The organism is Priestia abyssalis (assembly GCF_002019595.1).
Lineage (GTDB): Bacteria > Bacillota > Bacilli > Bacillales > Bacillaceae_H > Bacillus_BA > Bacillus_BA abyssalis.
Genome location: NZ_KV917369.1, coordinates 3,263,665 through 3,320,258, shown reverse-complemented (window position 1 = coordinate 3,320,258; position 56,594 = coordinate 3,263,665). Strand labels below are relative to the sequence as shown.

The 56,594-nt window shown below is 40.9% G+C and carries 63 protein-coding genes and 1 tRNA gene (2 of these 64 only partly in view); 38 read left to right on the top strand and 26 right to left on the bottom strand.

The genetic code is table 11. From position 1 onward, the window contains the following. Positions 1 to 175: the end of a hypothetical protein gene (locus BK575_RS16000; RefSeq protein ID WP_078411526.1), read on the top strand. The gene continues 287 nt to the left of window position 1, outside the view; the window shows 175 of its 462 coding nt (coding positions 288–462); its start codon lies beyond the left edge, outside the window; the stop codon is at positions 173 to 175. A gap of 149 nt (positions 176 to 324) precedes the next feature. On the opposite strand, the gene BK575_RS15995 is transcribed toward BK575_RS16000, so the two are convergent. Beyond that, positions 325 to 882: a YpiB family protein gene (locus tag BK575_RS15995; protein ID WP_078411524.1), complete on the bottom strand. Its 558-nt coding sequence runs from the start codon at positions 880 to 882 to the stop codon at positions 325 to 327. A 259-nt stretch (positions 883 to 1,141) separates the two neighbouring features. Here BK575_RS15995 and BK575_RS15990 point away from each other — a divergent pair, with 259 nt between their 5' ends. Beyond that, a complete protein-coding gene (locus BK575_RS15990) occupies positions 1,142 to 1,501 on the top strand; it encodes a hypothetical protein (protein ID WP_078411522.1) in 360 nt (119 codons plus the stop codon). Between the two features lie 56 nt (positions 1,502 to 1,557). On the opposite strand, the gene BK575_RS15985 is transcribed toward BK575_RS15990, so the two are convergent. From BK575_RS15985 to BK575_RS15975, 3 genes are all read right to left on the bottom strand, one after another. Further along, the gene (locus BK575_RS15985) at positions 1,558 to 2,400 is read right to left on the bottom strand and encodes an aldo/keto reductase (RefSeq protein WP_078411520.1); all 843 of its coding nucleotides are present in this window, start codon (positions 2,398 to 2,400) and stop codon (positions 1,558 to 1,560) included. A gap of 552 nt (positions 2,401 to 2,952) precedes the next feature. Beyond that, entirely contained in the window at positions 2,953 to 3,153 is a 201-nt protein-coding gene (locus BK575_RS15980) for a hypothetical protein (protein WP_078411518.1), read from the bottom strand. Positions 3,154 to 3,296: 143 nt separating this feature from the next. Beyond that, positions 3,297 to 3,369 (bottom strand) — tRNA-Ala (locus tag BK575_RS15975). Between the two features lie 201 nt (positions 3,370 to 3,570). On the opposite strand from BK575_RS15975, the gene BK575_RS15970 reads away from it, so the two are divergent. Together BK575_RS15970 and BK575_RS15965 are read left to right on the top strand one after the other, a co-directional pair. After that, positions 3,571 to 3,888, top strand: coding sequence for a hypothetical protein (locus tag BK575_RS15970; protein ID WP_139368056.1), 318 nt, complete (start codon positions 3,571 to 3,573; stop codon positions 3,886 to 3,888). Between the two features lie 18 nt (positions 3,889 to 3,906). Then, entirely contained in the window at positions 3,907 to 4,659 is a 753-nt protein-coding gene (locus BK575_RS15965; RefSeq protein ID WP_268877741.1) for a Cof-type HAD-IIB family hydrolase, read from the top strand. A 92-nt stretch (positions 4,660 to 4,751) separates the two neighbouring features. Here BK575_RS15965 and BK575_RS15960 read toward each other — a convergent pair whose 3' ends face one another. Both BK575_RS15960 and BK575_RS15955 read right to left on the bottom strand, forming a co-directional pair. Continuing rightward, complete coding sequence (locus BK575_RS15960) at positions 4,752 to 4,967, bottom strand: hypothetical protein (protein ID WP_078411514.1); 216 nt, start codon at positions 4,965 to 4,967, stop codon at positions 4,752 to 4,754. Between the two features lie 145 nt (positions 4,968 to 5,112). Then, entirely contained in the window at positions 5,113 to 5,712 is a 600-nt protein-coding gene (locus BK575_RS15955; protein WP_078411512.1) for an exonuclease domain-containing protein, read from the bottom strand. A 373-nt stretch (positions 5,713 to 6,085) separates the two neighbouring features. Here BK575_RS15955 and BK575_RS15950 point away from each other — a divergent pair, with 373 nt between their 5' ends. From BK575_RS15950 to BK575_RS15915, 8 genes are all read left to right on the top strand, one after another. Further along, complete coding sequence (locus BK575_RS15950) at positions 6,086 to 7,465, top strand: FAD-dependent oxidoreductase (protein WP_078411510.1); 1,380 nt, start codon at positions 6,086 to 6,088, stop codon at positions 7,463 to 7,465. A gap of 610 nt (positions 7,466 to 8,075) precedes the next feature. Further along, a complete protein-coding gene (locus BK575_RS15945) occupies positions 8,076 to 8,420 on the top strand; it encodes an ArsR/SmtB family transcription factor (RefSeq protein ID WP_078411508.1) in 345 nt (114 codons plus the stop codon). A gap of 17 nt (positions 8,421 to 8,437) precedes the next feature. Then, complete coding sequence (locus BK575_RS15940) at positions 8,438 to 9,733, top strand: arsenic transporter (protein ID WP_078411506.1); 1,296 nt, start codon at positions 8,438 to 8,440, stop codon at positions 9,731 to 9,733. A 238-nt stretch (positions 9,734 to 9,971) separates the two neighbouring features. Next, complete coding sequence (arsC, locus tag BK575_RS15935; protein WP_078411504.1) at positions 9,972 to 10,397, top strand: arsenate reductase (thioredoxin); 426 nt, start codon at positions 9,972 to 9,974, stop codon at positions 10,395 to 10,397. Positions 10,398 to 10,568: 171 nt separating this feature from the next. Further along, the gene (locus BK575_RS15930; protein WP_078411502.1) at positions 10,569 to 10,871 is read left to right on the top strand and encodes a PAS domain-containing protein; all 303 of its coding nucleotides are present in this window, start codon (positions 10,569 to 10,571) and stop codon (positions 10,869 to 10,871) included. Positions 10,872 to 10,882: 11 nt separating this feature from the next. Beyond that, a complete protein-coding gene (locus BK575_RS29500) occupies positions 10,883 to 10,987 on the top strand; it encodes a hypothetical protein (RefSeq protein WP_078411500.1) in 105 nt (34 codons plus the stop codon). 337 nt (positions 10,988 to 11,324) lie between these two features. Beyond that, positions 11,325 to 11,984 carry a hypothetical protein gene (locus tag BK575_RS15920; RefSeq protein WP_078411498.1) on the top strand — a complete coding sequence of 220 codons (660 nt, stop codon included), beginning with the start codon at positions 11,325 to 11,327 and terminating at the stop codon, positions 11,982 to 11,984. Further along, positions 11,939 to 12,313 (top strand): hypothetical protein, encoded by a 375-nt coding sequence (locus tag BK575_RS15915; RefSeq protein WP_078411495.1) that lies wholly within the window; start codon positions 11,939 to 11,941, stop codon positions 12,311 to 12,313. The genes BK575_RS15920 and BK575_RS15915 overlap by 46 nt, the downstream gene beginning before the upstream one ends. Before the next feature lie 50 nt (positions 12,314 to 12,363). On the opposite strand, the gene BK575_RS28690 is transcribed toward BK575_RS15915, so the two are convergent. Both BK575_RS28690 and BK575_RS29410 read right to left on the bottom strand, forming a co-directional pair. After that, positions 12,364 to 12,513 carry a hypothetical protein gene (locus tag BK575_RS28690; protein ID WP_169907847.1) on the bottom strand — a complete coding sequence of 50 codons (150 nt, stop codon included), beginning with the start codon at positions 12,511 to 12,513 and terminating at the stop codon, positions 12,364 to 12,366. 774 nt (positions 12,514 to 13,287) lie between these two features. Further along, on the bottom strand, positions 13,288 to 13,422 hold the full coding sequence (locus BK575_RS29410; protein ID WP_268877740.1) for a hypothetical protein: 135 nt from the start codon (positions 13,420 to 13,422) through the stop codon (positions 13,288 to 13,290). 569 nt (positions 13,423 to 13,991) lie between these two features. Here BK575_RS29410 and BK575_RS15905 point away from each other — a divergent pair. Continuing rightward, a complete protein-coding gene (locus BK575_RS15905; RefSeq protein ID WP_078411491.1) occupies positions 13,992 to 14,567 on the top strand; it encodes an undecaprenyl-diphosphatase in 576 nt (191 codons plus the stop codon). Between the two features lie 92 nt (positions 14,568 to 14,659). Here the strand turns inward: BK575_RS15905 and BK575_RS15900 are convergent, their stop codons facing one another. Then, positions 14,660 to 15,181 carry a CBO0543 family protein gene (locus tag BK575_RS15900; protein WP_078411489.1) on the bottom strand — a complete coding sequence of 174 codons (522 nt, stop codon included), beginning with the start codon at positions 15,179 to 15,181 and terminating at the stop codon, positions 14,660 to 14,662. Between the two features lie 43 nt (positions 15,182 to 15,224). On the opposite strand from BK575_RS15900, the gene BK575_RS28685 reads away from it, so the two are divergent. From BK575_RS28685 to BK575_RS15870, 6 genes are all read left to right on the top strand, one after another. Continuing rightward, positions 15,225 to 15,368: a hypothetical protein gene (locus BK575_RS28685; RefSeq protein ID WP_169907845.1), complete on the top strand. Its 144-nt coding sequence runs from the start codon at positions 15,225 to 15,227 to the stop codon at positions 15,366 to 15,368. 113 nt (positions 15,369 to 15,481) lie between these two features. Beyond that, positions 15,482 to 15,676 (top strand): hypothetical protein, encoded by a 195-nt coding sequence (locus BK575_RS15895; protein ID WP_078411487.1) that lies wholly within the window; start codon positions 15,482 to 15,484, stop codon positions 15,674 to 15,676. Positions 15,677 to 15,952: 276 nt separating this feature from the next. Continuing rightward, positions 15,953 to 17,458, top strand: coding sequence for a spore germination protein (locus BK575_RS15890; protein WP_078411485.1), 1,506 nt, complete (start codon positions 15,953 to 15,955; stop codon positions 17,456 to 17,458). A 20-nt stretch (positions 17,459 to 17,478) separates the two neighbouring features. After that, a complete protein-coding gene (locus tag BK575_RS15885) occupies positions 17,479 to 18,579 on the top strand; it encodes a GerAB/ArcD/ProY family transporter (RefSeq protein WP_078411483.1) in 1,101 nt (366 codons plus the stop codon). Beyond that, positions 18,576 to 19,652 carry a Ger(x)C family spore germination protein gene (locus tag BK575_RS15880; protein ID WP_078411481.1) on the top strand — a complete coding sequence of 359 codons (1,077 nt, stop codon included), beginning with the start codon at positions 18,576 to 18,578 and terminating at the stop codon, positions 19,650 to 19,652. The genes BK575_RS15885 and BK575_RS15880 overlap by 4 nt, the downstream gene beginning before the upstream one ends. 456 nt (positions 19,653 to 20,108) lie before the next feature. Next, on the top strand, positions 20,109 to 20,462 hold the full coding sequence (locus BK575_RS15870; RefSeq protein WP_078411477.1) for a hypothetical protein: 354 nt from the start codon (positions 20,109 to 20,111) through the stop codon (positions 20,460 to 20,462). Positions 20,463 to 20,685: 223 nt separating this feature from the next. On the opposite strand, the gene BK575_RS15865 is transcribed toward BK575_RS15870, so the two are convergent. Then, a complete protein-coding gene (locus BK575_RS15865) occupies positions 20,686 to 22,038 on the bottom strand; it encodes an MFS transporter (RefSeq protein ID WP_078411475.1) in 1,353 nt (450 codons plus the stop codon). Positions 22,039 to 22,606: 568 nt separating this feature from the next. Between BK575_RS15865 and BK575_RS15860 the strand changes: the two genes are divergently transcribed. Beyond that, positions 22,607 to 22,915 (top strand): tyrosine-protein phosphatase, encoded by a 309-nt coding sequence (locus BK575_RS15860; RefSeq protein ID WP_078411473.1) that lies wholly within the window; start codon positions 22,607 to 22,609, stop codon positions 22,913 to 22,915. Between the two features lie 44 nt (positions 22,916 to 22,959). Here BK575_RS15860 and BK575_RS15855 read toward each other — a convergent pair whose 3' ends face one another. Continuing rightward, the gene (locus tag BK575_RS15855) at positions 22,960 to 23,874 is read right to left on the bottom strand and encodes a DMT family transporter (RefSeq protein ID WP_078411462.1); all 915 of its coding nucleotides are present in this window, start codon (positions 23,872 to 23,874) and stop codon (positions 22,960 to 22,962) included. Positions 23,875 to 24,153: 279 nt separating this feature from the next. Here BK575_RS15855 and BK575_RS15850 point away from each other — a divergent pair, with 279 nt between their 5' ends. The 6 genes from BK575_RS15850 to BK575_RS15825 all read left to right on the top strand — a co-directional run bounded on the left by BK575_RS15850 (position 24,154) and on the right by BK575_RS15825 (position 29,980). Next, positions 24,154 to 24,792 (top strand): serine/threonine protein kinase, encoded by a 639-nt coding sequence (locus BK575_RS15850; protein ID WP_078411461.1) that lies wholly within the window; start codon positions 24,154 to 24,156, stop codon positions 24,790 to 24,792. A gap of 193 nt (positions 24,793 to 24,985) precedes the next feature. Continuing rightward, on the top strand, positions 24,986 to 26,479 hold the full coding sequence (locus BK575_RS15845; protein ID WP_078411459.1) for a spore germination protein: 1,494 nt from the start codon (positions 24,986 to 24,988) through the stop codon (positions 26,477 to 26,479). Between the two features lie 33 nt (positions 26,480 to 26,512). Beyond that, positions 26,513 to 27,607, top strand: a complete 1,095-nt coding sequence (locus BK575_RS15840; RefSeq protein WP_169907843.1) for a GerAB/ArcD/ProY family transporter — start codon at positions 26,513 to 26,515, stop codon at positions 27,605 to 27,607. Then, on the top strand, positions 27,594 to 28,676 hold the full coding sequence (locus BK575_RS15835) for a Ger(x)C family spore germination protein (protein ID WP_078411455.1): 1,083 nt from the start codon (positions 27,594 to 27,596) through the stop codon (positions 28,674 to 28,676). The genes BK575_RS15840 and BK575_RS15835 overlap by 14 nt, the downstream gene beginning before the upstream one ends. A 337-nt stretch (positions 28,677 to 29,013) precedes the next feature. Continuing rightward, positions 29,014 to 29,493, top strand: coding sequence for a GyrI-like domain-containing protein (locus BK575_RS15830; protein WP_078411453.1), 480 nt, complete (start codon positions 29,014 to 29,016; stop codon positions 29,491 to 29,493). 76 nt (positions 29,494 to 29,569) lie between these two features. Next, a complete protein-coding gene (locus BK575_RS15825) occupies positions 29,570 to 29,980 on the top strand; it encodes a GNAT family N-acetyltransferase (protein WP_078411451.1) in 411 nt (136 codons plus the stop codon). An 84-nt stretch (positions 29,981 to 30,064) separates the two neighbouring features. Here BK575_RS15825 and BK575_RS15820 read toward each other — a convergent pair whose 3' ends face one another. The 3 genes from BK575_RS15820 to fdhF all read right to left on the bottom strand — a co-directional run bounded on the left by BK575_RS15820 (position 30,065) and on the right by fdhF (position 34,766). Further along, a complete protein-coding gene (locus BK575_RS15820) occupies positions 30,065 to 31,138 on the bottom strand; it encodes a P-loop NTPase (RefSeq protein ID WP_078411449.1) in 1,074 nt (357 codons plus the stop codon). A 207-nt stretch (positions 31,139 to 31,345) separates the two neighbouring features. After that, a complete protein-coding gene (locus BK575_RS15815) occupies positions 31,346 to 31,822 on the bottom strand; it encodes a helical membrane plugin domain-containing protein (RefSeq protein ID WP_078411447.1) in 477 nt (158 codons plus the stop codon). A 13-nt stretch (positions 31,823 to 31,835) separates the two neighbouring features. After that, on the bottom strand, positions 31,836 to 34,766 hold the full coding sequence (gene fdhF / locus BK575_RS15810) for a formate dehydrogenase subunit alpha (RefSeq protein WP_407984385.1): 2,931 nt from the start codon (positions 34,764 to 34,766) through the stop codon (positions 31,836 to 31,838). A gap of 631 nt (positions 34,767 to 35,397) precedes the next feature. Between fdhF and BK575_RS15805 the strand changes: the two genes are divergently transcribed. From BK575_RS15805 to BK575_RS15790, 4 genes are all read left to right on the top strand, one after another. Then, positions 35,398 to 35,742: a Na-translocating system protein MpsC family protein gene (locus BK575_RS15805; protein WP_078411443.1), complete on the top strand. Its 345-nt coding sequence runs from the start codon at positions 35,398 to 35,400 to the stop codon at positions 35,740 to 35,742. Positions 35,743 to 35,757: 15 nt separating this feature from the next. Then, positions 35,758 to 36,555, top strand: a complete 798-nt coding sequence (fdhD, locus tag BK575_RS15800) for a formate dehydrogenase accessory sulfurtransferase FdhD (protein ID WP_078411441.1) — start codon at positions 35,758 to 35,760, stop codon at positions 36,553 to 36,555. Between the two features lie 303 nt (positions 36,556 to 36,858). Next, the gene (locus tag BK575_RS15795) at positions 36,859 to 37,659 is read left to right on the top strand and encodes a formate/nitrite transporter family protein (protein ID WP_078411439.1); all 801 of its coding nucleotides are present in this window, start codon (positions 36,859 to 36,861) and stop codon (positions 37,657 to 37,659) included. A 356-nt stretch (positions 37,660 to 38,015) separates the two neighbouring features. Further along, positions 38,016 to 38,924, top strand: coding sequence for a glycerophosphodiester phosphodiesterase (locus BK575_RS15790; RefSeq protein WP_078414824.1), 909 nt, complete (start codon positions 38,016 to 38,018; stop codon positions 38,922 to 38,924). 431 nt (positions 38,925 to 39,355) lie between these two features. Here BK575_RS15790 and BK575_RS15785 read toward each other — a convergent pair whose 3' ends face one another. From BK575_RS15785 to BK575_RS15775, 3 genes are all read right to left on the bottom strand, one after another. After that, on the bottom strand, positions 39,356 to 39,685 hold the full coding sequence (locus tag BK575_RS15785; RefSeq protein WP_078411436.1) for a hypothetical protein: 330 nt from the start codon (positions 39,683 to 39,685) through the stop codon (positions 39,356 to 39,358). 85 nt (positions 39,686 to 39,770) lie between these two features. Further along, positions 39,771 to 40,070 carry a DUF6509 family protein gene (locus BK575_RS15780; RefSeq protein WP_078411434.1) on the bottom strand — a complete coding sequence of 100 codons (300 nt, stop codon included), beginning with the start codon at positions 40,068 to 40,070 and terminating at the stop codon, positions 39,771 to 39,773. Between the two features lie 637 nt (positions 40,071 to 40,707). Next, on the bottom strand, positions 40,708 to 41,184 hold the full coding sequence (locus BK575_RS15775) for an STAS domain-containing protein (protein WP_169907841.1): 477 nt from the start codon (positions 41,182 to 41,184) through the stop codon (positions 40,708 to 40,710). A 266-nt stretch (positions 41,185 to 41,450) separates the two neighbouring features. On the opposite strand from BK575_RS15775, the gene BK575_RS15770 reads away from it, so the two are divergent. The 5 genes from BK575_RS15770 to qoxD all read left to right on the top strand — a co-directional run bounded on the left by BK575_RS15770 (position 41,451) and on the right by qoxD (position 46,200). Further along, positions 41,451 to 41,903 (top strand): DUF2269 family protein, encoded by a 453-nt coding sequence (locus tag BK575_RS15770; RefSeq protein ID WP_078414823.1) that lies wholly within the window; start codon positions 41,451 to 41,453, stop codon positions 41,901 to 41,903. A gap of 416 nt (positions 41,904 to 42,319) precedes the next feature. After that, positions 42,320 to 43,279, top strand: a complete 960-nt coding sequence (qoxA, locus tag BK575_RS15765) for a cytochrome aa3 quinol oxidase subunit II (protein WP_078411430.1) — start codon at positions 42,320 to 42,322, stop codon at positions 43,277 to 43,279. Positions 43,280 to 43,296: 17 nt separating this feature from the next. Beyond that, on the top strand, positions 43,297 to 45,258 hold the full coding sequence (gene qoxB / locus BK575_RS15760; protein ID WP_078411428.1) for a cytochrome aa3 quinol oxidase subunit I: 1,962 nt from the start codon (positions 43,297 to 43,299) through the stop codon (positions 45,256 to 45,258). Positions 45,259 to 45,261: 3 nt separating this feature from the next. Then, on the top strand, positions 45,262 to 45,900 hold the full coding sequence (qoxC, locus tag BK575_RS15755; protein WP_078411426.1) for a cytochrome aa3 quinol oxidase subunit III: 639 nt from the start codon (positions 45,262 to 45,264) through the stop codon (positions 45,898 to 45,900). Next, on the top strand, positions 45,901 to 46,200 hold the full coding sequence (qoxD, locus tag BK575_RS15750; RefSeq protein ID WP_078411424.1) for a cytochrome aa3 quinol oxidase subunit IV: 300 nt from the start codon (positions 45,901 to 45,903) through the stop codon (positions 46,198 to 46,200). A gap of 114 nt (positions 46,201 to 46,314) precedes the next feature. Here qoxD and BK575_RS15745 read toward each other — a convergent pair whose 3' ends face one another. Then, on the bottom strand, positions 46,315 to 46,503 hold the full coding sequence (locus BK575_RS15745; RefSeq protein WP_078411422.1) for a hypothetical protein: 189 nt from the start codon (positions 46,501 to 46,503) through the stop codon (positions 46,315 to 46,317). Positions 46,504 to 46,758: 255 nt separating this feature from the next. On the opposite strand from BK575_RS15745, the gene pgmB reads away from it, so the two are divergent. Next, positions 46,759 to 47,424: a beta-phosphoglucomutase gene (gene pgmB, locus BK575_RS15735; protein ID WP_078411418.1), complete on the top strand. Its 666-nt coding sequence runs from the start codon at positions 46,759 to 46,761 to the stop codon at positions 47,422 to 47,424. Positions 47,425 to 47,506: 82 nt separating this feature from the next. On the opposite strand, the gene BK575_RS15730 is transcribed toward pgmB, so the two are convergent. Together BK575_RS15730 and BK575_RS15725 are read right to left on the bottom strand one after the other, a co-directional pair. Continuing rightward, positions 47,507 to 48,367, bottom strand: a complete 861-nt coding sequence (locus tag BK575_RS15730; protein ID WP_407984384.1) for a YitT family protein — start codon at positions 48,365 to 48,367, stop codon at positions 47,507 to 47,509. 58 nt (positions 48,368 to 48,425) lie between these two features. Then, positions 48,426 to 48,752 carry a YnfA family protein gene (locus BK575_RS15725; RefSeq protein WP_078411414.1) on the bottom strand — a complete coding sequence of 109 codons (327 nt, stop codon included), beginning with the start codon at positions 48,750 to 48,752 and terminating at the stop codon, positions 48,426 to 48,428. A 378-nt stretch (positions 48,753 to 49,130) separates the two neighbouring features. On the opposite strand from BK575_RS15725, the gene BK575_RS15720 reads away from it, so the two are divergent. Next, positions 49,131 to 50,003 (top strand): GAF domain-containing protein, encoded by an 873-nt coding sequence (locus tag BK575_RS15720; RefSeq protein WP_078411412.1) that lies wholly within the window; start codon positions 49,131 to 49,133, stop codon positions 50,001 to 50,003. 155 nt (positions 50,004 to 50,158) lie between these two features. On the opposite strand, the gene BK575_RS15715 is transcribed toward BK575_RS15720, so the two are convergent. From BK575_RS15715 to BK575_RS15705, 3 genes are all read right to left on the bottom strand, one after another. Further along, positions 50,159 to 50,674 carry a DUF3231 family protein gene (locus tag BK575_RS15715; protein ID WP_078411410.1) on the bottom strand — a complete coding sequence of 172 codons (516 nt, stop codon included), beginning with the start codon at positions 50,672 to 50,674 and terminating at the stop codon, positions 50,159 to 50,161. A 217-nt stretch (positions 50,675 to 50,891) separates the two neighbouring features. Continuing rightward, positions 50,892 to 51,437, bottom strand: coding sequence for an MFS transporter (locus BK575_RS15710; RefSeq protein WP_078414822.1), 546 nt, complete (start codon positions 51,435 to 51,437; stop codon positions 50,892 to 50,894). After that, positions 51,427 to 52,875: an FAD-binding oxidoreductase gene (locus tag BK575_RS15705; RefSeq protein WP_078411408.1), complete on the bottom strand. Its 1,449-nt coding sequence runs from the start codon at positions 52,873 to 52,875 to the stop codon at positions 51,427 to 51,429. The genes BK575_RS15710 and BK575_RS15705 overlap by 11 nt, the downstream gene beginning before the upstream one ends. Before the next feature lie 228 nt (positions 52,876 to 53,103). Here BK575_RS15705 and folD point away from each other — a divergent pair, with 228 nt between their 5' ends. Next, positions 53,104 to 53,961, top strand: a complete 858-nt coding sequence (gene folD, locus BK575_RS15700) for a bifunctional methylenetetrahydrofolate dehydrogenase/methenyltetrahydrofolate cyclohydrolase FolD (protein WP_078411406.1) — start codon at positions 53,104 to 53,106, stop codon at positions 53,959 to 53,961. A 209-nt stretch (positions 53,962 to 54,170) separates the two neighbouring features. Here the strand turns inward: folD and BK575_RS15695 are convergent, their stop codons facing one another. The 3 genes from BK575_RS15695 to BK575_RS15685 all read right to left on the bottom strand — a co-directional run. Beyond that, positions 54,171 to 55,532, bottom strand: a complete 1,362-nt coding sequence (locus BK575_RS15695) for an MFS transporter (RefSeq protein WP_078411404.1) — start codon at positions 55,530 to 55,532, stop codon at positions 54,171 to 54,173. A gap of 153 nt (positions 55,533 to 55,685) precedes the next feature. Further along, positions 55,686 to 56,210, bottom strand: a complete 525-nt coding sequence (locus tag BK575_RS15690) for a gamma carbonic anhydrase family protein (RefSeq protein WP_078411402.1) — start codon at positions 56,208 to 56,210, stop codon at positions 55,686 to 55,688. Positions 56,211 to 56,245: 35 nt separating this feature from the next. After that, positions 56,246 to 56,594, bottom strand: the end of a protein-coding gene (locus BK575_RS15685) for an acetyl-CoA C-acetyltransferase (RefSeq protein WP_078411400.1). The gene runs 839 nt beyond the window's last position; the window shows 349 of its 1,188 coding nt (coding positions 840–1,188); its start codon lies beyond the right edge, outside the window; its stop codon occupies positions 56,246 to 56,248.

The following is a 56,594-nucleotide window of genomic DNA, read 5'->3' as shown; positions in this document are numbered from 1 at the left end:
CGGACGGTTTATGATGAAGCCGCCTTCTTTGCAGGCAGGTGAGAGGGGAAATTGGATTGCTACAACTAATACCGTACTTACCGGTCCTCCGATAAACACCACTACGCTGCCCCCGGTTGGAGCCTTTTTAACATCGGATTTGCTTTGGAGTACCTCAAGAAATTATAACAAATAAGTAAAAATCCCGAATAGAGGTATTTGCATAGTAGTCATACCGACAATGCAAATACCTCTTATTATTGGGGGGGGGGGCAAGTTTAGGTCTTAGCGGGTTACCGATACGGTTAAAGCCTTTAGTCAGACTCTGAGTATAGCGTTTTCAACCTATCTCAACAGTCTTTTTTCCAGTTCGCTCAGTTTCGCTGCCAATTGTTTGAATAGCTGTTCGTCTCTCTGATCGAGAGCTTCGTCAATTTGCTTCTTTATATTTTCTTTCTCTTTTTTTAAGGTGAGTTTTTCAATGACCGCATCGGCCGCTTTCGACTGCCGTTCATATTGTTCGTACTGTTTGATATTGTCGGATGCCGGTATCTCGATCAGCTGCAAGTAGCGATGATTGAGCATTTTTCCGTAAAAATGAAGGATGAGGTTCACTTTTTCGGACGGATTGCCTGTCAGCTCGCCCAATGCCCGTGACGGATCACTCGTTTTTCGCTGGTTATAGTAAAATTCAAACCCGGGTTCATCTGAATTGACGCTAGAAATGACAATCGTTTTCTCGTTCAGTTTAATTTTCTCTGTAAACGAAACCTTCTCTAAAATGTGAGGATTGTTCAAAATCGATTCAAGGACTTTTCGTGCTTCAATACGTTTCAGTCGGTGATGTTGTAAAAACCATGTTAAGAAACTGCGCTTTTCACTTGCTGATACCCATCTTTTCATCGCAAACCACCCGTTCTTTCGTTTTTACCATTTTAACATGGGATTCTTTCAAAATGGCTGTTTTCATTCATGTTGTGATTTTTGGGCCGCAGGCAGGCCTCCTTTTTTTGATCCAAAAGCCATCATCTTTTAGAAAAGAGGTTCCACAAATGATGAAGAACGAACATGTAATGGATGGATGGTACATAAAATGTTAATGTGAACAAGCCATTAAGGATTATCTGCTAATGGGGAATAAAAAGGAGAAAGGAATAGACGAATGAGCGTTCAATTAAAAAAGTATGTCATCCCGGCTTTTTTAGTGCTGATATTCATTGTCGCGTGGTATGCCGATTCGTCTTCCCGGCAAGTGTTGGATGAAACGAATCCTGTATCGCTGGCCGAACAAGAGGAAGACAGTGAACTGGCCATAGCCGAAGTGGAAGAACAGTCATCAGAGCCGCATCAGCCTGCGAACTTTGAATTAGAAGAAAAGCTGGTTGAGCAAGAAGAAGTCGATGGTTATATTGTGGAAACGTATCGGGAATATGAAATCTATAAAGATAAAGAAGGAAACGTAACGAAAAGCGTTCCGACTTCCAATTACGATTATATCCGTTATAGGAATCCAAATGAATAATAGGCCGTGGGCAAACGCCCATGGCCTATTATTTACGCCTTTTATAGAACAATAGATTAAAAATCAAAATTATCCGGATCTGGACCAACTCGAAGGTTTTCATTTAGTCCATCAATGCGCTCCATATCTTCTTGCGTTAATTCAAAATCGAAGATGCTTGAGTTTTCGATGATTCGATGCTCTTTTGTCGATTTTGGAATGGTGACGACGCCGTTTTGCAAGTCCCAGCGTAAAATGACTTGGGCAACGGATTTGCCGTATTGATGGGCGATTTCTTGTAAAACATCATTCTCCAGCAATTGGCCTTGCATCAATGGAGACCAGGCTTCCAGCTGAATGTCATGCTTTTGGCAAAATGCCTGTAGTTCTTTTTGGGTTAAACGTGGATGATACTCAACCTGATTGATCACTGGTTTGATTTCCGCGTCCTTCATCAAATCTTCAAGATGATGGATTTGGAAGTTGCTTACCCCAATCGCCTTGACGCGACCTTCTTTATAAAGAGTTTCCAGTGCTCTCCATGCTTCTTTATATTTTCCTTCAACAGGCCAGTGGATCAGATATAAATCCAAGTAGTCCAAGCCAAGTTTAGCTAAGCTTGTTTCATAGGCCGTGATGGTAGATTCATAGCCTAAATCAGCATTCCACACTTTTGATGTCACAAACAGATCTTCTCGGGAGATGCCCGTTTCTTCGATCGCTTCACGAATGGCTTGACCCACACCTTCTTCATTTTCATAAATGGCGGCCGTATCAATGCTGCGATAACCATGTTTAATCGCTGATTTTACGGCATTGATTAACTTGGGACCTTCTTCTACTTTAAATACCCCGAGACCAAACCAAGGCATTTTCACACCGTTATTCAAAGTTGTTATATCTTGTAAATGTTTTCCCATTATAAATAGTCCTCCTCATGATTTTCTTGCAAACTATATAAGTCATATGACTCGTGAATAAAAGAATATAGTGGAAATCAACTGGCAAATGTTATTATGAGACATATGAGTCCAAGAGAAAAGAACGCACTTTTAAGTAATATAGGCACTAAAAAGTAAGATAGGAACTTTTTGGTGCCTATAAGGGAAAGTAAGAAAAGCATATATTCACAATTGGTTCTTGAACATTAAAAAGAATGATGAATGAAATTTATAATATGATGTTTAAGTAAGGACGAGGTTTTCTAATGTGGGGTTGATCATCGATGTATACTTCCCATGAAGAGAGTTGGAATTCAATTCAATCACCTTCCTGCCTTTAACACTATTCACACAGTAAAAAATGATAACATAAGGTTGATGGTTCAAGAAAGTGAAAAAATCATGGGAATTTTCAGGTTGTTCATATGAGGGGGAACTGCACGCGGCGCTCAGTCTGTTGGGATGTACAATGAATTCAAATGAGGAAAAACAGTTAGTTTGTGTGTTCTTGAAACAAGAACACATAGTTAATTATTCATCTTGCAAAGTCACACTTAAAACAATCACTAACAGGATTAACAAAATCCTCAAAATCCGATCTTTCGTAACGGTTTTCATAAGAGCGACAAGGACGATTCCGACAATAGGGTTATCCTCCACAAGAATAATGGTAAAGACGTCTAAGAAAGAAATAACAGTATCAATGATTTCATGATCGTGGTTATTCTCCATGTTGGCGATCCCTTCTGTTTTTTATTAGCTTATTTCATTTGAAACAGAAAGGTGTGTGTCTTTGCAAAATCAACATTAAGATTTAAATAAAGCTTTTCTATAAACAATAAAAAACACCATTTCAATTGAAGTGGTGTTTTGGATGGAGACTATCGGGATCGAACCGACGACCTCTTGCATGCCATGCAAGCGCTCTCCCAGCTGAGCTAAGCCCCCGTTATGTACGTTGTGTTTGTGTACCAACGTCTTGATTAAATAATACTACATACTAGATGGGTTAGCAATATTTTTTTGAAAATAAATGATCTTTTTTTGATTGAAAGATAGACGAGTGTTCTATTCAGTTGTTTCGGGTTAAATAAACGAACAGATTGTGGTAAAATATTCCTGAGAGCTGGTAGAGAGCGGGTGAACAGGATGATGGATGAATATATGACAGAACTTAGAAGAATACGGATAACTTTAGTAGTGATGACGATTGTTCTTTTGTTCTTTTCCGGAAAAAACGTCCATGTTAACGTAGACCATAATCATGACACCATGCAGCCTTCACCGTCAAATTATTATAGGAATGTCATTCCATTGGAGAACGGCGATTTTGGCATCTTATCAGGTGACTCTGCACGGGAAACGGGAGGAACACTAGAAATCTATCATTATGATGCTAATACTAATGAAGTTATAAGAAAAAAGCAAATGTCAATCGAGGAGCTTAAGCTAGAAAACAAGCTTTAGAGAAAGGAAGGGTACATAGTGAAAGATTCTAATAAGATAAAAACAAATTTTAAGCTGATCGCACTAGATATGGATGGGACACTGTTGAATGAAGAAGGGAAAATTTCTAAGGAGAATCGGCAGGCGATTGAAGAAGCACAGGCAAAGGGTGTCCATGTTGTGTTGAGCACCGGCCGTTCTATTATGACTTGCCGTGAATTTGCTGAATCTCTTAAACTTTCATCTTACCTTGTGACAGTGAATGGGAGTGAAATATGGGATTGTGCTGGGAATTTATTGGAACGAACTATTCTTGATGCTTCACATATTGAAATGATGTGGGAATTAAGGAATATACATAATGCGCGCTTTTGGGCCGTAACAAGCGATAAGGTATGGCGGGAAGAGTTCCCGGAGGACATTTCTTCCCATCAATGGCTGAAGTTTGGATTTGATTTCGATGAGGATGAAGTGAGAGAAGCCGTTTTAGCGGAACTTTTAAAAAATGAGGAGCTTGAAATCACGAACTCGAGTCCAACGAATATTGAAGTAAACGCAATTGGCATCAATAAAGCGAGGGCACTTCTGACGGTTTGCGATAAGCTTGGCATTTCGATGGATGAAGTGATTGCTATGGGAGACAGTCTCAATGATATCGCTATGATTAAAGAGGCAGGCTGCGGCGTAGCAATGGGAAATGCACAGCCGATCGTCAAAGAGACCGCTGACTGGATAACCGGGACCAACGCGGAAGACGGCGTGGCCCAAGCCATTCGTCATTGGGTGCTGTAAGATTGGAGAACTGAATACAAACTAAAAAACGTTTGGGCTGTTGTCCAAACGTTTTTTAGTTAACGCCCATATCATGGGTTTTAGGATCATCACTAGGCAAATCTCTTGTTATATAGATTTCCTATTATATAACTGCAAACCAATCCAATGATAAAAGCGATGACGGAGCCGCCTGCTTCGAATCCTGCAGACGTTTCTTCGTAAAAGCTAAACATCAGCCACTCAAGATTGAACAAATATCCAATCCAAATGAGCAAGCTGCTTACGACCATAAACGATAACAATGCGACCAATACGGTTTTGACCAACTTTTTCACCACCAGAAATGGAAAAGTGTGCACCGATCTTACTTTATGCTTCTATATTTTAGCATAAAATTCCAAATGGGGTGGTTGTCCGCTTTTATTTTCAAAAAAATAATGAAACGTCTACTCCCTAGTTTGAATGAAATCGTTACCCCCTTTTGGCAGCAGGGGATAAAACTCCCTTCGGCTTGCTCATCGCCTTTTTCATCACTTCAAGTAAATAATAGTCGTCGTGGGGGTTTTTCGATTGTAAAAGCTGTAAGGTCGCTTTTACATCATCCATTGCACGGTGGGCGTTTTTTCTTACGATACTGTGGCCTTCAAGCAAAGTGTCCAATTTTTTATTCATGAAGCCGTAATCTTTCCATTTGACAGAACGCATCGAACAATGCCAGCGTTTTTCGGCGAATACCGGATAGCGTTTAAGCAAAAAGCTGCGGTCAAACGAAGCGTTATGGGCGATGATCCCATGTGCTTGCTGAAGCAGAGCCATTATTTTCGCGTCATCCAGCTTCTCATTTTGGACCATTTTATTCGTAATCCCGGTCAGTCTTGTAATAAAAGGGCTGATAGGGGATGAAGGCATATTGAAACCGGAATATTCCTCGACGATTTCCAATACCTCACCTGTCACGGCATCATATGAAAATAAAATGATGGCCGCTTCAATGATGTCACAGTCGTGGGGGCTTAAACCGGTTGTTTCGATATCCAGGATGGCAGCGAGTTGTACATTTTTCTCGGGCAAATCAAGTTCCTCTCTTTCTATGCTATATAAAGTTGTCTTTATTAAATTTGCGTATCTTTATATTTTATAAGCTTTCGTCAAATTAATCATCTTCTAAATTTTGTATGACTTCATTATAGGTTTTTTAAAATCAATTTTTTTTGATTTAATAATTGCGCGATCGGAAAATATTGTATATGATTAAAATATCAAGAAAAATTGATTTAAAAGAAGACTCATACAAAAATTGCATCATAAAGTGTTTGTCTCATCCTTTACAGCATTGAACACAGTTTTAAAAGGTTGAACTAAATTTTTTTATTCTTTAACTCAACCTTTTTTGATTTAAAGAAGGTATATATAAATAATAAATGTTATGAGGAGGAGAATGGTTATGACAAAATGGAACATTTCATTCAAAGCAGAAGGGTGCTGTGCTTCTAAAACGGAATTAGTTCAAACTCATACACCAAACAGTGAAGCAACAAACAAGCTGCCGGTTGCGATTATTGGCGGCGGCCCTGTAGGTTTGGCTGCTGCCGCACATTTGGCGAAACGGGGAGAGGACTTTATCTTACTGGAAGCGGGGACACAAGCAGGAACCAATATTTTAACATGGGGACATGTCCGTTTATTCTCGCCATGGCGCTATAACATCGATAAAGAGGCCTCTGAGTTATTAAAAAAGTATGGATGGAAAAAGCCTGATTTAGAGGCGCTGCCGACAGGAAAAGAGCTTGTTGAGCGATATTTGCAGCCGCTTGCCGACATTCCGGAAATCCAGCCTCATTTACATTTCCATACAAAGGTGTTATCGATTGGACGGAAAGATACAGACAAAATGAAGACCGCAAACCGTGAGCAGATGCCCTTTGTCATTCATGCAGAAAAAGAGGGCGTGCTGGCAACATTTGAAGCGAGAGCGGTATTGGATGCTTCCGGTACGTGGGGGAATCCGAATCCGGCGAATTCGAGCGGTATTTGGCTGAAAGAGGAACAATCTCTTCAAGAACAAATGGTTTACGGCATCCCGGATATTTTGGGAAAAGAACGGGAGCGTTATGCGAATAAGTGTGTGGCCGTTGTAGGGGGCGGGCATTCTGCCATTAATTCCTTATTGGATTTGGCACAGTTGAAAGAAGCTCATCGGGAAACGGACATTATTTGGATCATGAGACGCCAGCGTGTGGAAGAGGCGTATGGGGGCGAAGAAAAAGATGCACTTGCAGCGAGAGGAGCGCTCGGCAGCCGCATCCATCAACTGGTTAATGACGGAAAGGTCACCGTTGTTACACCATTTCTTATCCAAAATGTTAAAAAATCAATGAACAAAATAGAAATCATCGGCAGCCAAAATGGAAAAGAGAGAATCATTCCGGACGTAGACGAGATGATTGTAAATGCGGGGAGCCGCCCGGATTTGATGATGATCCGCGAAGTTCGTACATCGATTGATAGCGCGGTGGAAAGTGTGGAAGCGCTGTCTCCGCTCATTGATCCGAACATTCATAGCTGCGGAACCGTCCGGCCGCATGGAGAAAAAGAGCTTCGCCAACCGGAAAAAGATTTTTATATTGTCGGAGCGAAAAGCTACGGTCGTGCCCCGACTTTCCTCATGGCAACCGGTTATGAACAAGTCCGATCTGTGACAGCCTATCTGGCCGGAGATGAGGAGGCGGCAAAGAAAGTTGAGCTCGATTTGCCGGAAACAGGCGTTTGCAGCGTGGATTTAAAATCGAAAACTTCGTGCTGTACGTCGAATTCGAGCTGTTGAGGAATGTTTTTTCTTTGTTTTTGGAGAGAGAAAAGGTGAAGCGGTGATGGCGATTAACCATGCGGGTATTATATGTGGGCATCGTTTATACAAAAGAAAGAAGGGCCTCTGCTCAGACCTTAGCAAACAAATGGACTCATCAAGGGTAAAAAATGCACGGATTGTTTATCCGTAAACAAAGAGATTGGTACAGCCCGGTCTCTTTTTTATATTGCTTTATAAGGAGCTATGGCTTGCACCGCTTGATGTAAACTCTAATGAGCGGAAACTTTACAATGACTTTACAATAAATGAATTGACGATTTTATATAAGTATTCTATTATATAAGTGCATTGTTATATATTGATTTGGTGTAAAAGCGACTCCGAATGCCTTTAAAAGCAAAAGGGGTGAACAAACATTATGAATCTGACTATCATGCCTGTTTTATGATTTGTCTTGTTAGTTTTTGCTTTTGCTATTACAGCATTATGAAAAGAGGAGGAACATCGATCATCTCCCATTATATGAATAAGTTGAAGCATTTCTTCTAATGATAGGAGTATACTTTTTTAATTAACTATATAAGTGTATTATTATATAGTGATTGACTGATGGAGGTGTACGGAAATGATTGAAATAGTAGTCGAAATTGAAAAAGCAGCAACAATCCTTAAATTATTGGGAGATAAAACAAGACTTTCGATGGTTAAAATGTTAGAAAGCAATGACGCGTGTGTATGTGAGTTCGTTGCCTTATTCGAGATGAGCCAGCCTGCTATTAGCCAGCATCTTCGTAAATTGAAGGATGCGGGGTTGGTGAAGGAGTCACGAAAAGGGCAATGGATCATTTATTCATTAAATAAACAAAGTGAATACTATGTCCTTGTGCAAAGCTTATTGGGGTATCTTCCAAGTCAAGATGACCGCCTCAAAGAGCTCGAAGAACGAGGGTTGCGTATTTCATGTGATTAACGGAAGGGGTTTGAACATTGACATCAACGATATTAGCGTCCGTGATTTTCTTGATCACGCTGGTCCTTGTCATTTGGCAGCCTAAAAACCTGTCGATTGGCTGGTCTGCCTGCGGAGGTGCAATTGTCGCGCTCATTGCAGGTGTGGTGGATTTTCAAGATGTGATGGATGTAACACAAATTGTGTGGAATGCGACGCTTACCTTTATTGCTATTATTATCATTTCTTTAATTTTAGATGAAATCGGCTTTTTTGAATGGGCGGCACTGCATGTGGCAAGAGCAGCGGGTGGCAACGGTGTAAAAATGTTCGTGTATGTTTCGATTCTTGGAGCGCTCGTCTCAGCCTTTTTTGCGAATGACGGTGCGGCGCTGATTTTGACGCCGATTGTACTGGCGATGGTTCGTGCCTTGAAATTTGACGAAAAAATGGTCTTTCCATTCATTATTGCGAGTGGATTTATCGCCGATACGACATCGCTTCCATTAGTCGTCAGCAACCTCGTCAATATTGTGTCGGCTGACTTTTTCGGAATCGGCTTTGCCGAGTATGCATCACGGATGATCGTGCCGAATTTCTTCGCGCTGTTTGCGAGTATTCTCGTTTTATTTTTGTACTTCCGCAAGCAAATCCCGAAACGATATGAATTGGCAGATGTCAAAAAGCCGGTGGATGCGATTCAGGATGAGAAGATGTTTCGTTTATCTTGGGTCGTGCTGGCTGTATTGTTGGTCGGTTACTTTGCGAGTGAATTCTTTGGGGTTCCCGTTTCATTTATCGCAGGAATCGTCTCGATTTTCTTTTTGTTCATGGCGAGAAAAAGTCCTGCGGTTCATACGAAGCAAGTACTTAAAGGTGCACCTTGGGCGATCGTGTTTTTCTCGATCGGGATGTATGTCGTCGTATACGGCTTGCGTAATGTCGGCTTAACGGGACTGCTTGCTGATGTGATTCAGATGAGTGTGGATGAAGGTTTGTTTGCGGCAACGATGGTGATGGGCTTTTTGGCAGCAATCTTGTCTTCTGTCATGAATAATATGCCGACGGTGATGATTGATGCACTTGCGATCGATGCGACAAATGCAACAGGAGCTGTAAAAGAGGCGTTGATTTATGCGAATGTAATCGGTTCGGATTTAGGTCCGAAAATTACGCCGATCGGTTCACTGGCCACCTTGTTATGGCTGCATGTCCTAAGTTTAAAAGGCGTGAAAATAGGCTGGGGAACATACTTTAAAACGGGAATCATCCTAACCATCCCAACATTATTCATCACCCTATTAGGACTCTACTTATGGTTGTTAATTGTTTAATCTATATATTTCCATATGTACTCCGCTTAATAACTGGGTATATCTTCATTTCATTGAGGAGTAATCATAAGCGGTCATTCAGACAACTTGAATTCATCTTCAAAGGTTTACCTATGCGGATGGCGCCAACCCCGAAAGGGGGGTGACAGCCGCTTAGGTCTAGAATATTTGACATGGCCGTTCTTTGGTCATGCCGAATATTCTACATCGATTTTTCATACTAAAGGAGACAGACAACATGGACAAAAAAATAATCTACTTCTTATGCACAGGAAATTCTTGCCGCAGCCAAATGGCTGAGGGCTGGGCGAAAAAACATTTGGGCGATGAATGGGAAGTACGCAGTGCAGGGCTTGAAGCACACGGATTGAATCCGAATGCCATAAAAGCAATGAAAGAAGCGGGTATCGACATTTCGTCTCAAACGTCTGATGTCATTGACCAGGAGATTCTAAACAATGCCGATTTAGTTGTTACATTATGCGGACATGCGGCCGACCATTGCCCTGTAGTAACTCCCCGTAAAGAAGGTGCGCGTAAGATACACGTAGGATTTGATGATCCCGCAGGCAAGGATTGGAGCGAGTTCCAACGTGTCCGTGACGAAATAGGGGAAGCTATGAAGTATTTTGCGGAGCATGGAAAGTTCCAAAATGAACAATAAAATGAAAAAAAGAGCCGGAGGCTGAGTGCCACGGCTCTTTTTTATTCGTCAAAAATCGGTTGCTAATTTTAGTGGGAATTGAATGGCTTAGCGTGATCACATCTAAAAATTGTGTTCAGCCGCTTAATTGTATATCATGAAAACAGTCTGAAGAAAGAAGGAGTTAAAGAAATGACTGATTTTGGACACTACGATTATCGGCTGGTTGCTGCTTCTGTCCTTGTGGCTATTGTTTCTTCATTTAACATGTCATTTTATACGCTTGGCTTCATAATGGTTGGCTTATTGTTGGGGGCCATTCTACATGCTTACTTCAAGCGAAATCGAGCGATAGAAAGGCATCGATTTTCTGAACAGCATTTTCACTCTCTTTTTAAGTACAGCCCTTTTCTTGTTCTTTTGATCGATCTTAACGGCCGGATTATAAATGTAAATCCAATGAGCAAACAAAGGACATCCCGGTCATCGCTTTAAGTGCCAATGCCATGCAGGCAGATATCGAAGCGGCCATGAACATCGGATTTGACGCTTATTTGACGAAACCGCTGAACATCAATGAATTTCTTGCGGTGTTAGATGAAATTTTGTAGACTATAAAGATGACCGAAAAGGGCCCCGTCACGAAATCCCGTAAAAACAGGATTTCGTGACGGGGCCTTTCACTTATTTATATGTAGCTGATACATCCGGTTATAAGTTTTTTTCTTTTTGGTTCTTCTACTTTTTTTCTATATATATTCTACTTAATAACTCGACACGTTTTATTCCATCGACAGGGATTCACAATTGGTTATCTAGACCACTGGAATAGCCATCCAAATTTTCTAAATCAATTTATATAAATCCACTCCCCCAAACTTCTTTTTTCTTCTATTTAATAAGTAGGGATATTTTTATTAATAGTGTGTGTTTAAAAAGGAGGACAAAATGAGTCGATTATTAATAGAAGATAAACCATTGATTGTATTGCCGTCACTTGCGGTGGAGCTGGGATTGAATGAGGCCATTTTTTGGCAGCAGCTGCATTATTGGCTGCAGGGAAGCCGTAATGAACGGGACGGTCATCTATGGGTATACAATACATATGAAAAATGGCAGGAACAATTTCCGTTTTGGTCGATCAGCACCATTAGAAGGATTATAGGGAAATTGGAAACGGGCGGCTACATTCAAACAGAACAGTTCAACAGCAGTCATAACAACCAGACAAAATGGTATCGCATCGACTATTCCAAGTTTGGGGACACGAATGGACCGGCTATTCAAAATGAACAAGGGAACCGTTCAACTTGGACAGGCGATTCGTTCAACTTGACCAATTCGTTACAAGAGAGTACTTCAGAGAATACGAACAGAAAAAAAGAGGATGAAGAAGGCGCGTCCGCACACTTCGTGAAAGTTGGCAAGAATGAGAATGAACAAGCTGACAGTAAAGAGGCACCGTGCCATTTTGAATCTGCTGCCTATGACTTGATGCTGGAAAGGGCCTTTCTTGAGCGTAGGGGACGCGGGCTTTATCCGAGTGCAAAGGATTTACAGGAGTGGTCCAAAGCGGTATCTGTTACGAAGAGGCAATCAAATGGCTGAACGAAGCGTTCGTTGCATACAAACCAAAATATCCAGGTGATCAGATTCATGCCTTTTCTTACGTGAAAGAGCATATTTTTAGACAGGCATATTTGAAAAAGGAACGGGAACGAATGACAGCTGAAACGAGGCAAAAAAACAGCAATCTTTCAGGGAACTTTATGAGGGCCTATGGACGGACTAAATCTGTGAGAAAAGAAATAGTGCCTGACCGGCTTGTAAATCCACAGGCAGAACGGAAGAGGACAGAGCACCAACCTGATTTTGAAGAGGAAAAAAGAAAGCTCATGTTAGAGCTCGCGCAGTACAAGAAAAATGAGGTGTCTTAAAGAAGAGTGGACTCCTGCTGAAAGATGTTTTTATTTAAACATCTTTCCTCTCAATGAATCTGTAAAATGGCGTCACTTAAAAGGAGGATGTCTTTATAGATTTCGTCTTTCGCTTCTCGATTATCGCACTTATCATAATCATTCATTAAGCGGCCAAGTTCTTTAATAAATAAAAGCTTTTCATCATATTCATCATGCATGATTGAACTACCCCTTTCCAAAAATGAAGAGCGTTACAGAACAAAGGTGATGAGACATGATGAATAACGCTCTTAACATCCATTCTTTCCAACTTGTTGTGAATATATGTATGAATGAAGGGAATTTAACCCGCTTTAGAATGTCTTATTCATATAAATACAAGCATGATCAAGGCTGCTTATATGTAGTTTGTATAGATGCTTTGATCTATGTCGAAAAAAATGAATATTGGTTCTGGTTATTATTTACTGTAAATAGTAAAATAGTATTAGTTTTTACCCGTCTTTTCTCAGATTTCCTATCACGATAAGCTATATACATATAAGGAAAAAGGGCAGTCCAGGGCCGGGTCTTTTTCGATTCACAAGCAAGGGGAGTCACTATGAAGACAAATTTTTTGAAAAAATCGATCGTTCCTTCATACAGGAGATGAAAACAAATAGTGCCGGAAAGGCCATTGTTATTTTCGAAACGAGTCGTTCAGTATCGGAACGTTCGTTCATTTAAGGTTTTATCATGTTAAAGGGATTGATTTCCAAAATATTGTATTAGTTTAAAGGAAGTGATGGATTTGAATCGGTTTCATTGTTGTGCGGCTTGCTGCCATTTTCAAGCGCTTAAAAACGAACGGGGCATGACTTACATTTGTTCGAGACTCGGTTATGAAACGAAACCTTCCTACAGGTTCAATTGTTGGGAGCCGTCTGATCGGGTAAAAAGAAGAATGGAGAAGGAAAAACAGTAAAAGCTAAAAACTTTTCATGCGTTGCTCATTACTCCACTTTCTCTTGTTCTAATTTCATCAATGCATAAAAAAAGCAAGTGATAATGAAAATAATAACCATGCACACGGCCAGACTGATGAAAAAAGAGGGATGCAGCATGTGTTCAGCCATCCAATCCAACATAAAGACACCTCTTATTTTTTTATCCCGCATAGCGGGGAGTAAGACGATCAAAATCATACTCTGTTGTTTTCTCCACACTTATTAAATTAGTATAGGCAAAGAGAAGGAAAAGCATACGGGGTGAACAGTAGAGAACGAGAAAAGCTGTGAAATGGAAGCAATTTTGTTACGATTCAACTGTACATAGAGAAGAGAAGCTCCGAACTGGCTCTGTTCGGAGCTTCTTTCTTGTGAAGTGACTAAAATATTTATATACATCCCATTTAATAACTCGACACATCTTCCTCTCATCGAAGGGTATCACAATTGGTCATCCAGACAGCCGCTTAGGTCTAGAACATTAGGCATGGCCGTTCTTTGGTTATGTCGAATGTTCTAAATCGATCTATATAGTAAATAAATTATAACAAAGCATCTCTTCATCTATATAGTTAGATATAAAAAATGGGAGATTCATGCTGATAATCTCCAAATAACACCAACAATCGCTCCTTCTATTAAACAAGGTACATGTTTCTTGTTTTGGGCGGAAATATTAGATGTATCTGCAAAATAAGGAGAGGGCTTTGATGGATAAAAAATGGTTTAAGATTATTAATGGGCTTGCGGGACGTTGTTCACCAGTGGATACAGCGATGATTGCCATTGCCAATAAAGCGCGCTATGTCTATCTTTTCGTTTTCATCTGGATGTGGTTTCAAAATAAATCTTCCCGGAAAACGGTTGTGCACGCAGGGGGATGTGCAGTCATTGCGGTGCTGGTCAACAGCTTGATCAAACTTCTGTATTATAAGCCGAGACCGTTTGTGAAACGGCGGGTCGGCATCTTGATTCCGTCTAAAACAGATTCTTCGTTTCCGAGTAAACATACATTGCTGGCATTTACTGTTTCGACTCTCGTTTTTCTGCGCAAGCCTGTACTTGGCTGCCGTTTGTGGGGACTTGCGGTCATGACGGGATTTTCGCGTATATGGACAGGGCACCATTACCCATCGGATATCATCGGAAGCGCTTTGATTGGAAGCCTGATTGGGATAGTCGGCCATACATGCTCTCGTTTTATTGATTTCCACTGGATTCGTTCGGTATATACTTACGTTCTAGAGTGCAGGTGCAGTAAACCGATGAATGATCGACTTGATTAATTGGAGGCTTGCGGGTCTTAAAAGTGGGAGAACAGGTCTATTCCATCGGAAGGTTTCCTTATTCTCCCATTATACAAGCCGAGCTTTTGGAGTCATTTCATTTTCAATAAAGGCGATGGAAACAAAAAGATGAGAAAAATGATGATTAGAATCGATAAGATCAGAGCTAGTAACGGCTTTTTATAATGAATCCTCAGCATGGTGAACATGAGCATGTTGAATATGGCACTCCACCATACATTCCATCCGTTATCATAAACAAAAAGGCCTTTCTTACTGAAAAGATACTCAATGATCCAAAAAAAGAAACTCCAGGAAAATACATAAAGATATTTCTTTTGTTTTTGGTCCCCCTCAGGGAAATGCTGCAAATAAATCATAATCGTAATGGGGACAACCAAAAAGGTAAATGCCGTTTCAATGAGCGTATGGTTGAGAAGAGGAGTTGTTTTCGCTTTGTAAGCCCATAACGTATGATTGTAGTAAAGAAAATTATAAAAAAGATTGCATATGATGAAATATTGAATCGTAGAATAATACTCTTTCCATGTTTTCCAATGAACGAATTTCTTTCCGATGATGATCCAAGCGACAACAACAAAGAGAAGATACATAACCGTGCTCCTTACCGCTGATTCTTTGATGAGGTGGAAATTTTTGCGCCTTTTTATCGTACTGGCTTCATATGTAGTGGCATTATTCTTTATTGCCTTTTTATATACGTCAAATACCTTGCCGCTGCTTTTTTATTTGGGGACACTGCTTGTCATTTTGTATATTGTCACGTTGATTATCAAGTAAAAGCCATTCGTAAAGAATATAATTTTTAGTAATAAAATGATTACATTTTGATGACATGGCAGGATGGAGTATGCTTTTGTCGAAAAAAGACATGGGAAAGGGAGGTGTTGGTTGTGCAACAATTTCCTGCATACTGGAGTGTTGAACGCCGCTATATGGAATATGAGAGCAATAAGTATATCATTGATATCATCAACAAAAACGGATTTCGAACAGTTGTCGAAAATTTAGATACAGGTAAAAGAAATGAAGGGTTTCATAAAACAAGTGAGAATGAAGCAGTGATGGAGGCGATTCGGAAGTTTTGACATAAATGGCTTTATTAAACACTGCCGTTGCTTTTCGCTTTTTTTCGTTTCATTCAAATGAGTCAAAAATCAATAGTAGGCTTTAACATAGCCAATTACATAAATAAGGAGACATGGGAAAAGAACACCCATGTCTCCTTATTTATGTATAAGAAAAGCTGGAGTTATAGATAATAAACGTATATTTTGGAAAACATTTCTCATTTGTATATAAAGGCTTCCTTATGTATGGTCCATCATTAAGGAAGTCACGGCTGGCATTGGTGGTGAAGCAAGATGTTTAACTGGTTTCAATTTAAAAAGAAGAAAACAGAAAATAAACAAAGTACCTTTAATGATCTCAGTGGATTGTTCGACGCCCTGTCAGCCTCAGCTGATTTCGTAAACAGTTCCCATAATGCAGCTGGCGGGATGTGTTGGATCACTTACATTAAAACGATGGTTAATCCTGATTTTATTTATAGTGCGGTTCTGTTCCCTCTTAGTGAAAAAAAATTCGGCAATCTTGATGAGCTAGAGGGGATATTGCCGATTGAAGACATCGCCATTACTGAGGATGTAGGGGAAATTCAGAATAAGTTGATGAGCGGATACATATTTATTCGCCTGCATAAAAACGCTCAAAAAGGCATTTTGTTGTCCGCCATTGCAAACGAAACACGGCAAGTATCTACTCCGGAAGTGGAATTCAGCGTTGTTGGGCCAAAAGAAGCTTTTGTAGAGACCATGGATACAAACATCAATTTGATCCGAAAAAGGCTGCCCATTCCGCAGCTGCACGTAAAAGAAGTGCGGGTGGGGAAAATTTCAAAGACGAGGGTAGGCGTTATGTTTATTGACGGTATTGCCAATCAGGAAAACATCAATACCGTTGTACAGCGAATTCAAGACCTGGAATATGATCAAATTCCGGACAGCTCGTTCATTACGCAAATGATAGCGGATAACAGCAATTCCCCATTTCCGCAGATCGTGGATACCGAGCGGCCGGACCGGGTGGCCAGTGTATTGACAGAGGGGAAAATTGCCGTTTTGGTAGACGGGTCCCCGCACGTCTTACTCGTCCCCATTACATTAGTGGAATTCTTTTCGGCCTTTGAGGATTATTTTCTGCCGTGGCATATCGCGTCAGCTTTTCGGTTGATTCGTCTCGGCGCCATCATGTTTTCCGTTTTATCCACGCCGTTATACGTAGCGGTGTTAACCTATCATTACGAAATGATTCCAACTGATTTATTGGCTACGCTTGTGTCTTCAAGAGCCGATATCCCTTTTCCTCCTTTCATCGAGGTTATTGTGTTGGAATTGGCGATTGAATTGCTGCGGGAGGCTGGAGCGCGCCTGCCAACGAAGGTAGGCCAGACAATCGGTATCGTAGGCGGTATCGTGATCGGGACGGCATCAGTAGAGGCAGGATTGACGAGTAATGTACTTCTCATCATCGTCGCATTAGCGGCACTTGCATCCTTTACGACACCGATCTATCAAATGAGTAATACGATCCGTCTAGTTCGTTTTCCGTTTATTTTATTTGCGCAGCTATGGGGAATTGTCGGGGTTTCATTATGTTTTTCCTATATTTTGGCGCATTTGCTGAAGCTTACATCAATTGGGCGTCCTTACTTGGCGCCGATCTACCCTATTCGAATCATGGACTTGAAGGACGCACTGTTCCGCCTTCCTTTTAACCGTCAGTCAAAACGCCCGATTCAAATGCGTCCGGAAGATTCCAACAGGTTTAATGCCGCTCGTACGCTTGAGAAAAGGGACAACAAGAAATAACAGTAGAAAGAAGAGGTCATATGCAGTCTTTCATAAAAGAAAACGAACAAGTCTCTTCGTATTTTGTATTTTTTCTTGTTCATTCGATGCAAATAGGAGTGGGGATATTGGGGTTTCCACACTATATTGCAACGGATGCCGGGAATGATGGCTGGATATCGGTTATTCTTGCTGGAATTGGCGTCCACGTTGTCGTCTGGTTATCTTATAAGGTATTGGATAAGAGCAAGGGAGATCTGATTGATGTCCATGCACAGCTATTTGGAAAATGGATCGGCGGTGCTCTTTCACTTTTATTCACGCTTTATTCCCTCGTACTTACGATTACAGTTTTAAGAACCTTTACGGAAGTCGTGCAAGTTTGGGTATTTCAGGAGCTATCGACATGGATTTTTTGCGCGGTTTTTCTTGTCATCATTTTTGCCTTTGTATCAGGGGGGTTCCGGGTGGTCACAGGCGTCTGTTTTTTAAGCGTCATCTACGGTCTGCCGCTTCTCATAGTGAATTACTTTCCGTTAAGACATGCACGCTTTGAGAATTTGCTGCCCATTTTGGATCATTCAATGGCAGAGCTGTTGAAAGCGTCGCAAACGATGACATTAAGTTTTATAGGCTTTGAGATGCTGTTTTTTTACTATCCTTTTATTAAACATGCAGCCGCTTCGCAAAGATGGGCTCACTACGGGGTTCTTTATAGTACCATCACTTATTTGATTATGGCTGTTGTCTCTTTTGTTTATTACAGTGAGGAACAGTTGGGGAAGCTCATATGGGCTACGATGACATTGTGGAAAATTGTGGATTTGCCTTTTGTCGAGCGATTTGAGTATGTGGGCATAGCCATTTGGGTGACGGTCGTATTGTCTAATCTTTGTTTAAGCTCATGGGGCGCCTATTATGGGTTTAATCGTTTATTCTCATTTTCTGCAAATGCCCGTTTTACAATGGCTGGGCTTGGGTTATTGATGCTGCTTGGCTGTGGATTTCTTACTACCCGTGGCCAAATTGATTTATTGAATAGCATCATGGCGCGTATCGGTTTTTACTTTTTTTATGCTTACATTCCGTTTCTCTTTCTCATTCAATGGGTGGTTCTTAAAGTAAAGGGGAGTCAAAGATGAAGAAAAGGCTTCTTCTAATGGTATGTATATGGACGTTGACAGGCTGTGTGCGTTCTTCAAGTATAGAGGATATCATGCTGGTCGAAGCGGTAGGTTATGATGAGAAAGGGGAGAAGACCATCGAAGCAACGGCCGCTGCAACGATTTATGGGACAGGAGAAGGAGGAACACAATCGGAGACGGAGACCTTTACAGGAAGTTCCCAAACGACGAAGGATATTCAAAAAGTGCTGCAATCTGAGTCGCCAAAGCCCATTCGTTTAGGAAAGCTAAAAGTGGCTCTTTATCATGATGAATTAGCCGAAAAAGGGATTTTTCCATATTTAGATTCACTAGGGCGCGATGCACGAATAGGAAGGCTGCTATTTTTGGCGATAGTAGACGGAGAAACGAAGAAACTGCTTGAAGGGAAATATAAGGCAAGTTCCACGGTTTCTAAATATCTGATTGATTTAATGGACCAAAACATGAGAGAAAATATCCCGCATGTCAATTTCCATGATTTTTATTACAGCTATCATGGAAAAGGGATGGATCCTTTCATGCCTCTCCTAAAAAAAGAAGGCAATAAAGTGAAAATTCAGGGGCTTGCTTTGTTTGATGGCGATCGATATGTCGATTCCGTCAGTTTTCAGGATTGTTTTGTTTTTAGGATGTTATATGAGAACTTTCCGAGCGGCTTGTACCAGGTGAAAATCCGAGACGACGATTATTTGGAAATTGATACAATTGCTTCTAAGGTTAGGTATGACATTAAACATGGAAATGATCATCCTATCGTTTTCATTGATGTAAAATTGCAGGGGCTCGTGGAAGAAACGATGGGGATGAGCATCACTGGGGAAGAAAGGATAAAAGAGCTAGAAAAGGCAACGGAGGAGCAGCTAAAAAAGCGGGCACTCAGCATGATTCGTGATTTTCAACAAAAGGGAATCGACCCGCTAAGGATAGGCAACAGAGCGAAACATCAAACGAGGGGATGGAGTGAAGAAAAGTGGGAGGAAGCCTATCCCGATGCTGAAGTGCATCTTGATGTAAAGGTTAAAATTATCGAAACGGGCATTAGGCAGTAACCTAACTCCCGTGTTTTTCCCTTTTTTCCTTGTTGTCATGAACCCATAGAGCGATCAGGGGAACGAAGAGGGTCCATGCGATGAGAAGCAAAGTACAAGATATGGCCAATGTATTTAATTGAAAGTAAGCCAAAGGAAAAATCAAAAAGAATAAGGCAAAGGGACTTAAAAATAAGAGTGTTTCCATGTTTCCACCTCCCTGTCTATCAGGCAGTTTTAGCATTCCCCGTTTACAGGAAAAAATGAAAGGATTTCCATATATCAATACGATGACAAAAATAAGACAATTGTAAAACAGTGTAATCCTCTCGAAAAACATCTGTAAAGATCGGTTGGTATAATGTAGGCGGGAACGAGTATCCGCTCTTTTTCCTTCCGCAAAGGACACTTTCATCAGTACGGGGCGTACGGTTTGTGAAGGTGGGGAAAAAGAAATCAGCAAGAGGGGGAAGCGTTATGGAGTCATATATTAAAAAGTCGCTGGAAGAATGGAAAGAAGAAATCTCCGAATTATTAGGCGCGATAGATGAAGAATATGAAAAGGTCAAACAAGATCTGAAGCTGTATACATATAAATATGGGATTACAAAGCAAGTCATTCAGTCAACGGTGAATGACGAAATCATCGAGAATATCCGGGAACTTTATCATAAGCCATTTGAAGAACGATACAATGAACTGAAGGAAGAAATCAAAGATTTGGAAGAAAAGCGCAAAGTCTTTCAAATGTTCGTCAACAAAATCGATGAAGTCAGCCGAAAAGAAGACGCAAAACAACCGTATATACCGAATGTTTTGCAAACTACATAAATCCACATCAATAACGGACCACGGATAAAAGAACATCCATGGTCCGTTGTTGATGCATAAGCAGCCGGAAAGCTCCCTTGCGGGTTCTTCCCGGCTGCTTGTATGAGAACCTTTGTGGGTTTATTCAAGATGAAAGAACAGAAAGGCGCAAATAGAATAAAAATATATAGCAAGTGTTAAGTAATCATACTTAGCAGGAAGGTTTTTATTTTCTTTTACATAGTCAGCTTATTTTGCTTCCGGCAGTGACAGTACTTCCGCTCTCAGATGTGTCATTTTTAATGAGGAATGTTGTGAGTAACGCGAAAATGCTTCCGACGAAACCGAATAGAAACAGATGATGGATTCCTTGCATAAAATCCGCTCCGCTCGTCAGTAGGGCTCCCATAATCGTTACCCCGATGGCCGTACCCATGTTGCGGCAAAACATGAAGAACGAAGTGGAAATTCCTTTTTCATGTCCTCCTACCAGCTGCTGGACACCAATCAATCCAACTGTGGACAGCAGTCCGTAAGCCAAACCTTGAACGATCATCACAACAAATACATATCCGAAGCCATGATGTTCATTCAATAGCACCAATAAAACACCGGACAAGAATAATAAAGCATTTCCAATCATCAACAATAGGCGATATCCGTATTTCAGGATCCATTTACCTGCAGGCACAGACACGATCATCCATCCGATGGCCACTCCAAGAAGAGCGGCGCCGCTCATAAACAGCGAGAGTCCTGCTATGTTTTGCAAGAATAATGGAATATAACTGGATGTCCCGAATAAAGCAAGGGTACCGATAAATGTGTTGATATTGATCCATGAAATCGTCTTGTTTTTAAACATGGAAAGCGGGACGATGGGCGACACCTGTTTTTTCTCGAAAAAATAGAAAACAACCATCAAGGCTGCTCCAATGACAGTATAAAGAGCTCTATTCTCTTCAACGACTGTCACTAAGAGAAGGAACGTGACCCCCACAGCGAATAGAGCAGCTCCGATATAATCTACGCTCGCTTTTTTCGGCTGATAATTTTCTTTATACGGTAAAAGGGTTAAAAGAGCGATTAAACAAACCGGTAAATTGACAAAGAAAATCCATCTCCATGTCATATACTCGACGAAGAAGGCCCCGAGTAAAGGAGCGAGGATGGCTGAAAGTCCCCACATTGCCGTAAATAAGGCCTGGATTTTTCCTCTTTTCTCAACCGGGAAGAGATCCCCTGCAATAATCGCAGGGAACGGCATCATAAACCCTGCTCCTATCCCTTGAATTGCACGGAAGATGACCAATTGAACCATACTTGCTGATATCCCGCAAAGAAGCGAACCAATTAGAAATAAAATGATTCCGAAACCGAATACTCTTTTCCTCCCAAATAGGTCGGACAGTCTGCCGGCCACGGGTGAGAGGATGGTCGTTGCGATCATATATGATGCAAATGACCAGGCATACAAATCAAAGCGTCCTAACTCTTTTGCGATGATGGGCATCGTCGTATTCATGATTGTTGTATCGATGGATGCCACCAACATCGCAAGAACAATGCTTATCATGACAGAAGTTCTACTTTTCATATATTAATCTCCTTCTAATACTAATAATTTAACAAGTTATTATACCTTATTATGACAGAAAATAGAAATAAAGAGGATGATTCACAAGGATAAAAATATCCTTGTGAATCATCCTCCTGAAAGGATCCGTCATGAAAATTAAATTAAATCAAGGAATTCAGTGACGGGTCCTTTCAGAAAAACCATTTTTTTGCGATGGAATTAGGACTTATGGAAAAGCTTCATTTGAATACGAGTTTCGGCAAGAAAACATGAATATGTACTTCATTTTCTATTATAGATCCGAGTACATGGTAAAATGATAAAAGGGCGATAATTAATTGGAAAAAATGTATAAATTTAGTAGGGTGCTACAGCATCTTCATGATATCATGTGAAAGGGCTGTTTTGTGCAGCATCAAAAATCAATAAGAAAGGCGGGATGAATGATGGGAAAAGATCAATTTAAATCATGGCTTGGAAAAGTATTCGTGGAGGAATATTCCACATAGCATAAAAAAGGCAGCATTTAGTGCTCGAAAGGAATAGAACATGAACGTTGCATTAGAGGTAAGGAAGCAATTCCAGTTTGATAAATTATACAATTTTCGGGATATCGGTAGGTGTGCCCCGTGAAACAGTGATTGAACAATACCTAATGTCCGATGATTTAATAAAGCCAAGAATGAAAAAAATCGAACGGTTTATTCGCTTCATGAGTTTATGGCAAGTTTCGCCTGAGCGTATAAAGCCGATGCTGGTCGTAAGGCGTGAATATTTGGAGGATGTGCTCGACTATATTTTAGAACAATATGGTTCGATCGAGAGTTACCTTATACGAACGTGCGGCATAGAAGAGAAGACAACAAAAGATTTACGAAACATGTTGGTTGAATAAGAAAGACAAAAACGTTACCGCAGCTGCGGTAACGTTTTGTTCATTTAGTTGGATTGGTTGGAAACCAACGTATTCCTCAGGTTTTTATTGGTTGGTTCCTGAACGATGATGACAGCTGCAATCACCATGATGATGCCAAGATATTGCCAGCTGTTTAACGTTTCATGAAAAAGGAGAAAGCTTGATAGAGCGGCAATGACGGGTTCGACTGTGGCAATGATAGATGCCCGGCTTGATTCTACTGCCGTTAACCCTTTTGTATACAAGATGTAAGCCAGCATTGTTGAAAGGAAGCCGAGACCTAAAATATACAGCCATACTTCCGTGTTTGCGAATAAAGGTAAGACCGACGTTAATCCGCTGAAGGGCGTGATGGCAACCGCTGCAAAAATAAACGTGTAAACCGTAACGGTTAAAGAGTCGTATTTTTTGAGTGCGAATTTCCCGAAAATGCTGTAAAGCGCATAGAAAAAACCGGAACCAAGTCCGAGGACGAATCCGTATAGGGAAATAGAGTCGCTTGTATTCGGAAAAATGCCGATTACAAAGGAGCAGCCGACAAATGTTATCAATAGGGCTGAAATTTTGCGCGGCGTTAGCGATTCGTGAAACCATATTCTCGAAAAAATAGTCACAAAGGCCGGAGCTGTATATAGAAGAATGGCTGCAATGGAAACGGAGGTTTCTTGAATCGCGTTAAACATGCACAAATTAAAAAATACAATACTGACAATACCGGTCCCGATAAAGTATTTACTATCCGATGCATTGATTTGCAATAGTTTCCGGTTTTTATAACTTGCATATACTATAAGAAAAAAAGCGGCGGCTAAAGCGCGTATGGAGACGACTTGTGTGGGTGTAAAGCCCAGTTCATAAAGCCGTGTGACAAAAACGCCGATAATTCCCCAGAAAGATGCTCCTATAATGATATAGAGATAGGCTAATTTTTTATCCAATTTTTATTCATTCCATTTCTCCTCTTAGAGGTTGTTCAAAAACTCCATAAAAGGAACACAGACTAATACCGCCGCACCCTGCAACAGCGTCTGTGTAACCCGTATCATGCGGGCCTACCTAACCATCAGTAGGGCTGAAGGATATTCCCTGCTGATGGAAACTTTCTTCATCATAACAGACTTTTCAAAAAAATTACATACTTTGAAAATGAAAGTAATGCTTATCAAGCGTATAGTTATCCATTAAACTAAAATCATCACAATGGTAAGGATGGTTACATGCGAGAACGATTGATTCAGCTAGTCGAACAACAACTGTTGCCAAGTCTGGAGCTGCATGCTCCCGCTTTACACAATCCCGTCGTAGTAGGTAATATCCCGGATGATTGGGAATGCATTGGAAGGGGAAACTATGCTGCAGTATTCGTCCATAAGGAATACGAGAAGTGGGTGGTGAAAGTGTACGCCCATGATTATGAAAGTGTTGAAAAAGAAACCCGTGTGTACAGGAAGCTAGGGGATCATCCGGCCTATTCCGAACTGATTGCGAGCGGTTCTACTTATTTGATTTTAAAACGGCTGCACGGCTTGACATTGTATGAGGCTGTAAACAAAGGTGTCCTGATCCCAAAAAGCGTAATTGAAGACATTAATATAGCGCTTGATTATGCGAAAAAAAGAGGGCTCAATCCAATGGATGTGCATGGAAAGAATGTCATGATGAGTGAGGGGCGAGGCTATGTCGTTGATGTCTCAGACTTTCACAAACCGGGCAGAGACCGAAAATGGAAGGACTTGGTGACTGCCTATTACCGCCTTTATTTGCCGTTCTTTTATAAATTCAATATTCGGGTGCCGTACTGGGTGCTGGATGTGACGAGGCATGTATATAGATTTTACCGCCGATTGAAAAATTGAATCCGTCTAAAGAATGGAACATGGAGAAACGTCTATGTTTCATTTTTTATATTATTCATACTAAAAAATGCGAAATAAACCAAAAATCGACATAATTCTTCTCGTTCATCTGATTTTTATTGTTTGTGCTTCTCTTAATCCGTCCATAATGGGAATAATCTATTATTTTAGTAATCGGTTAAGGTGGTTTTTCATGAGAAAGCGGCTGAAAGGAAAGAGTGTCGATGTAGAAAAAGATCAAACATTAGAAAATCTGCTGGCACAGCTGCAGCAATCCAGTGATTTTACGATTTTTGACTTGTGGACAGATAAGCACTTATTTTATGTCGGTTACTATACCTCGTTAATTGATGTCGAAATTTTACATCGGGATGTCTTTCCGTATATCCATCGATCACAGGTGGATTCCATTGCGCAATTACCTCCTGTTTTACCGGTAGAAGATTTGGTTATGACAAGTGAAGTTTCTCAAGTGCAGGATAGATTGTTGGCTGGTTTTATCATGATCTTTAATAAAAATGAAGAGGGGAAAACGCTGCTTTTGAAAGCCAGTGTGGAAAGAACGAGACAAGTGGCGGCCCCCGAAGTAGAATTCAGTGTCGTCGGACCAAAAGAATCATTTGTTGAATCGCTTGATACAAATTTAAATTTGATTCGAAAAAGGCTTCCGCTGCCCGAATTGATTGTAAACGATGTTATCGTAGGGAAACTTTCCAAAACAAGAGTGTCGATTCTCTATATTGAAGGAATTACAAACAAGGAAAATATCAATACACTGACCCAAAGAATAAAAGATTTGGACATCGACCAGGTGAACGATAGTTCTTATATCACCCAATTGATACAAGACAATCATAATTCTCCCTTCCCGCAATTGATTGATACAGAAAGGCCGGATCGAATTGCAGCGGCATTGGCCGAGGGGAAAGTCGCGCTGCTCGTAGATGGTGCACCGCACGGTCTTATAGGTCCTACTAACTTGGTGGAATTTTTTTCGGCTTTTGAGGATTATTTCTTAAATTGGATTGTGGCCTCCTTCTTCCGGATTGTCCGATTCTTTGCAGTGTTATTTTCAATCTTGGTGACCCCGCTTTATGTGGCGGTTCTTACTTATCATTATGAATTGATTCCAAAAGACTTGGTAAGCGCTCTTGTCATTTCCCGAAGCGTAATTCCGCTCCCGCCGATTCTTGAGGCTTTAGTGTTGGAATTGGCCATTGAGCTGCTGCGAGAAGCAGGGGCGAGACTTCCGACAAAGGTCGGTCAGACGATTGGTATCGTTGGAGGGATTGTGATTGGAACCGCGTCGGTAGAAGCGGGATTGACGAGTAACGTATTGTTGATTATCGTGGCTCTTGCCGCTCTTGCCTCTTTTACGACACCCGTATACCAGATGGGCAATACGATTCGTTTAATTCGGTTCCCGTTTCTGTTGCTTGCCCATTATATCGGATTACTCGGAGTGGCAATTTGTTTTTGTTTTCTTCTTATTCATTTATTGCGCTTAACGTCATTAGGCCGGCCGTTTCTTGAACCTTTATATCCTCCAAGACTGACAGATTTAAAAGATGCCATCATTAGACTCCCGATTTCGTTTCAGGCAAAGCGTCCCATCCAGCTGCAAACTGAGGACACGATGAGGTTTAATGAGGATAAAGCGAAGGAAAGGCATGATAACAAAGAATAGAGGATGGGTCAAAAAGGAGAGAAGGATTGCAAAATGGAAAATAAAAATGTTCAAATATCGCCATTTCTTGTGTTCTTTTTGATTCATTCCATTCAAATCGGAGTGGGAGTGTTAGGATATCAGCGGATTATCGCAAAATCGGCCGGAAATGATAGTTGGATGGCTGTCATCGCAGCGGGAGCAGCCGTGAACTTTGCCATTTGGATTATGTATAAATTACTGGATAACGCAAATAAGGATTTAATGGGCATTCATCAAAATCTATTCGGGAAGTGGTTCGGAGGAATGCTTAGTTTTATTTGGATTTTCTATTGGATGATGATGAGTGTCATTACATTAAGAAATTATATGGAAATTGTTCAAGTATGGATGTTTCCCAAAATCAATCTTTATATGTTCTGCCTGATTTTTCTGTTGCTAGTCTATTACGGGGTGTCGGCCGGATTTCGGGTGGTGGCGGGAATTTGTTTCTTAGGAGTGGTCATTCCGTTTTATTTAGTGTTGACGTTTCTGTTCCCGCTTGAACATACGGAATTCCGGCATTTACTGCCTATTTGGAACCATTCTTTTCAAGATATGGCCATTGCGTCAAAGGATATGTCGTTTAGTTATTTAGGTTTTTCCACTTTATTGATGTACTATCCCTTTCTTAAACATCCGCGAAGTTCGCAAAAATGGGCACAACTTGGACACCTTTTAACAGTTGGCATGTATACGAGTTTAATGGTCATTACGACTGCCTATTACAGCGAGCAGCAACTAGGCAGACAAGTATGGGCGACGCTGACTATGTGGAAAATTGTAGAAATGCCGTTTGTCGAGCGATTTGAATATATTGGTATTACCTCATGGATTCTTGTCATCCTTCCTAATATTTGCCTGTTCACTTGGGCAGCCGTAAAGGGGGTAACGGGATTGTTTACGATAAAACCTGACAAAGTGTTGATCATCGTTCTTCTTTTATCATACATCCTATGTGTAACGATTCGAGGAAGAGATTCCATCAATCTTGTGACGGACTGGATGTCCAAGGTGGGGTTAATTTTGAATTTCTTTTATATACCGTTCCTTTTGGCACTATGGAGCATGAGATCATGGGTAAGGAAAAAAAGACATGAACATAACTAAATTCGGATGGTTGCTGGCACTGATGGTCTTATCAGGATGTATGAACATCGAAAAAAAGATATTGGACGATGTGCAAATCACAACAGCGGTCGGATATGATGCGGTTGATAAGAATACGATTAAAGCTACAGTGGTAACCCCTAGTTATCAACCGGATAAAACGGTAAAAAATGAAACTTTCATAGCCGTTTCACAGTTAAGCAAAGAGGTGAGAGAGAAAATTGATCGACAGTCCGACAAGCCTTTTGTAAGCGGAAAGCTGGAAATCACACTCTACAGCAAGGAGTTAGCGAAAGAAGGCTTGATTCAAATTCTGGATACACTCCAGCGTGATCCGGCAATCGGGTCCAACCTTTATTTGGCGGTTGTAGAAGGAAGTACGAAAGAGCTGCTGATGAAACAATATGGAAACCTCGATAATGGAATCTATTTATCCAATTTAATCGATCAAAATATTAAACACGGAATGCTGCCAGAAACCAATTTACATGAATTTCTTCATGCGTATTATTCGGAGGGAGCGGATCCCTTTTTACCATTGTTAGAAGCAAAAGGTGGAAAAGTCAATATAAAAGGGATTGCGTTATTTGACAAAGATAAATATGTCGATCAACTTGAAAGCGAAGCCGCTTTTGTGTTTAAGACCATGCTGGAGAAATTTTCGAACGAGGCTTCTTTTAATATAAATCTTAGTGAGGAAAAGGAAGAGTATGCCTCTGTCTACAATATTTCTGCTAAAAGGGATTACAAGATTTCGAAACCTGCAACAAACCCGGACATTACGATACATGTGAAAATAGATGCCATTTTAAGAGAGTTTTCGGGTGAACGGGTCGATAAAAAAATCCTGCAAAAAATTGAAAGGAAAATGACAGAAAAAATCGAAGGCAAGGCCAATGAGATGATGAAAGAATTTCAGAAGTTCGGTATCGATCCTCTTGGAATCGGGGAGCAAATTAGAACCCGAACGAGAACCTGGGACAAAAAGAAGTGGGAGGAGATATATCCTGATATCCCCATTAAAGTGAAGGTAAAAGTGGATGTAACAGAATCGGGTGTTATTGAATAACACTTCTTCTATGAATGATTCATGAAGCGTATAATAGATGTGCTTTACAAAAAATAACAAAATCCCCCCTGTTCAGACTCCTTAAGGATACCTGCAAGTGGAGCGGACAAGAAGGAAGTAAATGGCGTTTTGAAGTTGTTGAATGTGTTAAGATGAATAGGAACTTTTACTCTCTGTCAAAAGAAAAAAGAGGAAAATTCCATTTTTTTCTTGAATAGAACATACGTTTGTTTTATGATGATATTAAGGAGCTTTTTGATTAGTAAGAAGGAAAAACAGTATATTTGTAAAGTCCGTCAAAGTTTAATATATTACGATATTTTGAGGAGAGAGATGGATGGATCCTAACTTCACCTACTTAGAAGAGAAAAAAGTAATAGGAATCGGGTGTCGAACGAGCAATCAATTAGAAGCGAGCAGGGAAGGAAACATTCCGAAGTTATGGGGTGAATTTTATAGCCGGCAAGTAGGAAACAGCATTCCAAACAAAAAGAATGGATACATACTTGGTGTTTATACGAATTATGAAACGGATGTAAACGGAACATACACGATGATGATTGGCTCAGAAGTGTATTCAGAGGAAGGTGTGCCCTCAAGTTTGATTCATACAACGCTTCCAGCCTCTAAATACGCAGTGTTTCCATCGGAAAAAGGGCATGTTGCCGAAGTTGTTCCTAAAGCATGGGCATCTGTGTGGGAATGGTTCCGACAATCAAACATCAAACGGGCCTATAAAGCAGATTTTGAACTGTATGATGAGAGGAGCATCGACCCCGAAAATGCGATTGTAGAGATTTATGTCTCTATTAAATAACATAGCCGAAAGGCGGCCTGGACTTGATAAGGAAAAGGGCTGCCTTTCCATTTCATAAAGATAAGGGGGCAGGAATATGAATGTACAATATGACGTTTTACATAAAGCACCGACAGCGGAAGAGTATGTTCATTTGCGAGTGGCTGCAGGGCTAAGTCCGAAAAGCTTACAGGCAGCTGAAAAAGGAATGGAAAACTCCATTTTTGCCGTGACTTTACGAACGTCTTCCCAGTTGATCGGGATGGGGAGAATCATCGGTGATGGCGGCTGTTTCTATCAAATCGTCGATATCGCCGTCGAACCGGGATATCAGGGAAGGGGATTAGGAAAAGTTATCATGTCGGAGCTGACGGCTTATTTAAATGATCATGCACCTGAAGGGGCTTATGTCAGTCTACTCGCGGATGTTCCGGCAGACAAATTATATAAACAGTTCGGCTTTGACTATACACAACCAAAATCGGTAGGGATGTATAGAAGGTATTAAAATAAGGTTTAGAAAATTCGGCATGACTAAAGAACAGCCATGCCGAATTTTCTAAACCTTTGAGAAGAATGAACAGATATGCTTTTATACTTGTTTATTCATTTTTTCTACGCTAAAAATAATATCTTCCGCAAGGTTTGTAAATGCTTCGCCGATCAGCCACTCTTCATCGTAAACAGACGATCCTGTATTTTCTTCAGGCTGTGCAAAGGGGATTTGAGCAAGCACAGTTATATTTAACTGCTCTGCTAACGCGTCTCCGCCACCTTGGCCGAATAAATACTTTTTCGTGCCGTCTTTATCCTCGTAATAGGCCATATTCTCGACAACCCCTAAAATCTCGTGCTTTGTATGCACAGCCATCGCGCCGGCTCTTGAAGCAACAAATGAGGCGACGGTGTGAGGAGTGGTGACGATGATTTCTTTTGCCTGTGGAATCATGGCTGCGACATCAATTGCAACATCTCCAGTGCCGGGCGGTAAATCGAGAAGAAGGTAATCGAGTTCTCCCCAATGTGTATTCACCAAAAAGTTACGAATCCACTTGTTGAGCATCGGTCCGCGCCACATGACCGGATTGTTATCAGGGGAAAAGAAGCCCATGGACATAACTTTCACCCCGTGGCTTTCAACGGGAATGGCCGTTTGATCAATCATCGTCGGTTTTTGCTGAATATTCATCATCGCAGGAATGCTGAAACCGTAGATGTCTGCATCCAGTATGCCGACTTTTTTCCCGGAACGGGCCAACGCCGCCGCCAGGTTGATGGTGACCGTTGATTTGCCGACCCCGCCTTTACCGCTCGTGACGGCGATGAAGGTTACACCAGAGTCAGGGCGCAGCATTTTTGGCATGCCGCTGTCGGTCGTCGCTTCTTTTTTCAAGGATTGCGTCAGTGCGGCAAGCTCTTCTTTTGACATTGCTCCAAATTTGAGCGAAACGGAGGCAGCACCGAGTTTTCGCAGTGTCTCTTCAATATCCTGCTGGATTTTCGCTTTTAACGGGCATCCTTGAATCGTCAAGAGGACTTCCAGCATAATGTGGCTGCCATCAAGTATTTGAATATTTCTTACCATATTTAGCTCTACAATGCTTTTATGAAGCTCAGGGTCTTGTACCGGTTTAAGCGCTTCTAGCACCTGTTCGTTTGTCAGCATGATAACACTCGCTTTCCGTTTGATCAATCATTAAAGTTTTAATCATCAAATCTTAGGGTAGTAATTATGATAGATTTCTCTATAATGGAGAAGACCTCCAGTAAAAGAAACCACCGTTCACCCTTTCTATTACTTCATGAACCATAGAAGGGGAACGGTGATGGTAAAGCTATTCATAAATCTTAAAAAGTTGGTACAGGATGTTTTTTATTTCAAGCCTTTCCCCATACCTTTTAAAAAGTGCATTCCGAACCCGATGGCACGGTTAATGTCAGGGTCTTTCAATGCTTTGAACAAATCGAACATGCCGATTGGTTTTGGGTTTTGAGCCTGTTCGTTCGCCTCATTCATGCCGCTGACGACGCTGTTGACGAGTTTTGTCGTGACTTCAGGGTCAACGGTTGTAAGGGCGCCGGTTGCTCCCATGACAGTGTTGATTAAGTTGGTGATGGGTTCACGGGACACTTGGCCGACTGCAATTTTGGCGATCTTGTCTTTTGCCTGGAGCATGGAGCTTGCCGCTTCAAGCATTCCGCTTTTATGAAGTTCACGAACGATTTCCAGCGTTTGATTCAATGCTTCATCGTTGTCAGCCAGAAGAGCCTTTAACTCTTCCAGCTTTTGCTGTTTCATTTCTTCTTCTGTCAGTATCCGCTTTTGAATCGTTGTAATCGGTTTTGCCATTTTCCTCTCCTCCTTAAACTTGGTCTGTCAAGTGAACATATCCCGGACGGTTCCACTTGCGTTCAACTTCAACGCCGTTTTGAGGATGGCGCTTTTTGTTCCTTGGGCTTGTCATTGGCAGTGGCACGGCACCGTCTTCGCGAATGACTTCCATCCGTACTTTTGTTTGTTTATAGGCAGGTGTATGTGTCACAATATCAAAGCCATTCCCTGTGAGCAGGTTGACCGCTGTTTCATGGCTCGTGGAGTGCATTGGTACATAAATTTCTTTTCCACGAACCCGATCCGTTACTAATACACTGAGTTTAATGGAGCCGTATGGAGATGCAAGACGGACAAGGGAACCGTTTTTCACACCGCGTTCACGCGCTAATTCCGGTGAAACTTCCACAAATACTTGAGGGAGCTTTTTATTGATTCCATCGGATTTTGTGGTCATGTTTCCTTCGTGGAACTGTTCAAGTAAACGTCCGTTGTTGAGCGTTAAATCAAATTCAGCCGGGTATTTTACCGGCGGAACATATTCAAACAGGGCCAAGCGTGCTTTTTTATCCGGGAAGTTAAAGCCGTCCAAGAACAAGACCGGTGTGTTTGTTCCATCTGGCGACCCCCAGTTAAAGCTGTTCCATCCTTCTAATACGTCGTAATTACATTGGCTGAAGAATGGTGTCAGGCTCGACATTTCCGTAAAGATTTCGCTTGGATGCGTGTAGTTCCATTCATAGCCGAAACGTTTAGCAACTTCTATAAAAATCTGCCAGTCCGGTTTGCTGTCGCCAAGCGGATCTAAAGCTTTATATAAACGCTGCACACGACGTTCAGTATTCGTGAATGTACCATCTTTCTCCAATGAAGGCGCACCAGGTAAAATAACATCCGCAAATTGGGAAGTAGTAGTAAAGAAAATTTCCTGTACCACTAAGAAGTCGAGTTTTGCAAGCATCTCCTGCGTATGGTTGGAATCAGCATCCACCCATGCCATTTCCTCTCCGGCAATATACATGCCTTTTAGTTCGCCGCGGTCAATGGCCGCCAGCATTTCAATGTTGTCGAGACCGGACTTTTCGGAAATTTTCACACCATATGCTTTTTCAAACTTCGCACGAACTTCATCATTGGCCACTTGCTGGTAACCAGGGAAAATGTTTGGCATTGTTCCCATGTCAGAAGCACCTTGTACATTATTATGTCCGCGTAATGGGAAAGCACCTGCACCAGGGCGAGCCATGTTTCCAGTAATAAGAAGCAAGTTGGCGATAGCAGCAGATGTATAAGAACCGGCATTGTTTTGTGTAACACCCATCCCCCAGCAGATGGCTGTGCCGTCTGCATCACGGATCATTTCGGCTACTTGAATTAATGTTTCTTTTTTAATACCTGTTTCTTTTTCTGCAAATTCTAGTGTATATCGTTCAAGGATTTTGACGTACTCATCGAAGAAATTCACTTTTTCCTCAATGAACTTCTTGTCATGCCAGTCTTGGTCAATCATGTATTTCGCAACAGCTGCCAGCCATACATAATCCGTTCCTTGTTTTGGACGGATAAATAAGTCCGCGCGGTCCGCCATTTCATGTCGGCGCAAATCGACTGTAATTAATTTTTGGCCGTGCAATTTATGTGCACGCTTAATGCGTGTTGCTAAAACCGGATGTCCTTCCGCAGGGGCACAGCCGACTAAAATGACGAGACCGGCAGAAGCGATGTCTTTAATGGTTCCGGAGTCGCCGCCGATTCCTCCTGTTTGCTGCAATCCCCATGAAGCTGGTGATTGGCAATAACGGGAGCAGTTATCCACGTTATTTGTTTCAAATACTTGGCGGGCCATCTTTTGCATCAAGTAGTTTTCTTCGTTTGTCATTTTAGAAGAAGAAATAAAGCCGAGCGCATTGCTTCCATACTGCTCTTTAATGGCACCTAATTTGCTGGCAACAAGATCTAATGCTTCATCCCAGGTTGCTTCAACAAACGTATCGCCTTTACGGATCAACGGTGTTGTAATGCGTTCATCGCTGTTGACGAAATCCCAGCCGAATTTTCCTTTTACGCATGTTGAAATCGCGTTGACCGGCGCTTTAGAGGTCGGCTGTATCTTCAAAATTTTACGGCCTTTTGTCCACACTTCAAATGAACAGCCGACGCCGCAGAACGTACAGACTGTTTTTGTCTTTTTCGTTCTTGTTTCCCGCATCGCCGCTTCCACTTCGGAAATCGCGAAAATGCCGCTGTAACCAGGTTCGACTTCTTTGACAAGATTAATCATCGGATCGAGAAGATCTTGTTTCATGCCTGTCATGAAGCCGGCTTCACCCAGCATGGATTTTTCCATTAATGCATTACATGGACAAACGGTGACACATTGACCGCAGCCGACACAGGAAGAGTTGTTAATGGAAACGCCATCATCCCAGATGACACGAGGACGTTCCGCTTCCCAATCAATTGATAATGTTTCGTTCACCTGAAGGTTTTGACATACTTCCACGCATTGGCCGCAAGCGATACATTGATTCGGATCATAACGATAGAAAGGATGGGACATGTCAACTTCCGTCGGGTCTACTTTCGGTGTATACGGAATGGATTGATGCTCAATCTCCATCATTTCTGCGGTATTATGTAATGTACAGTTTCCGTTGTTATTGTCACAAACCGTACAGTATAATAAATGATTTTCCAATAGACGGTCCATCGCTTCATACTGTGCTTCTTTTGCGCGGGCTGATGTTAATTCGACGTTCATGCCGCTGCGAGCTTTCGTGGAACAGGAACGAACTAATTTTCCGTCCACTTCGACAATACAGGTGTCACACGTTTGGATCGGATCAACTTCAGGCACGTAACAAATTTGCGGATGCGCAATCCCGTGTTCATTGATTATTTCTAAAATCGTTGAATTTTCTTTTGCATCATATTCTTTGCCGTTAATGTTTAGTTGAATCATTTTGTCATTCAATCTATAAACCTCCCAATTTAATAGATAAGTACCACTTAATTTTTAATGTCACCCTGGTCTGTGCTCTTTTTTAGTTTTTTGGGGTTAGCATCCTGAATAAAAGAAAAAGGTTCTCGTATCAGTGGTCGGCAAGAACCCGCAAGGGAACTTGCCGACCACTGATGCGTAAATCAAGAAATATGGGCGCTCTTTGCCCATATTTCTTGATTTATGGTATAAAAAAACCACCATAAGTACATAAACCTCCCATTGGAAAGGTTTATAGTTCTTATGGTGGAATAGTTCATTAGCAGGTCTTACTAATCTACCAATCCATCATTAAATTAAAAAGATAAAACGCTAACAGTTTCTCTATCATCGTTCCATCATATGCACATCATATTATAGCGCTCTTGTTTAAAATATACAATAGAAACCATAAAGATTAACGCATTTTTCCAATTCTCACAACCGTTTTAACAAAAACTTCATGAAGATGTAATGAAAAGTTTGAACAATTTTAGAATCATGGAGAGAAGGGATGGTACTTTTATTTTTTCATTGATTGTTTTATCATTAGGAAATTGATAAAGCAAAATGTTATGGGTAAATATTCATTGGACGATAGGGGATTGGTAGCATGTCAAAAAAAGTACATGAATTCAATGATATCATCCGAAAACTTCGGAAAGATTTGTTTGGGAAGGGGCCTGAGCGCATTCAAACCGTGTTTGTGGACAATATGGCGATTTCTACGTTATATGGGAATTTAACGCCGACTGAAAAATTTATCGCCGGGACCCCTGAAGGAAGGGAAGCGGTGCATAATGCCAGAACGAAGATGATTCAAGAAGTGTACGCTCAAAAAACGCCGGAAGGAATGGAAGAGCTGATGGGTACTAAGCTCGTTCATTTGTTTTCGGACATGAAAATCGAAGAAGACGTCGCCGTGTCCGTCTTTATTTTTGAGAAGAACATTACGTGAGGGGGGACAGTCATCATGAAACCAGCAGAAGTAAAGCGGAAAATTCTTCGTTGTGAAAACGGTCGTATGGAAACGATCGAGGATACGATTGTAACGGAATATCCGGTAACGATCAAAATCAATGGCCAAGAGTTCGCGACGATGGTGTGTACACCAGAATATATCGAGGATATGGTCATAGGTTTTTTGGCTTCAGAAGGTGTCATTCGTCAATATGAAGATATCGAAGAGATATGGGTGCAGGAAAAAGACGGGTTTGCTCATGTAAAGACGAAAAACGTCAATCCGTATTATCAAAATTTCCAGAGCAAGCGGTATATTACGTCTTGCTGCGGGATGAGCCGGCAGGGCTTTGTATTCGTAAATGACGCAATGACTGCTAAAAAGATGGATGCGGTTCATGTGACCTTGTCTGCGGATGATTGCTTTCGCTTAATGAAAGAGATGCAGAGCTCTGCGGTGACGTTCCATGAGACAGGAGGCGTACACAATGCAGCTTTGTGCGATGCAAATGGCATTGTGTTGAGCCGAATGGACATCGGACGTCACAATGCTCTTGATAAGATTTATGGCTATTGTTTAAAGAATAATATCTTGATTCGGGATAAAGTGATTGTCTTCAGCGGCCGCATTTCATCGGAAATTTTATTGAAAGTCGCTAAAATCGGCTGCGAAATCGTTTTGTCCAAATCGGCTCCAACTGAGTTGGCACTGCAATTGGCAGAGCAATTGGGCATTACGACGGTTGGATTCATCCGCAATGATTCATTGAATGTGTATACGAGAGGGGATCGAATTCAAACAAGCGGATGAGAACCGTTAAAAAATTTCACAAAATGATTGATGTTTAAAAATAATATTGTTACAATAAGACCGCTCACATATGTGAAATGGAACATACGCAAGCTCTGTGTATATTCTATTGGATACAATATAGATGATGATTGATTTTTCTATACTCAAAGCGTGTAGGGATATTAAGCAACATCCATCAAATTCTGTTGATTGACAGGGTTTATTGGGTGTTGCTTTTTTGTTTTACACGAATGAGCCAAAAGCAAGGGAATTACTTTATTGTCAAGAAAAGTTTATGTTGAAAAATGGAGGAAGTTTTTTATGGCATTTTTAAAACCGAACCAAATTGCTGAAGCGGTGATTGAAGCAGGTGCTCAGAAGGCAAAAATGCCGCTGGTTACTATGCTCGTTCTCGGATTTTTAGGCGGTGCTTTTATTTCATTCGGATTTTTGGTCGACATTCGGGTTATTGGCAATTTGCCGCCTGAATGGGGAAGCCTTGCGAATTTGCTGGGAGGAGCCGTGTTCCCGGTAGGCTTGATGCTAATAGTATTGGCTGGCGGAGAGCTAATAACAGGAAATATGATGTCGTTGCCGCTTGCCTTATATTCGCGCAGAATTACATTCGGCGATGTAGCAAAAAACTGGTTTTTCATTACCATCAGCAACTTTGCCGGAGCTCTTTTTATTGCTTACTTTTTTGGTCATGTCGTCGGGTTAACTGAGACGGGATACTTTTTGGATAAAACGGTCGCGATTGCACAGGCGAAGGTGGAAGATCCGTTCGGAAAGGCTTTCGTATCAGCAATCGGTTGTAACTGGCTTGTTTGCCTCGCCGTTTGGATTTCGTTCGGAGCACAAGATGTAGGGGGCAAAATTTTAGGCATTTGGTTCCCGATTATGTCGTTCGTTGCGATTGGCTTCCAGCATATTGTCGCCAATATGTTCGTCATCCCAGCGGCTATCTTTGCTGGTGCTGTAACATGGACAGAGTATTTCCAAAACTTTGTCCCCGTCTTCCTCGGCAATGTTGTCGGCGGTGCGTTATTTGTCGGCTTTGCTTATTTCGTTACGTATCAAAAACGAAATGTGCAAACGTCTGTCCTGAAAAAAGCATCTTAACAATTTAAGCTTAGATAGTCAGAGGGTGATTTAAAAGGACTGCTTTTTGTCTTTTTAAGTCACCTTTTCATATTTGTCATCCATTAGAGGAGCTTATGGGTGCCGCCTCTTTTTTGTAAAAGAGGGCTGTTCTGCTCTTTTTTGTGACATGGTGCAAGCTTCTCTTTAACTTTTATAAATCTAAAGTCTAGTTTTTCTCTATACTTTAGATAAAAAGACCTGATACATTCTGCGCTATATTACCTGTTTTCTATTTGTAAATGGAAGATTTACACTCTATCATTATTTCCTTTACATTTCTCTTTTACAGTTGTTGTTGAGATGAATTAAGAGGAGAGAGACTCGTGAAACAATGGATGAAAAAATCGTCAATCGTATTTTTAAGCGCTGGATTTATTATGCAGGCGGCAGCACCCGTGTCGTTTGCGGCAAATTCAGCACCGGTACAATCAGAGCTGTCTTCCCCTGAAATGAAAATTATTACCGCAGCTCACCGTGGGGCTTCAGGCTATGCTCCTGAACATACGCTTCTTTCATACGAAATGGGGGAGAAGATGAAAGGAGATTACATCGAGGTCGATCTTCAAATGACAAAAGACGGCGAATTGATAGCGATGCACGACGAAACGGTAGACCGTACGACAAATGGGACAGGCTTAGTAAAAGACATGACATTAGAACAAATTAAAGAGCTGGATGCAGGTTCATGGTTTAACGAAAAATACCCGCAATACGCAAAGCCGGAATATGCAGGATTACACGTCCCGACATTGGAAGAAGTATTTGAAAAATTCGGACGTGGGGCGAAGTATTACATAGAGACAAAGTCTCCGGAAGTATATCCTGGGATGGAAGAGAAGCTTCTAGAGCTGCTTGAAAAGTACAAACTGACAGGAGAGAATGGCCGCTCAAGCCATGTTCTCATCCAATCGTTCAGCCCTGAAAGCTTGAAAAAAATCCATGAAATGGATCCAAACCTTCCGCTCGTACAGCTTTTATGGTATGAAACGCCCGGTTTCATCACAGATACTGAACTGGAACAAATTAAAAAGTATGCCATTGGTGTAGGTCCAAACTTTGCCAAAATCAATGAAGCTTATGTACGAAATGTAAGAAAACATAACTTATTAATCCATCCTTATACCATCAATGAGAAAGAAGATATGCGAAAAGCACTAGAGTGGGGAGTAACGGGCTTATTTACAAATTTTCCTGATCGATTCAATGAAGTAGTAAAAGAGTTTAAGAGTCATCAGTCATTATGAAGAAAAGTGTTGAACTTGTTTCCTGATGGCATTTAGCAGCGAAAAAGGAATGTGCTGCCGGATCGCATGCTCTCTATTTTGAAATGAATTTTAACCTGTTCCATGGTAAAAACAAAAAAGAGCAGGTGGCCAATGGCCCCTTGCTCTTTATCGCCCCATCCAATCCGTACTGGTTAAGTGTCCCGCAACGATCGCGAAGTTGATAGGATAGGGCGACGCTTATAGTATACACCATTTCTACGTCTTTACGCATCTTTTTTTGCTTTCTCCGTTTTTCTATATATTCTTAATAGCTTGACCTTGACACAACTTCATTCGATTGAGGGATACTCACAAACGGTTATGTAGACCGCTTGAATTTACCGTCAAAGGTTCACCTATGCGGATGGCCGTTCTTTGGTCATGCCGTATTTTCCAAATCAATCTATATATCAGGCAAGCAGACGCTTTTTTTCATGGTTTCCCCGCACGAGTTTCAAGTCTTGTCCATCAATGACAAGGTTTATCAAAACGCCATTAAAGACATCATGATTGCTTTTTTTGTAATTGGATTGTAAATATTGGACGCGATACCATTTATCATCATGCTGAAAATACATATAGCGGCCCCATGTATAATCAAACCAAAATTTTACGGTTTTTCCATTCAGCTTTTTCGGTACATATCCCCATGTCCGTCCTTGATGGGAACCGCCCATTTTCGGTTCGGATGTATTGAGTACCTTATAGTATAATCGATTCTTTATATCATACAGCATCATCCCGTTTCCTCTCCTTTTAGGTTGACTATTATTAATATATAGTTAAGGAAAGGAAATAATAGACCATAAAAAGAAATATGTGGATTTATAATACTGGAAGATTTTCTTTGCAGTATGCAGCAATCATGGCTTCTTCCTCTTCTTCAAGCCAAATATCCAAAACGGTATTTTCCCCTTTTTCTCCTTTTTCGAATACGTGGTATTGATTGATGCGAGATTCATCGCCCTCTACAACGTAAATGACTTTGATGCCCAAACCTTGTTCTGTATATAATTCATCATCTTCCGGAACGGAGGCTTGTAAAATGAATTCATAGCGTTCGCCCGATAAGATGCCGAATGGGTCTTCCAGTATTTCAACAGTATGTCCTGTAATAGTTAACATATGATCATCCTTTCAATTTTGGCTGTTTCATCAAGTTCGCCAATTTCTATTATAGCCGCATTTTTGTGGAAGTAAAAACAGAATTTCCCTATATGAGAATGACTTAAAAGGAAAAACCCTTTTAAGTCATTCTCACGAAAGGTCCCGCCGCAAAAATTCAGTAAAACTAGCCTTTGGTGATTTATTAAACGTTAACGAGCAATAAAATTTTCTTTCTTATGGGACAACCGCATTTCTAGTCAAGAACATAGGGCACGGCCTTTTGCGGCCATGCCCTATGTTGGAAATTGCCTTATAGAGGTTGTTCAAAAAGTCCGGGAAAAATGACCGTCGAATTTACTTGCACAGGAAGTACTGATCCGACGTTCGCCACAGGACGTGGCGGCTCTTAGTCGGGCGGCGTCAGCTTGTCTCTCCGCTACTCACATATTAATGACATATCCTCGAAAAAGAAGAACACTTTTTCGAGGATTATGCTTTCGCAGTGACCAGCTTGCGCTCCGTTCCTTGGAAAAGAAAATCACTTTTCCTGCGTGCGATGAAGAATCGTGAGAATCTTTCCTTAATGCTCGAGACAGTGCTTCCTTGAACTTTTCGGTCCTTTTTGTCCTCCTTTTTGAACACACACTTATATCATTCAGCTGCCTGTTAGGTTCAATTCGCGGAAGTTCTCATATATTCCCAGTGTTTCGAGAGCCGTTGACACCGATTCATTCACGTTTAAAGCTGAAACGTGAATGTTTTTTCCAATCGTTTGACGAATAAATTGAAAGAGCGCTCCGATACCGGAGGAGTCGTTAAATTCTAGTTGAGATAAATCAATGGTTATATCGTGCACATTTTCAATGGAAGGCAAAAGATTGGCCATTAATCCATATAGCTCATCCGCCGTTAAAATATTTAGATGACCTTTTAGGTGGACGTGGATCGTTGTATGAATCTTTTCCGCTGACACATGTAAAAACGATTCTTTTTTATGTAAATAAAGAGTGACAAGATCATCGAGCTGTCGGCTGCAGGAGAGAACTTCATCCGAAATCAATTCATGATGATGCGCCCTGTTTAACAGCTCTTTTCTTTTTCTTTCGATTGCCTGAGAAAGGGAGATGATCATGAAAATTCCTCCTGTATCAAGTGGTGGGAAGGGTGATGAAAACGATTCTATCATCCTTTACATATATTGTCACTTATTTATATTATAGTCAGAAAAGCCTACTATTCAAATGTTTTTTAAGAAGGATAATTGAAAAACAGGGAAAAAGAGTTACATATGAAGTACTTATCTTGAAAGCAGGAGTCCTACCGCCTAAAGCTCATAAAAAAAAGCTTAGTCACATAGGAATGGTTAATGGGATATTTTGTCACGAAAAGGGGGAGCCAATGAAAATTCTCGTTCTCGTACATGTGCTGGCGGCGGTGATAGGAGTGGGCCCTACGTATTTTTTGCATGTGCTGTTTCGGAAAAATCAAGATATCGGGGAACTTCGGTATGCGATTTTACTCGGAAAGAAACTGGAATTATTTCCAAAAGTGGGAGGGACACTGGCTGTATTAAGCGGCCTTCTTCTCTTTTTCACAGGAAATTATGGTCCGTTTTCCCAACCATGGCTGCTTGGATCCCTCGTCTTATATATACTCATTCAGGTGGTCATGATCGGAATGGTCACTCCGAAAATAGGAGAGCTTGCAAGGTGGCTGTTCAATCCTGAAAATATCATTGTAACAACCCTTCCTAAAGATCAGGAGGAACTATATATAAAAGTTCGCCGTCTATTATATGCTGCCACTTACATGGGGACGGTTCTATTCATATTGATGATTTTAAAACCATAACGAAAACGAAACCCGTCCAGCTTGGATGGGTTTCGTTTTCGTTATATGGAAAATTCGCTCTTTACGATACTTTGTCTAGGTTAAATAAACAGGAAAAATTATTGAACAAAAATATTGGGAGGATACAGATTTTTCGATACAACCTCTCTTTTTTTCTGTCAAAAAGTAATAAATATTAAGAATAATAGCACAAGAAGCTATTGCTATACCAGTAAATAAAAAAATTTCCAATATTGTTACGGAAATGTGAAAAAAATTTGTCTACTTTTCGAAAAAAGTTCAAAATGTGATAAAAATCACAGTTAAGGTGTTTCGTTTTTTTCAGCTTTTGATAGTATATGTTACGTGAAGATTAATTCTGTACAGAAAAACGAACTTATTTATGATCAGTTATTGAGAAGGGAAGGTGAACAAAGGTGATGAAAAAACTTAAGCCATTTTTAAGTATGATGATGGGGTCACTTCTTTTATTTTTATTAAGTGGCTGCAGTGAATATGCTGTGTTGGATCCGAAAGGTCCTGTGGCTGAAACACAACGAGATCTGATCATGTATTCGATCTATTTCATGATTTTTATCATGGTCGTTGTTTATGTCTTATTTACCTTTGTTGTTGTAAAATATCGCGACCGTAAAGGTTTCAAGGAAGAGGATTATGATCCTGATTTCCATCATAGCACAAAATTGGAAATTCTTTGGACGGTCATTCCTTTGATCATCGTTATTGCTTTATCAATTCCGACGGTGAAAGTACTTTATCAATTGGAGAAACCGCCAGCAGAGACTGCGCATAAAGAACCGATTGTTATTCATGCTACTTCTGCAGATTGGAAATGGATTTTTAGTTATCCAGAAGAAAATATTGAAACCGTTAACTACGTGAAGGTTCCAGAAGATCGCCCGATTCTTTTCAAAATTACCTCTGCTGACTCAATGAGTTCTTTTTGGGTTCCGCAGATTGGCGGCCAGGAATATGGCATGCCTGGAATGGTCAATGATTTATACCTTCAGGCTGATGAGCCAGGAACATATGATGGCATGAACTCTAACTTTACAGGTAAGGGTATGACACATCAAAAGTTTGACTTTGTGGCCATGGAAGAAGGCGATTATCAAAAATGGGTAAAAGAAACACAAGAAAGCGCCCCGAAATTAACGGAAGAAACATATGAAAAGTTAATGTTGCCTGAAACAGTCAAAGAAATGACGTTTTCAAACACTCACTTAGGCTTTGTAGACCATGGAGTCGATTCTGGAGTATATGCGATGAAAATTCGTGAAAAATATGGGGTTAAAGTAGACCCGCATGGTGAAGAAGAAAACAGTCACCATGAAGTGTCAGGTTCACACAATGAATCTCATGCTCATCACGAGTAAGAGGGGAGGAGCACAGAATGTTTAATTTTATCAAGGATAATTTAATCCTTAATGATCCAATGATTGTTGGAGCAAATATTTCCATTGTATTAACGACAATTGCTATTGTATTTGTTCTTACTTATTTTAAAAAATGGAAATGGCTTTGGACAGAATGGTTAACAAGTGTTGATCATAAAAAAATCGGAATCATGTATATTATCGCAGCTATTTTGATGCTTTTCCGCGGCGGTGTGGATGCATTATTAATGAGAGCGCAATTAACGGTTCCTAATAATGACTTTTTAACATCCCAGCACTATAATGAAATCTTTACAACACACGGTACAATCATGATCATCTTCATGGCGATGCCGTTTATCATGGGATTAATGAACGTTGTTGTTCCTTTGCAAATTGGAGCACGTGACGTAGCGTTTCCTTATTTAAATGCGTTAAGCTTCTGGGCGTTCTTCTTTGGAGCAATTCTTTTCAACATTTCCTTCGTATTCGGTGGATCACCGGATGCAGGTTGGACGAACTATGCTCCGTTAGCGATTGAAGGAAGCGGCGGACCAGGGATTAACTATTATTTGCTTGGTTTACAGATTTCCGGTATCGGTACCCTTATGACCGGTATTAACTTTATCGTAACAATTATTAAAATGCGTGCACCAGGCATGACATTAATGCGTATGCCAATGTTTACATGGACAACGCTTATTACGGCATTCATTATCGTGTTTGCGTTCCCGGTACTAACGGTTACATTAGCGTTAATGACATTTGACCGCACATTCGGCACTCACTTCTTTACGTTAGCTGACGGCGGTATGCCAATGCTTTGGGCAAACTTGTTCTGGGTTTGGGGACATCCTGAAGTATATATCGTTATTTTGCCGGCGTTCGGTATTTTCTCTGAAATTATTTCAACGTTCGCCAAGAAAACATTGTTTGGTTATAAATCAATGGTTATTTCGATCGTAACCATTTCATTCTTAAGTTTCTTAGTTTGGGTGCATCACTTCTTCACAATGGGAGGAACTGCGGCGGTTAACTCTGTGTTCTCGATCACGACGATGGCCATCGCGATCCCGACAGGTATGAAGATCTTTAACTGGCTCCTTACTCTTTATAAAGGGAAAATTGAATACACAGTACCAATGCTTTGGTCTGTCGGATTTATTCCAACGTTCTTAATCGGGGGAGTTACAGGTGTTATGCTTGGAATGGCAGCAGCCGACTTCCAGTATCACAACAGTTATTTCTTGGTTGCTCACTTCCACTATACGTTAATTGCCGGAACAGTATTTGCTTGTTTCGCAGGGTTCATTTTCTGGTATCCAAAAATGTTTGGTCATAAATTAAATGAGAGCATTGGAAAATGGACGTTCTGGTTGTTTACAATTGGATTTAATGTGTGTTTCTTACCGCAATTCTTATTAGGATTTGACGGTATGCCAAGACGTGTTTATACGTATGGCGCGGAAGAAGGCTGGACTGGATTAAACGTTGTTTCAACTGTTGGAGCATTAGGAATGGGAATTGCGTTTATGCTGCTTGTATATAACGTATATTACAGCTTCCGTTACGCTGAAAGAGAAACAACAGGCGATGCATGGAATGGACGTACACTTGAATGGGCAACATCATCTGCCGTTGCACCTTTTTATAACTTTGCCGTTACTCCTGAAGTAAAAGGCGTTGATGCATTCTGGATCATGAAGCAAGAGCAAAAAGAAGGTAAAGTAGAAAAAGTGGAATACAAACCAATTCATATGCCTAGCAATGCAGGTACACCGTTTGTTATGTCAGCACTTTTCTTTGTTGCAGGTTTTGCGCTTGTGTTCCACATCATGTGGATGGCAATTCTTGGCGGGGTTGGTGTACTGGCGTGTATGGCATTCCGCTCACTTCGCTCACATAAAGAGGATGAAGGCTTTTATGTCAGCGTAGAAGAAATCATAAAGACGGAACAACCGTTTCGTAAGGAGGCGTAAGTTATGGCGGATACAAACACTAATATTAGTCCTAACACGCCCTTGGAATATCAGTCTGGAATAGGCAGACTGAATATCTTTGGATTCTGGATTTTCTTGGGCGCAGAGGTCGCTTTGTTCGCTACGATTTTTGCGACATATTTTACAATGTATACGATGAACGGCAATGGCCATGCCGGCCACGCCGGCCACGCTCCGACGCCTATGGAGCTGTTTGACCTGAATAACACATTAGTCATGACCATCGTGTTGTTAGTAAGTAGTTTCACTTGCGGCTTAGCGATTCACGAAATGAGAAAAAGAAACGTAAAAGCCATGAATGTATGGTTGATCATTACATTATTGTTCGGTTTAGCCTTCCTTTTCTTAGAAATCAATGAGTTCAAACATCTTGTTCATGAAGGAGCTGCACTCGGTACAAATGGGTACTGGTCTTCCTTTTATTTCTTGACAGGAACACACGGACTTCACGTATCACTTGGTATTTGCTGGATGATTTTAATTCTTTTTCAAGTAGCTAAAAGAGGTTTAACACCAGATACGGCTAAAAAGGTATTTATCGCTAGTTTATATTGGCACTTTTTAGACTTCGTATGGATTTTCGTTTACACTGGTGTTTACCTGTTAGGGATGGTGGGATAAATGGCAAATAAAACAAATACTCATCATGGCTTCCCGTGGGGACACATCATGGGCTTGGTTTTTTCCATTGCGTTAACGTTCTTGGCAGCTGGATTGGCCCTATATACAGATTTATCATTACAGACGATTGTCATTCTTATATTCGGTCTTGCCTTTTTACAAGCGATTATTCAGTTATTTATGTTCATGCACATTAAAGAAGGAGAAGGTGCATGGCAAGTTGGTAAAATGGCGTCTGCCGGTTTTATTGGGATCGTCATCGTGTATGGCTCTGTTTGGGTTATGACGAATATGCACTGATATAATATGTTGGGTAAACCCTGGCATTCAATCAAAAACACTCTCTACATGATGTAGAGGGTGTTTTTTGATTGAAAATAAAAAAGACTTAAACGACAGCATGTTTAAGTCTTTTCACGATTGTTTTTTCTTATATTCTATTAAACAGATAACCCCGATAAAAAAGGAAACGATGGTACATGCCAAATAAAAGTACATCGTTTCTTCCGAGTTGATATAATTTCCGATGGTTGCAAGCCCCATTAACAATGAATAACAAAACGTCAAAACAATCAAAAAGGCACTGAATTTTCGCTTATTCAAATTACCACCTTCATTAATGAATTTTTAAATCATGTTATTGAACGAGAAAGGGCATGGTCATAGAGTGCAAACAAGATGTTTACGGGAAGGTTTAGAGGCTGGCCCTTTTAATTTTGGCATATTTTCTGAGGAATCTTTTCAGGAAGGTAAATTAAATGGTATGCTTTTTACACTATTTAATTTATCTTTCACTTTATTATTTTACCACGAATCAGAATATGATGAAATTATGAAAGTGTAGAAAAGAGGAAAAAAATGTCGAAAATTAAAGCGGTCATATTTGATATGGATGGCGTAATTGCTGATACGGTTGAGCTTTATTATATAGCAAATAAACGGGTTGCTGATCGAATGGGGGCACCGTTTAGCCGGGAACTGAATCAAAAATTGCAAGGTATCAGCCGTCTAAGAACAGTGGAACATATCGCAAGGCTGAGCAGCCGTATATTTTCGGATGCAGAAATGACAAAAATGGCCGATGAAAAAAATAATCACTATAAAAGTCTTATTGAGCAGCTTTCGCCAAAAGACGTTCTACCTGGAATTTTTGATTTGCTGACTGAACTGAAACGGGAAAACATCAAAACGGCGGTCGCGTCCTCAAGTTCCAATGCCCGGGTTGTTCTCGAAAAACTGGAACTTCTCGATAGATTTGATTTTGTCGTGGATGTGAAAACTATTCAAAATGGGAAGCCTCATCCGGAAATTTTTATGAAAGCGGCTGATGAACTGGGAATTTCATACGAAAATTGTATCGCCATTGAAGACGGTGAAGCGGGTTTGGCCGGCATACAAGCAGCGGGTATGTTTTCCATAGGTGTAGGGGAGCATGAAGCGATAAAGAAAGCAGATTGGCATGTTCGTTCGACAGAAGAGATCAGCTTGTCGGAACTGATGAAAAGATATAAAAAGTGGTGTTAGTAAACAGGGGCTTTTTTATCTTTACGGCGATTGGCAAATGATTAACAACAAGGAAGGACCTTGAAAAGGTCCCTCCTTGTTGTTAATGAATGCCTCTTTTCTTGAATCTTCCTCCGCGGACTTCCGCGATGTCGGCAACAGCGAGGAAGGCAGCCGGATCCATTTCTTCGACAATTGATTTTAACTTCGCTTCTTCAAGACGGGTGATAACGCAAAAGATGACTTTTTTCTCGTCTCCTGTGTACGCGCCTTCACCTTTAAAATAAGTGACGCCGCGTCCCAATCTGGCAAGGATGGTTTCACCGATTTCTGTATGTTTGTCACTAATGATCCAAACAGACTTCGATTGTTCTACTCCTTCTATCACAATATCAATGGTTTTGAAAGCGATAAAATAAGCGATGAGCGAATACATGGCACGGTCCCAGCCAAACACAAAACCTGCACTGCCTAGAATAAACAGATTAAAAAACATGATGATTTCGCCAACAGAAAAAGGGGTTTTATTATTGATGAGAATCGCTAAAATTTCGGTTCCGTCAAGGGAGCCCCCGTAACGGATGACGATACCGACACCGATACCAAGGACAATTCCTCCAAAGACGGTCGCCAGAAGCACGTCTTCCGTTAGTCCCGGAACCGGATGAAGCAATGTCGTGCCGATGGATAAAATGGCAATGCCGTATAATGTGGAAAGGGCAAATGTTTTACCAATTTGCTTATAACCAATAAAAAAGAAGGGTAAATTAAAAATGAAGATAAAGGCTCCGAGTTTCCAGCCTGTCAAATGGGAGAGGATAATGGAAATTCCGACAACTCCGCCGTCGATGACTTTATTGGGAACCAAAAAGATTTCAAGTCCGATAGCCATCAACACCGCACCGACGGTAATGGATAATGTACGCTGTACGACTTGCTTCTTAGGTAATTTTTTATGAACCACTTGATTTTGTAGCTGCTTCGCGACTTCCAAACACATTCCCCCTGTTCTTTTTAAATCATTATGTTCTGGGCCCCCATAAAATCACCGCTATGCCAATGAGGCAAATAGCTGCACCAACCCAGTCGTAAAGATCAGGCGTTTTTTTGTCTACAATCCATCCCCAAAGAATGGATAAGACCACAAAGACCCCGCCGTATGCTGCATACACTCTTCCAAATGTCGGGAAGTCCTGGAAGGTAGGGATGATTCCATAGACTACAAGAATAATGCTTCCGATTAGGCCATAGCTCATGTGAAAGCCTTCACGCAGCCAAAGCCAAATAAGATAGCCGCCGCCGATTTCAGCAAGCCCGGCCAATAAAAATAAGAAAATGGTTTGCATCATAGATGTACCTTTCAAACGTAAGTCTTTTGTATAATTATACGTAAATTCATAAATTATATCCAATTTAATTTCAAAGTTGATTGGAAGGGGAGGGGCAGTGTCATCTAAATATCCATAAAAAAGCTTCTAGCCAATTTCGTACTATAAATAGTAGAATGGGACTTGAATAAACTAAGCTTATTTACACAGTCAAAAAGTTTGGGCTTTAAGAATACTGGTTAAAATGTTATATATGTATGAAAGAAGGGTATATGACAAGAGCCTTGTTAAATTAAGTCGGGGATTTTAACATTTTACCTTATTCGTGTAAAACGCTTCAAGAAATCTGCATGAAACTTTGATATCTTCTAAAATAAAAATGAAAGGTAATAGATTCCTATGCAACATTCATCTGAGCTAAGCAATTCTATAAAAACTTTCAAGAATTTTGAAGAAGCAGCAGAAAGTATTCTTCACATGATGGGAAAGTTCATTGATATAAACACGTTTTTCATCGCAAAAAATGATACACATACAAATGAAATTGTAAAAGTCTTGAATAAGGATGATGCTCTTTTAGAACCAGGTGACACATTGCCATTTAAAGAAACTTTTTGCAAATTAAGTGTGGAACGGGGAAAGAAAGTTCTTATCATTCCGGACATTAATAAGAGTGATTTAACAGTTTCTCTAAATGTAACTAAACGATTGGGAAGCGGCTGTTTCATCGGTATCCCCATTTATTATGAAGATGGTGAAAACTACGGAACCATCTGCGGTTTAGACACAAAACCATTTACTTTTACGCAGTCACATATTGAATTATTCGAAACGATGGCTTCATTGCTTACGTATGTTCTTGAACTGGACAGGGCAAATAAGCAGATAGAAAATTTGTCAGCGCCCTTCGTCCCTATTACTAAGGGGGTTGCAGTGCTACCCGTGATAGGTTTTATAAATGAGCAACGCGTGGAAAACATTAGTTTTTTGGCACTATCAAAGAGTCAGGAAATGTCTTTGGAATATTTAGTAATTGATTTATCAGGAATTCTGCAGATCAATAGTTTAGTCAGTGCCTCTTTATTAAAAATAGTAAACCTTTTAGAATTAATTGGTGTCAAACCAATTTTAACCGGGATACGCCCCGACTTGGCTTTAAAAGCCATTCAATCAGATCTTGATTTACAACAAGTCATGATTGAAGCGAATCTTGAGAGAGCATTAAATAAACTAGGCTTTATTTTGGAAAAGAGAAGGAATGAAGAGATGTAAGGTTAATATTATCCGATGGAGCTTTAAGTAAAAGTGTGATTTGGGCTGTCATGTCGGCCGCTTTTTCTCATGTATATAGAAGAAAAGTGATATAAAAAGAGCGTTTAAAAAGGCTGGAAAAACTCCTTTTCAAACGCTTAAAACATTGGTTTTCGTTAGGCTTGTTCAGATTGCAGTACATGCAGCGGCGGCGGGATGAGCCAGCCTTTTTCCTTGGTCATTCTTAGTAAGGTTGCACCGAATTGTGCTTTTTTCATATGGAATTGACCAAACATAAGGGCAATATCTTCGCGGATACATGTCCCCATGATGGTACTGCATGATACTAATCCCGCTGCAATATCCGCGGACACTGTGGCCGCGACTTCCGGATCGTTAATGCGAGCTCCCGGAGGAATGCTTTCAATCGTCGCTGACGGACGCTCCGGAGGGGCAGGAGGCAATGCGAGGCCGTTTGCCTTCAGCAATTCCTGAAGCGCCTGAACTTCCGGTTTTAAGCCGTTTTTAATAACATCTTCAAGGAAAGCCTTTAAATCCGCATCCCCCGTATGGTTGATTAACACCTGATAGCCGGCAATCATGCCTTGTGCTGTCATTAAATAGGCCCATGTGCCGGACACTTCGCCGTAATGCATCGGTTCATTTTGTGGATTTCCGCTTAAAATACCCATAATTGTCCTCCCTAATAAAGAAATGTTCATAATTGGCTCCTTTATAAAAGGATAAAGATAAACAACATCCTTTATTATGTATCATCATTTCCTTTTTATTCAGAGAGAAAAGAGGAAGAAACTCAGCTGCATTTTGTTTTTTTCAATTACACATATTTTTAGCATGGAGGCAAATGATAAAAAGAAGTGATGGATATTCTTTATTATAAATGGAGTATTACGTGTTCACCAGCTTCATTGTGAGCAAGGAGCTGGCGAACATGGAAACGGCACCAATGTAAAAAATAACATCGACAGTCAGTAAATCAGCCAAGTACCCTCCAGTGATGATGGCAAATGCGGAGAAAATGGTCGTCCAAAAGTGATAATGACCGATTACCTGTCCTCGCTCATATCCGCTTGTCAAATCGGCAATCACGATTTTTTCGCTCGTTTTTTGTACTGCTCCCAGGGCGCCAAGAAATATTTGCATCGTATAAACTTGCCATAAAGCAGTAAGAACTGGAAGGAGGAGAAAGGCGAGCGACATGCCAAATGAATACAGTGCTAAAAATATCATGCTTCCCATTTTACCGGTATACTTGCCGATAAGAAGGTGAACAAAGGCGGAGCTTAACGTAAACAATCCGTAAGAAAGACCGAATTGCCCGTAAGAAGCCCCGATGTCTTTTATGAATAATAAGTAAAAAGGGAAGACGAGGCTCGATCCAAGAATAGCCGAACTTTGTGAATATAACAGCCATTTGAGCGGTTTATGTTTCATCATCTCTGCCATACCTTTCGTAAAATTGGTTCATGAAACGTTCATCTGGATCCCATTGCTTCTTCTTTGCAAAAAACTCGTTCGCTTTCGGATAAACGGCTTTCATCTGCCCCGAAGTTGGGTACAGCTGATAGGTCAGATAATAGGTACCCTTATATTTTTGGACGGCATCGACCATTTCTTTTGTTGCTTTTTTTATTGTCTCTATGTCGTTCGTGTTGAAGCCATGGTTAAAAATCGGAACAAGCGCCAGCATCTCATCGGTTGAATAGGAAAGGGCGGCTTCCGTGTTTTTCGGGACATAACGGACGGTTACGTTAAAAACGTTCAAGTCATGTTTATTAAAAATCGAACGCAAATCATTAACGAATGGAACAAAAGCATCCATTGGAATGAAATATTCCTGCAAAATATCCGTATCTTGCTCTGATGTATAGTCGAGGAACTGAATGTCCGGACGCATGGCATTATTGCGTGATAGAACGGCAGACTCTTCCTCGGCATACAGCTTTCCCTGAATGTTCCATAAAAGTTCTTTACCCCAATCGTATTTTCGGGCCAGGCCAAATAGAAACTTGTTTCGGCGCACCCATTTTTCTTCTGGAAGTGCAAGATACTCTTTCGGAACAGCTGACTGTATTTGCTTATAATTGATGGCATACATATCGGTTAAAAAGCTGGACGGAGCGGTCGATAAACGTGCAATATGCAGGTGGTAAGCGGAATCGGCCAGCACCGTTCTTTTCACATACTCAACATATTCGGTATAGGCCAGATGATGGTGTTCCGTTTCTAAAAGAGTGTTATTTGTCAGCTGCAACTCGACATCCAAAATGACGCCAAACAGCCCGTATCCGCCAATCACGAGAGAGAACAATTCGGGCTCTTTCGTCCGGCTGACTTCGATGATTTCTCCGTCTGCCTTCAGCAGCCGAAAGGAGTTCACCGTTTCAATCAGCGGTCCGTACCGAACATCGCGGCCGTGGGCATTGACGCTTAGCGATCCGCCCACGGTAAAAATATTGGAAGACTGCATGACTTTGACAGATAACCCGTAAGGATTTACATGCTGCTGGATATCTGCCCATGTCGCCCCGCTTTGGACACGAATCGTTTTTTCTTTTTCATTGAAATCAAGAATCTTATTATAGGAAGTCATATCAAGCAAAAGGGCATCACGATAGAAAATGTGGCCGCCCTGGCTATGGCGTTTCCCGGCAATTGAAACGGGTATATTTTGATCATTGGCTTTTTTTACTGCCGCGATGATGGCATGCTCTTCTTCTCCTTTTAAAATCTCTTTTACTTGCACTGGAAAGAGGCGGCTGACATCATGGACGAGCCATTCACTTTCTTTTTTCGTCGTCTTGTATGAGATGGAAAAAAAGAAAGTACAAATAAAAATGATGGTAAGGACAGTCATTGCTAATCGTTTCATCGGAAAAGCAACCTTTCTTTTTTTCTTTCATTCTATCAATCATTCTTTAGCATGTAACCAATATAAGGGAAAGGAAGTTATTTTTTCATGAAGTCTTATGTTAAAATAAGAAAATCTACATAAAGTGACGATTTTCGATAATTAATGGTTTATTTTATTTTCCCGAACCTTTATAATAAAAGTGGTATTAATGTTCGTTTTTAGATAAAGAAAGAGAGGGTATTAATTATGAGTGCAAAGATTATTAAAGGAAAAGAGGTCGCTGCTGAAATGCGTGCAGCTTTAAAGGAAGAGGTAGCATCTCTGAAAGAGAAAGGCATTTCCCCGGGTCTTTCGGTTATTTTAATTGGTGATAATCCAGCTTCTCAATCGTATGTAAAAGCGAAAGCGAGAGCATGTGAAGAGATTGGAATCGTATCAGAAGTCATTAAACGCGACGCTGGTATTACAGAAGAAGAGCTGTTAGCTGAAATTGACCGTTTGAATGAAAATCCGAACGTTCATGGCATTCTTGTTCAGCTTCCGCTTCCGAAACACATTAACGAGAAAGAAGTGTTAAACCGCATTTCTGTTCAAAAAGATGTGGACGGTTTCCACCCTGTAAGTGTCGGAAACTTGGTTATTGGAGATGAGTGTCTCCTTCCTTGTACGCCGTACGGTATCATTGAGCTCATTAAACGCTCGGGTGAAGACATTTCCGGAAAACATGCGGTCGTCATCGGACGAAGCAATATTGTCGGAAAGCCGGTTGCGCTTCTTTTATTACAGGAAAATGCGACAGTGACGATTGCGCATTCCCGTACACAAGATTTACCTTCGTTAACAAAGCAAGCCGATATTTTAGTATCAGCTGTTGGAAATCCGCGTTTCATTAAAGCGGAGGATATTAAACCGGGTGCCATTGTGATTGATGTAGGAAATGGTACGGATGAAAACGGCAAGCTTATCGGAGATGTGGATTATGAGGCTGCTAAAGAAGTGGCAGGCTACATTACACCGGTACCAGGCGGTGTAGGGCCGATGACAATCACGATGTTATTGAACAACACGGTTGAATCAGCGAAAAAATTGAATTCACATAAGTAATTACCTATCTAGAAAGAGGGTGACTCAAAGGGATGAAAAGCATGCCTTTTGAGCCACCCTCCTGAAAGGGCCCGTCATGAAAATCCAGTAAAATCAAGGATTACGTGACGGGTCCTTTTCAGTAAAAAATCATGTTTGTGGCCTGTTTAAGACTTATGGGACAGCCATTTTCTAGGCTTTATTAGAAATGTAAGGCTTCTACAATAATCTTATTTTTCTAAAATATTCATGTTTGGAACAGAACTTTTTGCAGAAACTTCTATAGATTGAGCGGAGGCAGTTTTTTCTCGGACAAACGCCATAGCGATTGCTGCAATGGCTCCAGGGATGGCAAAAGCAAGAAAATTCTGTTGTAATGGTAAATTCATCGTGAGAAGGTATCCGCCTAGTATTGGACCGATGATGGCACCTGTTCGCCCTACTCCAGACGCCCATCCAATCCCTGTTGAACGCATATGAGTAGGATAATGCTGAGAAACACCGGCATAAAGAATGATTTGCGTTCCGATTGTGGCCGCTCCAGCAATTGCCACAAGTGTATATAAAGCAAATGTGTTAGGCTCAAATCCTAGCAGTGTTAAAGATACTGCCGCCATGATAAAGAAGGCAATCAACACTTTTCTGACATTCCAGCGGTCTGACGCTCTTCCGCCGAGAATTGCACCTAAAATTGCTCCTGCATTTAATGCTAAAAGGAACATTAAACTTGAACCTAATGGGTATCCGGCTTGTGCCATTAACTTTGGCAGCCACGTATTCAATCCGTATACCATTAATAAACACATGAAAAATGCAGTCCAGAACATAAGAGTACTGAAAGCGCGCCCGTCTTTGAATAATTGGGCAACCGTAATGCCTGTTTTACCAGGAATGACCATTTCATACTCATCGCTTTGCTGTGGTATGAAAGAAGGATTAACTTTAGCTAATACTTGACCGATTTCTTTATGTTTATTTTTAGCCAAAAGGAAACCGAGAGAATCCGGAAGATATTTATAAATAAACGGAAGTGTAATTAAAGGGAAAGCGCCTACAAAAAACATCGATTGCCAGCCGAAATTAGGAATCAAATATATTCCTAGCGCTGCTGCGAATATTCCGCCAATAGCGTAACCGCTAAACATAATTGAAACTAATGTCGTTTTGAGCGTTTTTGGTGAGTATTCAGTGATTAAGGCCACGACATTCGGCATCACTCCGCCTAAACCGATGCCTGCTATAAAACGGAAGATTCCGAATTGGGCAGGACTGGTGGCAAATCCGATTACCCCTGTAAATACACTAAAAATCACTGTGCAGAGAATAATCATATTTTTGCGCCCAAATTTGTCTGCTAGAGGGCCAAAAATCAGTGCGCCAATCATCATGCCAAAGAGAGCGTAACTGCCTAAAGAACCTGCCTGGACGGGTGTTAATCCCCATTCTTCCATTAGTACTGGGACAACAGTTCCGTACACAACTAAATCAAATCCGTCAAAGATAATGATAAAAGCAGTTAATGCTAAAACGAGACTATGAAAGCGGTTAAATTTGGATTCATCAACCATTTTGGTAATATTAATTGAACGCATAGTTTTCCCCCTTATTTGAACCTAGATTCCTTTTGGTAGTATGGTCAACAATCAGCCTTCTGGTGATCAGAAAAATGTGCCTAGTTTTGGATGGATCATTCAATTTAAGGTGATGATACTAAAAAACAGAATTTTCAGTTTAGTTTTTGTGCATTATTTTGTTTTCAGCTCAGCATCTTGAACTATATAGTTTTGCTTAAGTTCTTGATACCACTTTGAACTTTCCTGGACCCACCAAAGTGAAGATCCTTCTATATCTTTTTTCTTTTGAGCCGGGATACCCGCGGCTAAAATGCGGTCAGGGAATATGGTGTTGGCTGACACCACGCTGCCGGCTGCAATGACAGTTTCTTCTCCAATCATTGCATTATCCAATACGACAGCATTCATGCCGATAAGTGCACTGCGTCCAATTTTGCAATTATGAAGAATAGCTCCATGGCCAACTGTGACATCCTCTCCAATATATGTGCCCCCATCCGTCATATGGATGACACAATTGTCTTGCACACTGCTTCGGGCTCCGACAACAATGGGGCCTAAATCACCGCGGAGTACGGCGCCAAACCAGATGCTTGCACCTTCCTCGATCGTTACATCGCCAATAAGTGTTGCATTTGGAGCTATATAAGCTGACTGGGCGATTTTTGGTTTTTTCCCCATATACTCTAAAATCATTTCGTCATTCCTCCGTTTTTATTTGTCATCTTCATTTATTCCTTTTCAATAATAGTTGCTACTCCTTGACCTCCACCAATGCAAAGAGTTGCTAATCCGTATCTTGAATCCCTTCGTTTCATCTCATGAATAAGGGTAACAAGAATTCGTGCTCCGCTTGCACCTATGGGATGCCCGAGTGACACTGCTCCGCCATTTACATTTAGCCTGTCCTTATTAAAATTCAGTTCACGGTCCACTGCAATCGCTTGAGCTGCAAAGGCTTCATTTGCTTCGATAAGGTCAATGTCACTTAAAGAAATATTTGCTTTCATAAGTGCTTTTTTGGCGGCAGGGACAGGGCCAATTCCCATAATAGACGGATCCACTCCGGCACTTGCATTG

Excerpts from the sequence above, each read along its gene's own strand:
- BK575_RS15995 (WP_078411524.1), bottom strand. The coding sequence starts at position 882 with ATGAAAAGATGGGTATCAGCAAGTGAAAAGCGCAGTTTCTTAACATGG.
- BK575_RS15990 (WP_078411522.1), top strand. The coding sequence starts at position 1,142 with ATGAGCGTTCAATTAAAAAAGTATGTCATCCCGGCTTTTTTAGTGCTG.
- BK575_RS15985 (WP_078411520.1), bottom strand. The coding sequence starts at position 2,400 with ATGGGAAAACATTTACAAGATATAACAACTTTGAATAACGGTGTGAAA.
- BK575_RS15980 (WP_078411518.1), bottom strand. The coding sequence starts at position 3,153 with ATGGAGAATAACCACGATCATGAAATCATTGATACTGTTATTTCTTTC.
- BK575_RS15970 (WP_139368056.1), top strand. The coding sequence starts at position 3,571 with ATGATGGATGAATATATGACAGAACTTAGAAGAATACGGATAACTTTA.
- BK575_RS15950 (WP_078411510.1), top strand. The coding sequence starts at position 6,086 with ATGACAAAATGGAACATTTCATTCAAAGCAGAAGGGTGCTGTGCTTCT.
- BK575_RS15945 (WP_078411508.1), top strand. The coding sequence starts at position 8,076 with ATGATTGAAATAGTAGTCGAAATTGAAAAAGCAGCAACAATCCTTAAA.
- arsC (WP_078411504.1), top strand. The coding sequence starts at position 9,972 with ATGGACAAAAAAATAATCTACTTCTTATGCACAGGAAATTCTTGCCGC.
- BK575_RS15930 (WP_078411502.1), top strand. The coding sequence starts at position 10,569 with ATGACTGATTTTGGACACTACGATTATCGGCTGGTTGCTGCTTCTGTC.
- BK575_RS29500 (WP_078411500.1), top strand. The coding sequence starts at position 10,883 with ATGCAGGCAGATATCGAAGCGGCCATGAACATCGGATTTGACGCTTAT.
- BK575_RS15920 (WP_078411498.1), top strand. The coding sequence starts at position 11,325 with ATGAGTCGATTATTAATAGAAGATAAACCATTGATTGTATTGCCGTCA.
- BK575_RS28690 (WP_169907847.1), bottom strand. The coding sequence starts at position 12,513 with ATGCATGATGAATATGATGAAAAGCTTTTATTTATTAAAGAACTTGGC.
- BK575_RS29410 (WP_268877740.1), bottom strand. The coding sequence starts at position 13,422 with ATGTTGGATTGGATGGCTGAACACATGCTGCATCCCTCTTTTTTCATC.
- BK575_RS15905 (WP_078411491.1), top strand. The coding sequence starts at position 13,992 with ATGGATAAAAAATGGTTTAAGATTATTAATGGGCTTGCGGGACGTTGT.
- BK575_RS15900 (WP_078411489.1), bottom strand. The coding sequence starts at position 15,181 with ATGTATCTTCTCTTTGTTGTTGTCGCTTGGATCATCATCGGAAAGAAA.
- BK575_RS15890 (WP_078411485.1), top strand. The coding sequence starts at position 15,953 with ATGTTTAACTGGTTTCAATTTAAAAAGAAGAAAACAGAAAATAAACAA.
- BK575_RS15885 (WP_078411483.1), top strand. The coding sequence starts at position 17,479 with ATGCAGTCTTTCATAAAAGAAAACGAACAAGTCTCTTCGTATTTTGTA.
- BK575_RS15880 (WP_078411481.1), top strand. The coding sequence starts at position 18,576 with ATGAAGAAAAGGCTTCTTCTAATGGTATGTATATGGACGTTGACAGGC.
- BK575_RS15870 (WP_078411477.1), top strand. The coding sequence starts at position 20,109 with ATGGAGTCATATATTAAAAAGTCGCTGGAAGAATGGAAAGAAGAAATC.
- BK575_RS15865 (WP_078411475.1), bottom strand. The coding sequence starts at position 22,038 with ATGAAAAGTAGAACTTCTGTCATGATAAGCATTGTTCTTGCGATGTTG.
- BK575_RS15850 (WP_078411461.1), top strand. The coding sequence starts at position 24,154 with ATGCGAGAACGATTGATTCAGCTAGTCGAACAACAACTGTTGCCAAGT.
- BK575_RS15845 (WP_078411459.1), top strand. The coding sequence starts at position 24,986 with ATGAGAAAGCGGCTGAAAGGAAAGAGTGTCGATGTAGAAAAAGATCAA.
- BK575_RS15840 (WP_169907843.1), top strand. The coding sequence starts at position 26,513 with ATGGAAAATAAAAATGTTCAAATATCGCCATTTCTTGTGTTCTTTTTG.
- BK575_RS15835 (WP_078411455.1), top strand. The coding sequence starts at position 27,594 with ATGAACATAACTAAATTCGGATGGTTGCTGGCACTGATGGTCTTATCA.
- BK575_RS15830 (WP_078411453.1), top strand. The coding sequence starts at position 29,014 with ATGGATCCTAACTTCACCTACTTAGAAGAGAAAAAAGTAATAGGAATC.
- BK575_RS15825 (WP_078411451.1), top strand. The coding sequence starts at position 29,570 with ATGAATGTACAATATGACGTTTTACATAAAGCACCGACAGCGGAAGAG.
- BK575_RS15820 (WP_078411449.1), bottom strand. The coding sequence starts at position 31,138 with ATGCTGACAAACGAACAGGTGCTAGAAGCGCTTAAACCGGTACAAGAC.
- BK575_RS15815 (WP_078411447.1), bottom strand. The coding sequence starts at position 31,822 with ATGGCAAAACCGATTACAACGATTCAAAAGCGGATACTGACAGAAGAA.
- fdhF (WP_407984385.1), bottom strand. The coding sequence starts at position 34,766 with ATGATTCAACTAAACATTAACGGCAAAGAATATGATGCAAAAGAAAAT.
- BK575_RS15805 (WP_078411443.1), top strand. The coding sequence starts at position 35,398 with ATGTCAAAAAAAGTACATGAATTCAATGATATCATCCGAAAACTTCGG.
- fdhD (WP_078411441.1), top strand. The coding sequence starts at position 35,758 with ATGAAACCAGCAGAAGTAAAGCGGAAAATTCTTCGTTGTGAAAACGGT.
- BK575_RS15795 (WP_078411439.1), top strand. The coding sequence starts at position 36,859 with ATGGCATTTTTAAAACCGAACCAAATTGCTGAAGCGGTGATTGAAGCA.
- BK575_RS15790 (WP_078414824.1), top strand. The coding sequence starts at position 38,016 with ATGAAAAAATCGTCAATCGTATTTTTAAGCGCTGGATTTATTATGCAG.
- BK575_RS15785 (WP_078411436.1), bottom strand. The coding sequence starts at position 39,685 with ATGATGCTGTATGATATAAAGAATCGATTATACTATAAGGTACTCAAT.
- BK575_RS15780 (WP_078411434.1), bottom strand. The coding sequence starts at position 40,070 with ATGTTAACTATTACAGGACATACTGTTGAAATACTGGAAGACCCATTC.
- BK575_RS15775 (WP_169907841.1), bottom strand. The coding sequence starts at position 41,184 with ATGATCATCTCCCTTTCTCAGGCAATCGAAAGAAAAAGAAAAGAGCTG.
- BK575_RS15770 (WP_078414823.1), top strand. The coding sequence starts at position 41,451 with ATGAAAATTCTCGTTCTCGTACATGTGCTGGCGGCGGTGATAGGAGTG.
- qoxB (WP_078411428.1), top strand. The coding sequence starts at position 43,297 with ATGTTTAATTTTATCAAGGATAATTTAATCCTTAATGATCCAATGATT.
- qoxC (WP_078411426.1), top strand. The coding sequence starts at position 45,262 with ATGGCGGATACAAACACTAATATTAGTCCTAACACGCCCTTGGAATAT.
- qoxD (WP_078411424.1), top strand. The coding sequence starts at position 45,901 with ATGGCAAATAAAACAAATACTCATCATGGCTTCCCGTGGGGACACATC.
- pgmB (WP_078411418.1), top strand. The coding sequence starts at position 46,759 with ATGTCGAAAATTAAAGCGGTCATATTTGATATGGATGGCGTAATTGCT.
- BK575_RS15725 (WP_078411414.1), bottom strand. The coding sequence starts at position 48,752 with ATGATGCAAACCATTTTCTTATTTTTATTGGCCGGGCTTGCTGAAATC.
- BK575_RS15720 (WP_078411412.1), top strand. The coding sequence starts at position 49,131 with ATGCAACATTCATCTGAGCTAAGCAATTCTATAAAAACTTTCAAGAAT.
- BK575_RS15715 (WP_078411410.1), bottom strand. The coding sequence starts at position 50,674 with ATGGGTATTTTAAGCGGAAATCCACAAAATGAACCGATGCATTACGGC.
- BK575_RS15710 (WP_078414822.1), bottom strand. The coding sequence starts at position 51,437 with ATGAAACATAAACCGCTCAAATGGCTGTTATATTCACAAAGTTCGGCT.
- BK575_RS15705 (WP_078411408.1), bottom strand. The coding sequence starts at position 52,875 with ATGAAACGATTAGCAATGACTGTCCTTACCATCATTTTTATTTGTACT.
- folD (WP_078411406.1), top strand. The coding sequence starts at position 53,104 with ATGAGTGCAAAGATTATTAAAGGAAAAGAGGTCGCTGCTGAAATGCGT.
- BK575_RS15695 (WP_078411404.1), bottom strand. The coding sequence starts at position 55,532 with ATGCGTTCAATTAATATTACCAAAATGGTTGATGAATCCAAATTTAAC.
- BK575_RS15690 (WP_078411402.1), bottom strand. The coding sequence starts at position 56,210 with ATGATTTTAGAGTATATGGGGAAAAAACCAAAAATCGCCCAGTCAGCT.